51 protein-coding genes, 1 tRNA gene, 3 pseudogenes and 1 other annotated feature (1 of these 56 running past the window's edge) are annotated in these 57,671 nt (G+C 38.9%); of the genes and pseudogenes, 10 read left to right on the forward strand and 45 right to left on the reverse strand.

The genetic code is table 11. The features are described from left to right. Positions 1–241: 241 nt before the first annotated feature. Positions 242–1,375 (forward strand): restriction endonuclease subunit S, encoded by a 1,134-nt coding sequence (locus tag HUK49_RS02750; protein WP_235980940.1) that lies wholly within the window; start codon positions 242–244, stop codon positions 1,373–1,375. Between the two features lie 134 nt (positions 1,376–1,509). On the opposite strand, the gene HUK49_RS02755 is transcribed toward HUK49_RS02750, so the two are convergent. Together HUK49_RS02755 and HUK49_RS02760 are read right to left on the reverse strand one after the other, a co-directional pair. Next, positions 1,510–1,803 carry a HigA family addiction module antitoxin gene (locus HUK49_RS02755; protein ID WP_191912568.1) on the reverse strand — a complete coding sequence of 98 codons (294 nt, stop codon included), beginning with the start codon at positions 1,801–1,803 and terminating at the stop codon, positions 1,510–1,512. Between the two features lie 15 nt (positions 1,804–1,818). Continuing rightward, complete coding sequence (locus HUK49_RS02760; protein ID WP_191912569.1) at positions 1,819–2,103, reverse strand: type II toxin-antitoxin system RelE/ParE family toxin; 285 nt, start codon at positions 2,101–2,103, stop codon at positions 1,819–1,821. Positions 2,104–2,246: 143 nt separating this feature from the next. On the opposite strand from HUK49_RS02760, the gene HUK49_RS02765 reads away from it, so the two are divergent. Further along, positions 2,247–3,452, forward strand: a complete 1,206-nt coding sequence (locus HUK49_RS02765) for a restriction endonuclease subunit S (protein ID WP_191912570.1) — start codon at positions 2,247–2,249, stop codon at positions 3,450–3,452. An 82-nt stretch (positions 3,453–3,534) separates the two neighbouring features. After that, complete coding sequence (locus tag HUK49_RS02770) at positions 3,535–4,470, forward strand: site-specific integrase (protein WP_191912571.1); 936 nt, start codon at positions 3,535–3,537, stop codon at positions 4,468–4,470. 41 nt (positions 4,471–4,511) lie between these two features. On the opposite strand, the gene HUK49_RS02775 is transcribed toward HUK49_RS02770, so the two are convergent. From HUK49_RS02775 to uvrC, 13 genes are all read right to left on the reverse strand, one after another. After that, positions 4,512–5,756, reverse strand: a complete 1,245-nt coding sequence (locus HUK49_RS02775) for a restriction endonuclease subunit S (RefSeq protein WP_191912572.1) — start codon at positions 5,754–5,756, stop codon at positions 4,512–4,514. Continuing rightward, positions 5,749–7,362 carry a type I restriction-modification system subunit M gene (locus HUK49_RS02780; RefSeq protein WP_206705601.1) on the reverse strand — a complete coding sequence of 538 codons (1,614 nt, stop codon included), beginning with the start codon at positions 7,360–7,362 and terminating at the stop codon, positions 5,749–5,751. The genes HUK49_RS02775 and HUK49_RS02780 overlap by 8 nt, the downstream gene beginning before the upstream one ends. 50 nt (positions 7,363–7,412) lie before the next feature. After that, positions 7,413–10,526 (reverse strand): type I restriction endonuclease subunit R, encoded by a 3,114-nt coding sequence (locus HUK49_RS02785; RefSeq protein ID WP_191912574.1) that lies wholly within the window; start codon positions 10,524–10,526, stop codon positions 7,413–7,415. A gap of 119 nt (positions 10,527–10,645) precedes the next feature. Then, positions 10,646–11,470 carry an amino acid ABC transporter substrate-binding protein gene (locus tag HUK49_RS02790; protein WP_235980947.1) on the reverse strand — a complete coding sequence of 275 codons (825 nt, stop codon included), beginning with the start codon at positions 11,468–11,470 and terminating at the stop codon, positions 10,646–10,648. A 91-nt stretch (positions 11,471–11,561) separates the two neighbouring features. Beyond that, positions 11,562–11,900: a binding site (T-box leader), on the reverse strand. 54 nt (positions 11,901–11,954) lie between these two features. Beyond that, on the reverse strand, positions 11,955–13,091 hold the full coding sequence (locus HUK49_RS02795) for an ArgE/DapE family deacylase (RefSeq protein ID WP_191912576.1): 1,137 nt from the start codon (positions 13,089–13,091) through the stop codon (positions 11,955–11,957). A gap of 229 nt (positions 13,092–13,320) precedes the next feature. Then, positions 13,321–13,409: transfer RNA gene (locus HUK49_RS02800), tRNA-Ser, on the reverse strand. A 69-nt stretch (positions 13,410–13,478) separates the two neighbouring features. Then, entirely contained in the window at positions 13,479–14,090 is a 612-nt protein-coding gene (locus HUK49_RS02805) for a DUF308 domain-containing protein (protein ID WP_003716895.1), read from the reverse strand. Between the two features lie 24 nt (positions 14,091–14,114). Then, entirely contained in the window at positions 14,115–14,633 is a 519-nt protein-coding gene (locus tag HUK49_RS02810; RefSeq protein ID WP_191912577.1) for an adenine phosphoribosyltransferase, read from the reverse strand. Positions 14,634–14,651: 18 nt separating this feature from the next. After that, the gene (gene recJ / locus HUK49_RS02815; RefSeq protein WP_191912578.1) at positions 14,652–16,976 is read right to left on the reverse strand and encodes a single-stranded-DNA-specific exonuclease RecJ; all 2,325 of its coding nucleotides are present in this window, start codon (positions 16,974–16,976) and stop codon (positions 14,652–14,654) included. Between the two features lie 83 nt (positions 16,977–17,059). After that, positions 17,060–17,893, reverse strand: a complete 834-nt coding sequence (locus tag HUK49_RS02820) for an SDR family NAD(P)-dependent oxidoreductase (protein ID WP_191912579.1) — start codon at positions 17,891–17,893, stop codon at positions 17,060–17,062. Between the two features lie 25 nt (positions 17,894–17,918). Beyond that, a complete protein-coding gene (gene rnz, locus HUK49_RS02825) occupies positions 17,919–18,848 on the reverse strand; it encodes a ribonuclease Z (RefSeq protein ID WP_191912580.1) in 930 nt (309 codons plus the stop codon). Positions 18,849–18,881: 33 nt separating this feature from the next. After that, positions 18,882–20,195 (reverse strand): GTPase ObgE, encoded by a 1,314-nt coding sequence (obgE, locus tag HUK49_RS02830; RefSeq protein ID WP_098044643.1) that lies wholly within the window; start codon positions 20,193–20,195, stop codon positions 18,882–18,884. Positions 20,196–20,260: 65 nt separating this feature from the next. Then, positions 20,261–22,072 (reverse strand): excinuclease ABC subunit UvrC, encoded by a 1,812-nt coding sequence (gene uvrC / locus HUK49_RS02835; RefSeq protein ID WP_191912581.1) that lies wholly within the window; start codon positions 22,070–22,072, stop codon positions 20,261–20,263. 137 nt (positions 22,073–22,209) lie between these two features. On the opposite strand from uvrC, the gene HUK49_RS02840 reads away from it, so the two are divergent. Then, entirely contained in the window at positions 22,210–22,350 is a 141-nt protein-coding gene (locus HUK49_RS02840) for an SPJ_0845 family protein (protein ID WP_191912582.1), read from the forward strand. Positions 22,351–22,407: 57 nt separating this feature from the next. Here the strand turns inward: HUK49_RS02840 and HUK49_RS02845 are convergent, their stop codons facing one another. The 8 genes from HUK49_RS02845 to rpsO form a co-directional block, all read right to left on the reverse strand. Next, positions 22,408–22,707: a nucleoside triphosphate pyrophosphohydrolase family protein gene (locus HUK49_RS02845; protein WP_003716887.1), complete on the reverse strand. Its 300-nt coding sequence runs from the start codon at positions 22,705–22,707 to the stop codon at positions 22,408–22,410. After that, entirely contained in the window at positions 22,707–23,303 is a 597-nt protein-coding gene (gene yihA, locus HUK49_RS02850) for a ribosome biogenesis GTP-binding protein YihA/YsxC (RefSeq protein WP_191912583.1), read from the reverse strand. The genes HUK49_RS02845 and yihA overlap by 1 nt, the downstream gene beginning before the upstream one ends. 24 nt (positions 23,304–23,327) lie before the next feature. Beyond that, entirely contained in the window at positions 23,328–24,581 is a 1,254-nt protein-coding gene (clpX, locus tag HUK49_RS02855) for an ATP-dependent Clp protease ATP-binding subunit ClpX (RefSeq protein ID WP_098044646.1), read from the reverse strand. 248 nt (positions 24,582–24,829) lie between these two features. Then, on the reverse strand, positions 24,830–26,146 hold the full coding sequence (tig, locus tag HUK49_RS02860) for a trigger factor (protein WP_191912584.1): 1,317 nt from the start codon (positions 26,144–26,146) through the stop codon (positions 24,830–24,832). Positions 26,147–26,329: 183 nt separating this feature from the next. Next, entirely contained in the window at positions 26,330–27,520 is a 1,191-nt protein-coding gene (gene tuf / locus HUK49_RS02865; protein ID WP_102169071.1) for an elongation factor Tu, read from the reverse strand. A 186-nt stretch (positions 27,521–27,706) separates the two neighbouring features. Then, entirely contained in the window at positions 27,707–28,600 is an 894-nt protein-coding gene (locus HUK49_RS02870) for a hypothetical protein (RefSeq protein WP_191912585.1), read from the reverse strand. An 87-nt stretch (positions 28,601–28,687) separates the two neighbouring features. Further along, on the reverse strand, positions 28,688–30,481 hold the full coding sequence (locus HUK49_RS02875) for a ribonuclease J (protein WP_191912586.1): 1,794 nt from the start codon (positions 30,479–30,481) through the stop codon (positions 28,688–28,690). A 171-nt stretch (positions 30,482–30,652) separates the two neighbouring features. After that, a complete protein-coding gene (rpsO, locus tag HUK49_RS02880) occupies positions 30,653–30,922 on the reverse strand; it encodes a 30S ribosomal protein S15 (protein ID WP_102169068.1) in 270 nt (89 codons plus the stop codon). 244 nt (positions 30,923–31,166) lie between these two features. On the opposite strand from rpsO, the gene rpsT reads away from it, so the two are divergent. Continuing rightward, positions 31,167–31,421 carry a 30S ribosomal protein S20 gene (gene rpsT / locus HUK49_RS02885; RefSeq protein WP_003716879.1) on the forward strand — a complete coding sequence of 85 codons (255 nt, stop codon included), beginning with the start codon at positions 31,167–31,169 and terminating at the stop codon, positions 31,419–31,421. A 155-nt stretch (positions 31,422–31,576) separates the two neighbouring features. Here the strand turns inward: rpsT and holA are convergent, their stop codons facing one another. The 16 genes and pseudogenes from holA to pdhA all read right to left on the reverse strand — a co-directional run bounded on the left by holA (position 31,577) and on the right by pdhA (position 47,985). After that, positions 31,577–32,614: a DNA polymerase III subunit delta gene (gene holA / locus HUK49_RS02890; protein WP_191912587.1), complete on the reverse strand. Its 1,038-nt coding sequence runs from the start codon at positions 32,612–32,614 to the stop codon at positions 31,577–31,579. After that, a complete protein-coding gene (locus HUK49_RS02895) occupies positions 32,584–34,803 on the reverse strand; it encodes a DNA internalization-related competence protein ComEC/Rec2 (protein ID WP_191912588.1) in 2,220 nt (739 codons plus the stop codon). The genes holA and HUK49_RS02895 overlap by 31 nt, the downstream gene beginning before the upstream one ends. Positions 34,804–34,853: 50 nt before the next feature. Then, a complete protein-coding gene (locus tag HUK49_RS02900) occupies positions 34,854–35,339 on the reverse strand; it encodes a ComE operon protein 2 (RefSeq protein ID WP_191912589.1) in 486 nt (161 codons plus the stop codon). Positions 35,340–35,402: 63 nt separating this feature from the next. Then, positions 35,403–36,047, reverse strand: coding sequence for a helix-hairpin-helix domain-containing protein (locus HUK49_RS02905; protein ID WP_191912590.1), 645 nt, complete (start codon positions 36,045–36,047; stop codon positions 35,403–35,405). Between the two features lie 169 nt (positions 36,048–36,216). After that, entirely contained in the window at positions 36,217–37,266 is a 1,050-nt protein-coding gene (locus HUK49_RS02910) for a SepM family pheromone-processing serine protease (protein ID WP_191912591.1), read from the reverse strand. Next, on the reverse strand, positions 37,250–37,771 hold the full coding sequence (coaD, locus tag HUK49_RS02915) for a pantetheine-phosphate adenylyltransferase (protein ID WP_102169062.1): 522 nt from the start codon (positions 37,769–37,771) through the stop codon (positions 37,250–37,252). The genes HUK49_RS02910 and coaD overlap by 17 nt, the downstream gene beginning before the upstream one ends. A 5-nt stretch (positions 37,772–37,776) precedes the next feature. Further along, positions 37,777–38,334: a 16S rRNA (guanine(966)-N(2))-methyltransferase RsmD gene (gene rsmD, locus HUK49_RS02920; RefSeq protein WP_191912592.1), complete on the reverse strand. Its 558-nt coding sequence runs from the start codon at positions 38,332–38,334 to the stop codon at positions 37,777–37,779. Positions 38,335–38,336: 2 nt separating this feature from the next. Further along, positions 38,337–38,615: a DUF2129 domain-containing protein gene (locus HUK49_RS02925; RefSeq protein WP_102169060.1), complete on the reverse strand. Its 279-nt coding sequence runs from the start codon at positions 38,613–38,615 to the stop codon at positions 38,337–38,339. Between the two features lie 5 nt (positions 38,616–38,620). After that, complete coding sequence (locus HUK49_RS02930; protein WP_392391020.1) at positions 38,621–39,829, reverse strand: FtsW/RodA/SpoVE family cell cycle protein; 1,209 nt, start codon at positions 39,827–39,829, stop codon at positions 38,621–38,623. Between the two features lie 117 nt (positions 39,830–39,946). After that, the gene (gene typA / locus HUK49_RS02935; protein ID WP_191912593.1) at positions 39,947–41,791 is read right to left on the reverse strand and encodes a translational GTPase TypA; all 1,845 of its coding nucleotides are present in this window, start codon (positions 41,789–41,791) and stop codon (positions 39,947–39,949) included. A gap of 107 nt (positions 41,792–41,898) precedes the next feature. Further along, a pseudogene (locus tag HUK49_RS02940) lies at positions 41,899–42,684 on the reverse strand (inositol monophosphatase family protein). Further along, positions 42,674–42,970, reverse strand: coding sequence for a UPF0223 family protein (locus HUK49_RS02945; protein ID WP_191912594.1), 297 nt, complete (start codon positions 42,968–42,970; stop codon positions 42,674–42,676). The pseudogene HUK49_RS02940 and the gene HUK49_RS02945 overlap by 11 nt, the downstream one beginning before the upstream one ends. A gap of 119 nt (positions 42,971–43,089) precedes the next feature. Continuing rightward, a complete protein-coding gene (gene lpdA, locus HUK49_RS02950) occupies positions 43,090–44,517 on the reverse strand; it encodes a dihydrolipoyl dehydrogenase (RefSeq protein ID WP_191912595.1) in 1,428 nt (475 codons plus the stop codon). 5 nt (positions 44,518–44,522) lie between these two features. Next, complete coding sequence (locus HUK49_RS02955) at positions 44,523–45,854, reverse strand: 2-oxo acid dehydrogenase subunit E2 (protein ID WP_191912596.1); 1,332 nt, start codon at positions 45,852–45,854, stop codon at positions 44,523–44,525. A 44-nt stretch (positions 45,855–45,898) separates the two neighbouring features. Beyond that, positions 45,899–46,876: an alpha-ketoacid dehydrogenase subunit beta gene (locus HUK49_RS02960; RefSeq protein WP_102169054.1), complete on the reverse strand. Its 978-nt coding sequence runs from the start codon at positions 46,874–46,876 to the stop codon at positions 45,899–45,901. A gap of 2 nt (positions 46,877–46,878) precedes the next feature. Further along, positions 46,879–47,985 carry a pyruvate dehydrogenase (acetyl-transferring) E1 component subunit alpha gene (gene pdhA, locus HUK49_RS02965; protein WP_191912597.1) on the reverse strand — a complete coding sequence of 369 codons (1,107 nt, stop codon included), beginning with the start codon at positions 47,983–47,985 and terminating at the stop codon, positions 46,879–46,881. 316 nt (positions 47,986–48,301) lie between these two features. Between pdhA and def the strand changes: the two genes are divergently transcribed. Next, the gene (def, locus tag HUK49_RS02970; protein WP_191912598.1) at positions 48,302–48,865 is read left to right on the forward strand and encodes a peptide deformylase; all 564 of its coding nucleotides are present in this window, start codon (positions 48,302–48,304) and stop codon (positions 48,863–48,865) included. Positions 48,866–48,941: 76 nt separating this feature from the next. Here the strand turns inward: def and HUK49_RS02975 are convergent, their stop codons facing one another. Next, complete coding sequence (locus tag HUK49_RS02975) at positions 48,942–49,430, reverse strand: hypothetical protein (RefSeq protein WP_235980942.1); 489 nt, start codon at positions 49,428–49,430, stop codon at positions 48,942–48,944. Positions 49,431–49,565: 135 nt separating this feature from the next. Here HUK49_RS02975 and HUK49_RS02980 point away from each other — a divergent pair, with 135 nt between their 5' ends. Continuing rightward, entirely contained in the window at positions 49,566–49,778 is a 213-nt protein-coding gene (locus HUK49_RS02980) for a DNA-directed RNA polymerase subunit epsilon (RefSeq protein WP_003716860.1), read from the forward strand. A gap of 68 nt (positions 49,779–49,846) precedes the next feature. Further along, positions 49,847–50,785 (forward strand): diacylglycerol/lipid kinase family protein, encoded by a 939-nt coding sequence (locus HUK49_RS02985; RefSeq protein WP_191912600.1) that lies wholly within the window; start codon positions 49,847–49,849, stop codon positions 50,783–50,785. Between the two features lie 65 nt (positions 50,786–50,850). On the opposite strand, the gene HUK49_RS02990 is transcribed toward HUK49_RS02985, so the two are convergent. The 3 genes from HUK49_RS02990 to HUK49_RS03000 form a co-directional block, all read right to left on the reverse strand. Next, the gene (locus tag HUK49_RS02990; protein WP_178695388.1) at positions 50,851–51,489 is read right to left on the reverse strand and encodes a DUF421 domain-containing protein; all 639 of its coding nucleotides are present in this window, start codon (positions 51,487–51,489) and stop codon (positions 50,851–50,853) included. Positions 51,490–51,500: 11 nt separating this feature from the next. Next, positions 51,501–51,944 (reverse strand): DUF3290 family protein, encoded by a 444-nt coding sequence (locus HUK49_RS02995; protein ID WP_102169048.1) that lies wholly within the window; start codon positions 51,942–51,944, stop codon positions 51,501–51,503. A gap of 95 nt (positions 51,945–52,039) precedes the next feature. After that, positions 52,040–53,311 (reverse strand): C40 family peptidase, encoded by a 1,272-nt coding sequence (locus tag HUK49_RS03000; RefSeq protein WP_191912601.1) that lies wholly within the window; start codon positions 53,309–53,311, stop codon positions 52,040–52,042. A gap of 269 nt (positions 53,312–53,580) precedes the next feature. Between HUK49_RS03000 and HUK49_RS11160 the strand changes: the two genes are divergently transcribed. Both HUK49_RS11160 and HUK49_RS11165 read left to right on the forward strand, forming a co-directional pair. Then, positions 53,581–53,766: a thioredoxin domain-containing protein gene (locus tag HUK49_RS11160; protein ID WP_235980943.1), complete on the forward strand. Its 186-nt coding sequence runs from the start codon at positions 53,581–53,583 to the stop codon at positions 53,764–53,766. 18 nt (positions 53,767–53,784) lie between these two features. Beyond that, positions 53,785–54,006: pseudogene (locus HUK49_RS11165) on the forward strand (ArsC/Spx/MgsR family protein); the annotation flags it as partial. Between the two features lie 157 nt (positions 54,007–54,163). On the opposite strand, the pseudogene HUK49_RS03010 reads toward HUK49_RS11165, so the two are convergent. Both HUK49_RS03010 and recD2 read right to left on the reverse strand, forming a co-directional pair. Continuing rightward, positions 54,164–55,135 (reverse strand): annotated as a pseudogene (locus HUK49_RS03010) (ribose-phosphate diphosphokinase). Between the two features lie 73 nt (positions 55,136–55,208). Next, on the reverse strand, positions 55,209–57,671 hold the 3' portion of the coding sequence (gene recD2, locus HUK49_RS03015; protein WP_191912602.1) for an SF1B family DNA helicase RecD2. Its footprint extends 12 nt past the window's final position; the window shows 2,463 of its 2,475 coding nt (coding positions 13–2,475); its start codon lies beyond the right edge, outside the window — the gene reads right to left on this strand; its stop codon occupies positions 55,209–55,211.

A 57,671-nucleotide genomic window follows, 5' to 3' on the forward strand; every position in this document is an offset into this window, starting at 1 on the left:
AAAATAGTGGTGCCCATTAAGGTCCTTCTTTCTAATGGAATGTTGTGGTAACACCATTAAAGACCTTGATGGGTTTTTCTGTCTACTTAAATGTTCAACTTAAATTTTACAATCTGCCAAAATTAAACTTTTCGTTTATTGTGAAGGATAATATTTCATGGAATAATCAATTATTTTTTTGCTTATTATAATAATCAATGTATGGGAGCAGCGTAGGTTAAAAAGTATATCTACTCGCATATTGAGAAAAAATAAAGATTTACAGAGTACTCGTCCACTAACTATTTCTGCTCAGGCCGGGCTTGTTGATCAGACTGAATATTTTAATAAGCAGATAGCTAGCAAACAGTTAAAAAATTATCTTTTATTGAAGCAAGGAGATTTTGCTTACAATAAAAGTTATTCTGTTGGGTATCCTTATGGAGCAATTAAGCGACTAAATAACTATGATGCAGGAGTTCTATCCACATTATATTTAGTATTTAAACCACTTGATGATATTAGCTCTGACTTTTTAGAGCATTACTATGACTCAAGTAAATGGTATACAGAAATTTATCGTAATGCTGCTGAAGGTGCAAGAAATCACGGACTACTTAATATCAGTTCCAACGACTTTTTCAACACTATTTTAACAATACCTGTTAAAATTAAAGAGCAGAATAAGATTGCAAATTTACTAAATATACTTAATAAACTACTTTCTCTCCAGCAACGAAAATTAGAGCAATTAAAGCAGTTGAAAAAGGCGATGTTACAGCAATTATTAGTCTCTAAAAAGGGTAAATTAATCTCCAATATTCGTTTTAAAGACTTTACTGAAACTTGGGAACAGCGAAAGTTGGGGAAAGTGGCAAGCTTTTACTCAGGAGGCACTCCATCTGTTAGTAATTCTAATTATTATGGTGGAACTATTCCATTTATACGATCATCTGAAATTAATAGCATATCAACAGAATTGTATTTATCTAAGCAGGGTTTGCAAAATTCCTCGGCTAAAATGGTTAGACAAGGGGACATACTTTATGCCTTGTACGGTGCAACAAGCGGAGAAGTTGGAATCTCTAATATCCATGGTGCTATTAACCAAGCCATTTTAGCCATAATTCCGAATAAAAATTATGATTCAAAATTTTTGGTACAATGGTTACGAAAAAATAAAGAAGCAATAATCAAAACTTATTTACAAGGAGGACAAGGAAATCTTTCGGGAGCTATTGTTAAGCAGATAAAGATTTCTTTTCCAAATTTTGATGAACAAGAAAAAATAGGAGAATTTTTTAAACAACTTGACTTCCTCATTACCCTTCATCAGCGTAGATTGAACCAAATATCTAAAGTGAAGAAGTTTTGCCTTCAAAAGATGTTTATTTAATACATTAATGTATTTTAAATGCTACCAAAAATAAAATGCCCCATATTACAGTAGTTAATTTGAAGAAGTATATGTTTTTAATAACTATTGTAATATGGGGTGTTTTGGTAATTAAATATATGGTCGCCTTAATACTAACTAGCAACAATTGTCTTTATTTTATTAAATTCATTTCCACTTTCTTCTTCTGCATTACGAATATCAATATCGTTTTGCATATTCAGAAAGTACCGATCGGAAACACCAAACAAGCGTCCTAAACGAATTGACGTATCGACAGTAATTTGGCGACGGTTATGAATAATGTCTTGAATTCTTGAAGTTGGCACATCAATTTCTTTTGCAATACGGTATGCAGAAATATTTAACGGTTCCATAAATTCTTCTTTTAGGATTTCACCAACTGTAGGTGTTGGAATTTGTTCCATAATAAAATCTCCTCTCTAATGATAATCAACTATCTCAACATCTTTAATATTATTCTGTCCTTGAACTGTAAAGCATATCCTAAATTGGCTATTAATTCTAATACTATACTGGCCTTCACGATCACCAGATAGTTGTTCTAAATGATTTGCGGGCGGTATTCTTAGATCATTGATATTTTCAGCATTATCAATCATAATTAGCTTTCTTAATGCTATTCGTTGAATCGACTGTGGCAGTTTTTTAGAAAATTTTTGTTCAAAAACCTTCTCTGTTTCTTTGTCAGCAAAACTAAGTATCATAATTACTCTCTTTTAGTTTTTTATAATTATACCTTTGCTACGTGTATATGTAAAGAGGATAGTTTTGATAAAAATAAGGAGATTATGTTTAACTTAAGAAATAATTTTAAACTAAATGGTAAATTTTATTTTCTTATTTGATAATGAAAAAAACATGGGAGCAGCGTAAGTTGGGAGAAATATCAAACAAAATATCTGACCGAAACAAAACTGATGAGAAATTACCTGTCTTAACCAATTCCGCTGAATATGGAATTATAAATCAAAATAAATTTTTTGATAAACAAATTGCTAATAAAACAGATAATTATTATATTGTTAAAAATAATGATTTTGTTTATAATCCCAGAATCTCTAAGCTAGCACCTTATGGACCAGTTAGAAGAAATTTATTAAGTATTTCAGGCTTAATGTCACCTTTATATTATGTTTTTCGACCACATTCTGTAGATTTTTCATATTTAGAATTCTATTTTAAGAGTAGTAAATGGTATAAATTTATGTATCAAAATGGTGACTCTGGTGCAAGATCAGATCGTTTTGCAATCAAAGATAGTATTTTTTGTACTATGCCCATTAAATTACCATCACCTAAAGAACAAACGCTAGTAGGCGAGCTTTTACGAGGAATCGAAAAATTACTTTCTCTCCAGCAACGAAAATTAGAGCAATTAAAGCAGTTGAAAAAAGTGATGTTACAGCGATTATTTGTACAAAATAAAGAAAAACTAGTTCCTATCATTAGATTTAATAACTTTAATATTCAATGGAGGCTAAATACCTTAAACGGGCTTCAAGAAAATGTATATTCCGGTTTATCTGGTAAAACAAAAATCGATTTTGGACATGGTGATGCTCGATACATTACATACTTAAATGTTCATGACAATATTATTGCTAAAGTATCAGGTATTGATAAGATTGAAAAAGATTTAAACCAAAATAAAGTAGAAAAAGGGGATATATTATTTACTATTTCATCAGAAGTTCCTGAAGAAGTAGCACTTAATTCCGTTTGGCCTAGTAATTACGGTAAGGACCTATACTTAAATAGTTTCTGTTTTGGATATCGCCCAATACCAGGTAAAGTTAATCCATTCTTTTTATCTTATTATTTACGAACACCTTTTTTACGCAAAAATGTATTCCCGTTAGCTCAAGGTATTTCAAGGTTTAATATATCTAAAAAAAACATTTTGAACATTTCTATAGCAATTCCTTCGTTAGAAGAGCAAAATAGTATTTACAAATTGTTAGCTGAACTTGATAAAATCCTTGATCAAAAAAAGATGAATATTAACCAATTCAAAGCGATTAAAAAATTTCTCCTCCAAAAGCTTTTCATCTAACCATTGCATAAAATCAACCTCCAACAAATAATACATTTGTGTTCTTGACACAAATGTATTATTTATTGGAGGTTTTTTTATTATGTCTCGGAAACACTACAGTACAAAACTGTTCTATAAGTACTATATTGATTGGATCAGGTTATATAAGGAGAAAGCAGTTAGGAAAGTTACGCTTGATAAATACTACTTAACATATCGTAAGATTAAGCAATTAGCTCCAGAGTTACACATGAATGATTTAACTCGGCAATCATATCAAAAATTATTAAATGATTATGCAACTACCCACGAGAAACAGACAACCCTCGATTTTCATCACCACTTAAAAGCTGCCTTAGTCGATGCATTGGATGAAGGTTTATTAGAACATGATCCTACTAGACGAGCAATTATTAAAGGGTGTGCTCCTAGTCACAAAAAAAGTAAATTCCTTAGCCTTTATGAATTACAAAAACTTCTTCGCCATCTTAATCTTGGTGATGACTTAAATTGGGATTGGTTCATTTTACTCGTTGCTAAAACTGGATTACGGTTTGCAGAAGCACTAGCATTGACTCCAGAAGACTTTGACTTTGAAAAACAAGAAATTATTGTTAATAAATCATGGAACTACAAAAGTCCAGTTGGCAGCTTTCAAAAGGCAAAAAATGAATCTTCTAATCGTACCGTAATGGTTGATTGGCACTTAATGAATCAATTTCGTTCACTCGTTAATGACAAAGAAAGCAACTGGCCAATATTTGTTCAACATAATAAGCGAGTTTTTAATTCGACAATCAATGAACTGTTAGAAAAGTATTGTTATAAACTTGACATTCCCACTATCTCAATTCACGGTTTGCGACACACTCATGCCTCATTATTGTTATATGAGGGAGTATCAGTTGCCAGTGTCGCTAAACGGCTAGGACACGCTAATACGACAACGACGCAAGAAACATATATTCATATCATTGAAGAACTTGAAAATAAAGATAATGATAAAGTCCTGCATCATTTATCACAACTAAGCTAAAGAAATAGCGACACCAGTAAATTGTACTGATGCCGCTACTTTTAGATGAATAAGTTTTGGAGAAAAAACTTTTTCAAGTTAGATAATATGTTGGTTTCACGCTGATGAAGAGTGATGAGGTTATCAATCTTCTTGAAAAAGTTCCCTATTTTATTCTGTTCATTCTCTGATGGAATTTGAAGTTGGAATGACGAAAATGTTGATTTGTTAATAATTGGTGTAGCTGTTTGCCCAGCCAATGCTTCAAATCTTTTCTTCTCTTTATCCATTAACGATAAGACAAAATAATAATTATTGTTTTGCAAAATCAAAGCATTAATTTGCTGATTAAACGCTGCGTCAATGCCATTTATAGCATTTTTACCAATTGATGCAATACTAGTTATAAGTACAGAATTTTTAGGAATTTTTCTAGCTTTTAACCATCCTTTATCACTTAGATATCGTTCGGAATCAAATAGTACTTTTCTATTAATATCTGTCGGCGTTATCCATATATGACCTTTATTTTTATCCGTAGTCCAGTTACTTTTATCTTTAGTTGATGGAGTATTTCCGGTAATTACATTTCCTATATCCCCCAACTTACGTTGTTCCCAAGCTTCAGTAAAGTTTTTAAAACGAATACTGGGGCTTAATTCCTTAGAGGCTAATAATTGCCGTAACATCGCTTTTTTCAACTGCTTCAATTGCTCTAATTTTCGTTGCTGGAGAGAAATAAGTCTATTTGTTATTTTTAAAAGCTGACTAATCTTATACTGTTCCTTAAGATTATGTGTGATCATTATTGGCAGAATACTCAACAAGTTAACATTATAGCTTTGTTGCTTAGTGCCCTGAGTGTACGTGATACCATATTCTGTGCCAACTTTTTCATACCAATCAAATAAAAAATCACTCGTAACTTTTTTGTGATCGGGATAAATTGCCATTACAGACTGGTTAATTGTTGTATCAATACCCAGTAAGGCACAATTACCACGAGTCCCTGGCGCTTCTAAGCCCGTTATAGCAATTACAAAAGTTCCCTTTTTTATTAAACGCAAATGTTTATCTTTTTGTCCTAATTTTGTTATTTTTTCGACTGTATCGGTAATAATATCGTGATTTAATTCTCCACTTGTTAGCCAAGGAATATTTCCTTTCCAAAATTCAGAATTATTTCTAGAAGGAGTTTGGCCATTATACATATCTATCGTTATCTCACCCAACTTATGCTGCTCCCAATCATCAGTGAAGCCTTTAAAACGAACCTCAGGTACCATTCTTTTAGGCTTTTTATCCATTACGCTTTACCTCGTTTTCTAACATTTTGATAAAATCGTTTAAGTCGTTTTGGGTCTTTTCGTCTTTTGAAGTTAACTCTTTCATCATCCCCAAAAGTTCACTTTGGGTCTTTTCAATCTCTTTTTGTGTTTCTTCCATCTCTTTAGTTAACTTACCAAGATCAACCGGTGGCTCTGGTTCAAAAGTATCAACATATCGTGGAATATTAAGGTTATAGTCATTTTCCTTAATTTCATCAATTGATGCTACATGGGCATACTTATCCACATCTTTACGTTCCTTATAGGTATTAATAATCTTATCAATATCCTCTTTACGCAGAGTATTCTGGTTTTTACCCTTTTCAAAGTCCTTGCTTGCATCAATAAACAAAACGTCCTTATTTTCTTTATTCTTCTTTAATACAAGCACAACGGTTGGAATACCTGTTGAATAAAATAGGTTGGCTGGTAATCCAATAATCGCATCAATTTGATTCTTCTCTAATAGTGCTTGACGAATTTTGGCCTCCTTTGCTCCGCGGAATAATACTCCATGAGGTAAAACAATTGCCATAGCTCCATCTTGCTTCAAGTGATACAAACCGTGAAGTAAGAATGCATAATCTGCCTTTGTCTTTGGTGCCAATGCTCCATATTCCTTAAAACGCGGATCTTTTAACTTATTATCATTATTATCCCAGCGAGCTGAGTACGGAGGATTAGCAACAACCATGTCGAAACTTCTTGGATGATCTACACCATGTTCATCAACTCCATCAGGCCAATCCATTTCAAGAGTATCGGCGTTTCGTAAATCCATATTTTCATAGCGAACATCATGCATCATTAAATTCATTCGTGCCAAATTATACGTTGAAGTATTTAATTCCTGACCATGGTAATGAACCACCATATTTGATGGTAACTGTTCAGAAACGGTTAGCAGTAACGATCCTGAACCACATGCAAAATCATATACACTTGGTCGAGTAATATTTTTATCCAAGTTTTCTGTAACTAACTTGGCTAATACTTCAGATACTTGGTGTGGGGTAAAGAATTCGCCAGCCTTTTTCCCTGAACTTTTTGCAAATTTATCAATTAAATATGTATAAATTTTGGCTAATATATCTTTTCCATTCTCATCCTTATATTCGATTTCATCAACTAAATCAATAATATTAGTTAATGCCTTGGCCCTTGCCGCAGTATTATTACCTAATCGTGAATTGTTTAGATTCATATCATCAAAGACACCAGTGAAATCCATTTTTGAATTGGCATTCAGGTTTAGATTATGGTTAAAACTATCAAACATATCTTGATAATCAGATGCCGCAATCTTATTATCATGAACTTTATCAACAATTGTTGCCCAAGTATATTGAGGAGTAATCGCATACCCTAATGAACCAGCAATATCAGCTAAAGCATCATTAAGATCTTCTTCAGGAACCTGAGTTAAATAAGCATCATTAACACTTTGTCCCTCTTCTGGAAACACAACTTCATTTTTTACTAGATACTTTTCTTGATGCTCAGATAAATAACGGTAAAACATGAATCCAAGAATGTAGTCACGATATTCACTTGCATCCATATTTCCTCTTAACCGATTTGCCATTTCCCAAATTTTATTGGTTATTTTTTGTGCTTTACTCACTTTTACAACTCCTAGTAATCTTTCTTTAATTTATCTGCAAATTCCATCATATTTCTGCGTAAATGCGTCCGATATTTGAACCGGCTTAGTTTTTTAACTTCATCTGCTTCTGCATCCGTTTTATAAACTGCCTGTGCTTCCCGAACAATGCTATCTAGTTCTCCAGCAGAATTTAGGTCATCAGCACCAACAACATGATTTTCAATAATCTTATTTACAAGTTGGGTATCTTCAATATCAGCCAATCCCCATTTTTTCTTATAATCAAAGATCTTTGAACGCATGTTATTTTCATTGTTTTTATCAATCAAACTATGAATATGATTCTGCTTAACCGGATAGTTATATGACTTAACCTTATTCTTAAAAATGCTTTTAATAAATCGTTTAATCTTATCAGCATAAGAACGATCTTCTAATTGATCCGAAATCTCTTGAACTTGTTGAGCAGATTTCTTTGCTCCTTCAATGTCTTGATCATGATATTTATTAAGGACTTCAGCAATCAATTCTTCAAGGTAATCCCAATTGACCTTAACCTCTTTGACTCTTTCCATCTGTAGGTTAATCTGAGAAACATCGAGTAGTTTTCGATCAGCAACAATTTTATCCTTTAACTGGTTAGATAAAGTTGTTGTTAACATTTCTTCATCATCAATCGACATCCCTAATTCTTTCAGTAATTTCTCTGGTTGCTTTTCATCATAAAGATCATCTTGCTTGGCTAATGCCATCCAATGGTTATACTGCCGAAGATCTTGAAGCATCTGTCCACGTTCGTTCTCACTAGCCGGTATCTCCTTGAAGTCATCAGTAAAATTAGCAAGTCGATCTACTATCTGATGAAGTTTCTTCTTTACCTTTCCAAAACTAGGGGCAAGGATTCCCGAATCGTCATTAATATCATCAATTTTTAATTGAATGTTTGCTGATTGACGATTAGCATATTCTTCCAAAGCATCATCCATTAGTTTTTCCGTATGGACTGGCCAGCGATAATTAACAATTCGTCCATATGGCTTAGTCTGATTATCATAAACCCGATTAGTACGAGAATATGCTTGAATTAACGCAGAACCTCGTAATGTCCGGTCAACGTATAATGTATTTAGTTGTGGGGCATTAAAGCCGGTTAATAACTGATCGACAACAATTACAATATCAAAATACTTACCATCATCAATTGTTCGGTTTAACCGCGAAACTACTTGTTCTGTATATTCTTTAACAGAATTATCATCAAAACTAGTTCCAAACATTTGATTATAATCAGTAATTGCTTCTCTTAATGAATTGTTTGTATCTAATTGTCCATTACTATTTGAGGTATCCCAACTAAAAGTAATTCCAACCCTAAGCGGATGAGCTGCATTTTTATTTTGACGTTTAAACTCACGATAATACATCATTGCCATTGGAGTCGATGGTCTTCCACCACCCACATGAGTAGTTAAAATAGCATTATATTTTCCATGAACTGACCGACGATCCCAGTGTTCAATAATGTCTTGAACGACTTTTTTAACGTGTTGCTGATTTTCATCATAAACACTCGGTTCAATCATGTCATCCATATCTTCATCATGTAAATTATTAATCCTATCTTGAATATCTTCCGCAGACATTTTTGGATAACGATATTGGAAATATTTAGGTAAGTACTCGTCTTTCATAACTTGGTCAGTCAAAGTTGTCCTAAAGTCAACTTTAAAGCCAAGAACATTACCATCTTTAATTGCATCTTGAATGGTGTAAATATGAATAACATCACCAAAAATCTCTTGAGTTGTTGGCCCATTACTCTTTCCATTCTTATCTGGAAATACTGGTGTACCTGTATAACCAACCCATGCAGATTTTGGAAAAGCATCTTTTATTCGCTTCAACATATCACCAGATGTTGAACGGTGAGCCTCGTCAACAATAAAAACAATATTTTGATCAACTGGTTTAAAGTCTTTATTGCGCACCATTGCATCCATCTTTTGAGTCGATGTAACAATAATTCCCTTACCTTTTTTCCTTAACTTACGTGATAAAGCCCAGCGATTAGCAGTGTCTGTAACAACTCCGCCATTACTGTCCTCAGTATTTTCTGGATCGTACGCCTTGTATTCGTCTACTGTTTGATTTGTTAATGCTACTCGGTCAACCATAAAAACAACTTTATTGACGTTTGGTAATCGCGAAGCTAACCAAGCAGCCTTAAATGAACTAATTGTCTTCCCAGAACCAGTAGTATGCCAAACATAACCTATTCGTTGATCCTCGTATCCAAATTGATGATTACGGATTTTTTCAATCACTCTTTTAGTTGCATACATTTGATATGGACGCATAATTTTAATCATCTGATGATGTGGAGTACCATCCAAGATCATATAATTAGTTGCCATTTGATGTGCCATTGGAATTGATAGCATACTATTAGCAAATTCATAGGCATCCGAAACAATTTTATTATCATTAGCTCGTTGCCATTCGAAAGCAAAGTCAGTATTAAACTTGTCAGAAGTCGTATTAGCCATATAACGAGCGTCATGAGGTGTCATAGCAACTAAGATCTGTAAAGTAGAAAAAATATCCGTGTATTGTTCTTCATCTGTATATTGATGCATCTGGTTTAATGCTTCTGACACGCGGTGACCATCTGCTTTTTCTTCAATTTGAATAATTGGCAATCCATTAATAAGTAGTGTTATGTCAAAACGTCTTTCTTTTCGTCCTGGAATAACTGCTGGCCTTTCAATCTGATTCACAATTTGGTAAACAGTATTCCCAGCCCCAATTTGATCTTGATCAAATATGGTTAAATAAACATGCTTTCCATCATCCCGATCTATTTCTACCTGTGAGATACCATTGATCCCATATAAAAATTGTCCAGCTTCATATGGTGTATTAAGTTTGCTAATAATGGACTTTACTTGATTAAATTCATTATCAGATAATGGTTGTTCTAATCGATCTTGGTTATTCCGTTCTAAAATCTGTTTGAAGTTATCCCAAAGTTGTGGAGTAGTTTTTATTTCAGGACGATACTCCCATTGTTTACTACCACCTAGATTAACTAAATGATTAATTAACTTATTTTCAAATTCTAATTCTTTATGTTCTACTGTCATACTAACTCCTATAATTCGTTACTTCTGAAAATAATTATATCAAGTTATGAATCTATATTTTCGTTTATTTTAAACGAAAATCGTTATCTAAAGTAACTAATTAAAGAAGAGACAGCTTACTAATTCTTAAACTCCTTCGTCGATCCCAAATAATTAGAATCAATTCCTAACCATTTTTCATTAATTTGACGGAGAGTCCCGTCTTTTTGGAGGACGCCAAGAGCATAATTGATTTTTCTTACTAATGTGCGATCACCCTTACGCATCCCTACGGCAACCCGATCCTGAGGAAAGACATTACCACCAATGAGTTTATATTGATTAGTCTTAGCTAAATTTTTCGCATAATAACCAGCGTAAATAGTTCCGGCAAGAACGCCTTGTGTCCGACCCGCTTTTAAATCCATGAAGGCAGAGTTGTTATCTTGGTAGATGATTGGCGACCCACTAATATACCTTTTTAGCAGCTGTGGGTACTTATTGAAGTCAGTAAAAGCTGTCGAGCCTTCTTGAAGACCAAGCTTTTTTCCTTGCATATCCTTGAAGCTATTAATTCCCGAGTTCTTTTTAACGACCAGTGACTGTCCAGAACGTTCGTAAACCCGGCTAAAGGCTTCCTTTTTCTGTCGTTCTGGGGTTGCGGTATAGCCATTCCAAATTACATCAATCGTTCCATTCTTTAATTCGGTTTCTTTCATTGACCAGTCGATCGATTGAAAATTAGCCTTTAACCCGAGCACTTTGCAGACTGCACGTGAAAGATCAACGTCATAACCAACTAATTTCCCGTTTTTCTGCCGAAAGTCCATTGGCACAAAGCTATCATCAACCCCGATATTAAGTTGACCTGATTTCTTAATCCGTGACCATTGATCAACGTGATTAGCACGGTAATTAGGGTTAGCGGACTTTTTGCAGCCAGCAATTGGTAATAAAGCAATCATTATGGCTAATGTAATTAGTGCGCGAATAAATCGTTGTGTTCTCATCGTTCTTTCCCTCCTAAATAAAAAAGTCCTCCAAAGCATCATTGCTTTAGAGGACGCGAATGCGCGGTTCCACCCCACTTTTCGATCACCTCACGATAACCGACTCACTAAGTTCGTTGATTAAACAAAAAACGCCTTCGATACCACATTAATGGTAACGAGGGCGTTGCCGCGGTCCCACCTCGTCATTACTGCTTTTTCACAAAAACAGCCTTACTAAGTTCAATCAATAAACTCTTGGCGATAACGGGCTCCCCGGTCATTCCTACTTTTTTCAGAAATTCAACTAGCAGATGTGTTTCCTAGAGTCATTTGGTTAGCATTCCATCAATCGCTAACTCTCTAAACAAAATTCCCTAGTACTAATTCTGTTGATCGTTTTTGAATATTGGTTATTACTATAGTCTAATTTCTTATAAAGTCAACAAATTTATTAAAATTAAATTAGAAATTTTTCAGCAATCTTTTGATAAATCGTCGGTGCCTGTAGAAAATCATCAACTAAAAGGTGTTCATTAATCTGGTGAGATTGGCGATCATCCCCTGGCCCATACTCAACAAACGAAAACGGCCTTTCAGCTAACGAATAAAGAGAAGCATCGGTTGCCCCGTGAGAAACAACCACTTTTGGCTTACTTCCCTTGGTAGCCGCAACCGCATCACTAACAAGATTGATGAACGGATCATGCGGATCAGTTACGACTGGCGCAAAGCTAGCAACTACTTTAAGGCGTAGCTGAGCACCCTGCTTATTCAGCTGATCAATAATCTTTTGCAATCGTGCTTGCGTCTCTTCATTATCACATTCAGGAACTGTCCGCACATTTCCCTTCAAGTAAGCATAATCCGGAATCGAATTTAACTGGTCACCACCGTGGAAGACGGTTACCGAGTGAATCACCTTACCAAGAACGGGACTCGGTTGAGCATCAGCAAAGGCAGTTCGTTCACCATCAATAAATCGTGCCAAGTTTGCTACCGCGTTAATGCATAAATCAGGACGTGAACTGTGCGCCGTCTTACCAAATGATTCAATTTCATAATCAAACGAACCACAGTGAGCATACTCAAGCTGGTTTGAGCTTGCCTCACCCATGACCATGGCATCCAAATCATCAGCGTATCCTTTTTGCGTTAACAGCATCGATCCCTGACCACCAACTTCTTCATCAACCGAAAGGAGCAAACGAACTTTACCATGTTTGGGCAGTCCTGCTTCCTTCATTTGAATTAAGCTAATGACCATCGCTGTTAGACCGCCTTTCATGTCCACCGAGCCACGACCGTAAATATTACCATTGACGATTTCTCCTGAGAAAGGCGGGTATTTCCATTTTGCTGGATCACCGGTTGCTACCGTGTCCATGTGACCAGCAAAAGCCAGCACTTTCCCCGGTTGATCACCGATCTCAGCTACTAAGCATGTTCGATTATCCGCAAACTTAACCAATTGACTATCAATATGATGTTGGGCAAGCACCTCTTTCAAATATTCGGCCAAAGGTTGTTCATTGCCATTAACGGTATTAAACTGAATTACCTTTTGTAATAAGGCAATTTTTGCTTGGTCATCCATCTTCCCGCTCCTTTCTCATTAATTTTTAATATTAAACACTGTACTCTTAATTAATGGGTTTGTAAAGTGTGAGCAATTTTTCTTTTTTACAAGGAATCCCAAAATAACGAGGTTAATCGTTATCTTAGATAAGATATCACCTTCTATTTCACACAAAAATTAAAAAGTGATGATTTGATGTACAAAAAAAGAGAACCCTTATATATCGAGGGTTCTCTTTATTATAAAAAGGAGAGTACAGGATTTGAACCTGCGCGCCCGCTCTACACGGGTTCGCCGGATTTCGAGTCCGGTGCATTACCACTCTGCCAACTCTCCATGATTGGTTATTCAGAATAAAACCGAACAACCAAATTGTATCAAAATTGTGTTCTACAGTAAAGATAATTATTGATTTGCAATATCATAGGTTGTCTTGCCATTCTTTGCCGTGTACATAGCTTGACTATCATCGGCAGGATTCATGATACTGAGTGAGTAGTCATCCCCGATTGCCTTATCAATATCCTTAGAGTTTTTCTTGAAAGAACTTGTTAACTTACTCCAGCCCATTTGTTCAGCCTGACTAGGGTCTTGAGCTAGCTGCTTAAGAGCATTAACAGTATCATCGTCTGTTGGCGTTACTTTGTAGGTCTTGGTCTTACTGTCAAAAGAAACATCGCCAAATTTGGAATATCCCTTTTGGAGCTGCCGTAAAATTGCCATTTCCTTATTTTCTTGAGAAGCTGAACCGGTCCCTGAACCAATATTAGCCTTATTAGAAAATGATGACATACTCCCGCTATTGCTTGTAACCTGAGAAGATTGGGCTTCGGATGAAGAATGCTGCTTACTCCGGTTAAATGCTGGAAGGTTAATTACACCGTATATTACAGCAGCTAAGCTAAGAACAACGATGATCGTTCCACCCTTCCATTCACGGTATTGTTGCCATGAATTAGCAAGGTAAAAACCACCTAAGATTAACATTAAGCCACCAAAAACAATCAAGAAAATCATTAATAAATACCCCTATTTTTGATACTAAAATTCCATTAATGCTTTCATATCATAGTCTTTAATCTTTTCCCGACCATGGAGATCTTTCAATTCGATTAAGAAGGCACAACCAACGACGATTCCACCAAGTTCCTCAACCATTTTAATAGTTGCGGAAATGGTACCACCCGTAGCTAAAAGGTCATCAACAACTAATACCCGTTGGCCTGGCTTAATTGAATCGGCTTCCATTTGAAGGGTTGCTTCTCCGTATTCTAGATCATAGGTTGCACTAATGGCTTTCCGGGGAAGCTTGCCCTTTTTTCGCGCTGGTGCAAATCCAACTTGTAATTCACGAGCGATTGGGCAACCAACGATAAAGCCCCGTGCTTCCGGACCAACAACCATATCAACCTTTTTATCCTTGGCGTATTCACAAAGTTCGTCAGTTGCTTGCTTAAACGCTGCACCATTCGCCATTAATGGCAAAATGTCCCGAAAAATTACACCCTTTTCAGGAAAATCTGGAACACTCGCAACGTACTTGTAGAGGTCTAAAGTCATAAGAAAAAATTATCTCCTTTAATGTATGTTTAGACAGTTCAATACCCACTTTGCCAAAGCCTTGCTATCACTAAATAACAGCACTTGTTCTGCCTGATATTGAGCAACGCGCCGCTGGTATGGGTTTGTTTCTTTTATGTCAGTTTTGTTTACGTCACTGACAGGTTTTAAAATACCATCTTTTATTGTAACAAATCCGGCCGCAGAAAACACTCTTAACATAAAAATTAATCGTTCAGCATTAATTTTTAGTCGAGTACTCAACTGATTTAATTGCCGGTTTAAGTCAATTTGAGTTGTTCTCACTACTAGCCGATACAAACGGGCAAATTCGTCCCGAACGGGCATCCCGCTTAAATAAACGCTGTGGGGCTGGAAAAGCAGTAGCCGAATCATTGAGGGTGCCTGCTGATCGTTGCTAAATAACTTTTCAAATTCTTCGAGGGTTGATGGACAATCAACAATCGTTACTCGTTGAGCAGAAAAGTCAGTCTGAGCTGCTTCGTCAGGTGATAATGCACTCCCCTCTGGTAAATGTGGTTGAATATTATCGCGAAGCTTTTTATCAAATGCAACATAATATCCTGCCTCATTAAAGAGTTGTGGATTTAGCTTATTGGTTCGCTGATCAATGATTACTGGACTATCAATACTAATATCCTCCAACATCAGCTGAACCGTTCGTTTTCCCCGCCACTCATTAATTGAGATTTTTACTGCCAGCTTAATTTGGTTTGCCATTGCTGCTCTTAAAACTGCCGCAAGTTTTCCCTTACCAAACGCAATTACCGTTACCTGGGACTGCTGGTCGCCCACCATAAATTTCAGGTGTGAGTTATCTTTCCCCATAGTGACAATGCTATTAATTTGGTCCGGTTGTAATTCAAAGACTGGCTGTTCATTCCCCGGGCCAAATGGGGAAAGGCTTACGAGTTGATCATATAATTGCATACTTACCTCAGCAGGGCTAATTGAAGCGGCAATTTTCAATGGCTGCTTTTTTTGTCCATCGAAATGCTGATTTTCTGCCTCATGAAGCAAGACATTCCGTAATTTTTCACTATTCTCAGTCTCAAAGCTCAAACCACAAGCAGCCGGATGACCACCGAATGAAGTCATCAGATCCCGGTGACCATCCAAGGCAGCAAATAAGTTAAAACCATCTACGCTTCGACCAGAGCCCTTAGCAATTTTCTGGTCGTCATTCGTACTTGCTACAATGGTTGGTTTCCCTGTTTGGTCCATTAAACGACTAGCAACAATTCCTAAAACTCCTTGGTGCCAATCATGACCAACCACCAACAATACCGGCTGATCCTGAGGCAATCGATCAACCTGCTGCTGAGCCTCTCCCATGATCTCATTTACCAGTTCTTGTCGCTTGCTGTTTGCTTGTTCAACAGCCTTTGCCAATTTAGTTGCACGATCCTCATCAAGGGTTGTTAATAGTTCAACGCCCTCATTAGCATCAGCGATCCGCCCTAACGCGTTTAACCGCGGCGCAATTACAAAACCAATATCCTGGTCGGTCAAGGACTGTTCACTAATCCCTACTTCTTTAACTAGCGCATGTAGTCCCGGACGCATCCCCTGACGAAGTTCTTGAATCCCCATCATAATTAATGGCCGATTCTCATCACTAACACTAACGACATCAGCAATTTCACCAATTGCAACTAGATCAAGCAATTCTTCTGGAAATTCATCCAGCAACGCCCACGCTACCTTAAACGCTACGCCAACCCCAGATAGATCGGCAAATGGATAATTACTTCCCGGATAACGCGGGTGCACAATCGCGTAAGCATCAGGCAAGTCTTCGGGCATCTCATGGTGGTCCGTTACAATAACGTCAATCCCCTGCTTAACTACCGGATCAATTACCGCCTTACCGCTTACCCCGTTATCAACGGTGATGATCAATTTGGTTCCCTGATCGATTATTTTCTGATATGCTTCTGCGTTTGGCCCATAACCGTCACGGAAACGGTTAGGAACATAATAATTAACGTTAGCACCAACATCCTGCAGGACTTCATACATTAGGGCAGTACTGGTAATCCCATCAGCATCATAATCACCGTAAACAGTTATTTGTTCCCCCGCTGCTACCGCTTCTTGAATCCGTTCAACAGCCTTATCCATGTCATGAAGCTGGTGTGGATCATGAACTGCTTGCATTGATGGTTGAATAAAACTATGAGCCTCTTCTGGAGTAGTAATTCCCCGTTCTGCTAACAAGCGTGCAATTACAGGATTAATCCCTAATTCTTGACTTAGCTGCTCCACTATTTGCTTATCTGGCGCTGCTATTCGTTGCCAATCATACTTTGCTTCTACCATTCAAATCACCATTCGTTTTTAAAATCAAGAGAGGAGTGAGACTGACAATTTTTATCGTCCCACCCCATTGCCTGGAGAGTTAATTATAGTTCCTTCTTGTTTTGCTGAAAATCAAAAAACTTCTTGATTGCCCAATCACCGAGACCAGGAATAATTCCATATACCCAGCTTAGGCAGGTTACATAGCCCGGAAGATTAATTTCCCGTGTCTTGTAGCCAACATTATCCAAAATTTGTTCAGCAAGCTTATCTGGGGAAATAAACATCCACTTTGGCAAGTGTGCACGATACTTTCCCTGAGTATCCGCCTTTTCAAAAAATGGGGTATCAATCGGACCAGGATTAACCGTTAAGACTTGAACACCATAGTCAGCAACTTCCATTCGTAAGACATTGTCAAACTGATTAACTCCTGCTTTAGTGGCGGAGTAAGCTGCACTATTAGGTGTTGGAATCTTTCCTGCCATTGAACCAAGATTGATAATTGCCCCATAGCCCTGATCCATCATTTGGCGGGCAACACAACGACTAATGTACATTAGAGCAAGGAGGTTAACATCAGTCATTCGTTTAAGCGTTGCGAACGATTCCCCAGTTGCTGGTGAGAAATCGCCCAGACCAGCTGAGTTAACAAGGGCATCAATCCCACCAACCTCGTGCTGAATTTGGGACAAAACAGCATCGATTTGGTCAGGATCAGTAACATCTAACTGGTAAGAAAAGGCAGGACGACCAGATAAAATCAAGCACTGGTTAGCAACTTTTTCTAGGCGCTTCTTATCACGTGCTACCACAATCACAATTGCTCCCCGACGTGCTGCTTCAAGAGCCAATGCCTTGCCGATTCCACTATCGCCACCGGTTATTAAGACTACCTTGTTTTTTAAGAACCGTAGCTGCTTAAACCTCTTTTTCATTTTAAGGACCTCCTTGCTAGTCTACTTATTTCTTAAATGGAACATCAATCACATCAAAGTCATTTACTACTCTAGTGTCTGGTACGACATCACGAACCTGGTATGCTAACTGATATGCTGCTTTTCCCGTATACCGTGCTGAAATATGGGTCAACAATAACTTCTTTGCACCTGCCTGCTTAGCAACCTCTGCCGCTTGGAGACTCGTTGAGTGATAGTAATTGTGAGCCATTTTGGCTTCATTTTTAGCAAACGTACTTTCATGCACGAGGACGTCCGCTTTATGAGCAAGGACTACCGCGTTAGGCGTTTGCCGTGTGTCGCCAAGAATTGCGATAATTCGCCCTGGTTGCGGCTTTCCAATATAGTTCTTCCCATCAATTACTCTACCATCGTCAAGCTTAACTGTCTTTCCAGCTTTTAATTGACCGTAGATTGGCCCAGAAGGAATATTATCTTGACGTAGCTTATCTACTTGCAGCTCACCAGGATGATCAGCCTCTTCAATCCGGTAGCCGTAGCAAGCAATCTTATGGTCAAGTGACATCGTTGTTACTTTAAAGCCGCGTTCGTTAAATAATTCTTGACTATGATCAATCTCAACGAATTTCAGAGGATAACTTAGTCGTGATTCACTCACCTGAAGGGCCGTCATCACAAACTTTTTAATTCCCACCGGTCCATAAATTGTTAACGGCTCATTTCCCCCCTGAAATGACCGTGAACTTAAGAATCCTGGTAAACCGAAAATATGGTCGCCGTGAAGATGCGTAATAAAGATCTTTGTTACCTTTCTTGGACGAATCGTCGTGTGAAGAATTTGGTGTTGGGTTGCTTCACCTGCATCAAATAACCAAATTTCATTTAACTCTTCTAATAATTTCAAGGCAACACTAGTAACGTTTCGCTGCTTACTTGGTGAGCCGGCTCCAGTTCCTAAAAATTCAAGCTGCATGCTTTTTCCTCAATTCCTTCTGATTTTTATTTATTATTGTACAAATTCAAAGACAAATTTATCGATTCGGACAGTATCACCGTCTTGAATTCCCTTAGCCCGTAATGCTTCATCAACCCCCATATGACGAAGCTGACGAGCAAATCGCAATTGACTTTCTTCATGGGTCAGATCGGTCATCTTGAATAAGCGGAGAAGTTTTTCACCGCCAAGAACCCATGTACCATCTTCATCACGGCTAATGGTAAAGGCGGCCTGATCTTTTTCTGGTGCTTCAGCCTTGTAAGTTGCCTCAAGTTGTTCGTCATGACTTTCACTATCGAATGCTGGCGTCTTATCGAGCAGGTCAGCAGTCAATTGCATTAGTTGTTGAACTCCCTGATGAGTAACTGCCGAAATTGGAAAAATCTCAGGCTGCTTTGCGAGTGTCTTATCAGCTGCCAAGTCTTTCTTAAAGGCGGCTAGATTCTTTTCAGCATTTGGCAAGTCCATCTTCGTTGCAACAACAATTTGTGGTCGCTTCAAAAGTTCTGGATCGTAGTTAGCCAATTCATGATTAATCTTCTTAAATCGCTCAATCGCTTGCTTTGGATCATCACTACTCATATCGACTAAGTGAAGAAGCACCCGCGTCCGTTCAATATGACGAAGGAACTTTAAACCGAGGCCAACACCTTTAGAAGCCCCTTCGATCAACCCTGGCATGTCAGCCATTGCAAAGTCACGGCCATCAGGCAATAGAACCATCCCTAAGTTAGGGACTAATGTAGTAAATTCATAGGCCGCAATTTTAGGCTTAGCGCCAGTAACGACGGACAATAGGGTCGACTTACCAACTGATGGAAAACCAACTAAGCCGACATCAGCAAGCATCTTCAATTCGAGTTCCAGGTACCGATCCTGCCCAGGCTCACCATTTTCGGCAATTTCAGGAGCCGGGTTTTTCGCACTGGCAAAGTGAATATTACCGCGACCGCCACGGCCACCCTTGGCGACTACTAAAGTCTGACCATTCTCAACAAGGTCACCAATAATCTTACCGGTATCCAAGTCTCGAACCGTTGTCCCTTGAGGCACGCTAATAACAGTGTCTTCTGCACTAGGACCGGTCATCTGCTTACTCATCCCGTTGCCACCATTTTTTGCTTTAAAAATCCGGTGATAGCGAAAGTCCATCAAGGTTCTTAGTCCTTCATCAACTTTCAGTACGATATTACCGCCATGGCCACCATCACCACCGGATGGTCCACCATTAGGGACATATTTTTCACGCCGAAAGGAAACCATTCCGTTCCCACCTTTTCCGGCATGAGCTTCAATTTTAATTTGATCAACAAAAGTATTCATAAGTTGATTTCTCCGTTCTTCTGTTCTAATTACAAGTATATTGGAAAAAATTACCAGCGTCAAAATCAATCATGACTACTACCCTTAGCTATTTCGGCGTTTCCTTGAAGAGAAACTTTAATTAGCTGGGCAGTCTTCATGTTAATTCCTAACGAATGAATATCCTCGACTGGGGCTGCAGCGATTTTGGTAATTGAACCATATTTTTGCAGCAGCTTTGTCCGGGTCCGTGGTCCGACCCCCTTAATCGCATCCAATCGTGAGGCCATCGAATGACGAGCATGAACTCGCCGGTGGAAAGTAATTGCGAAGCGGTGAACCTCATCTTGAATCCGTTGAACAAGGTAAAAGCCCTGACTCCGCGGATTCAAATTAATATGTTCGTCTTGGTCACCAAAAAGGAGATCCGCTGTTTTATGCTTATCATTTTTAACCATTCCAACTACTGGAATATCCAAGCCGAGTTCGTTTTCAAGCACATCTTTAACCGCGTTCATTTGAATTTCACCACCATCCATGAAGATCATGTCAGGCATTGGCTTATTTTCCTTCAGTAGTCGTGAATAACGGCGACGAATTACCTCTCGCGTACTAGCAGCTTCATCAGCATGATTAATTACACTCTTCAGTTTATATTTTCGATAAAGTTTCTTCGCTGGTTCCCCGTCAACAAAAACAACCATTGCACTAACCGGGTCAGCTCCTTGGATATGTGAGTGATCAAAGGCTTCAATCTTATGTCCTTCCGGTAATCCTAACGCATCAGTAATTTCTTTCATTGCGCCAGTTGTCTTCTTGGTATCAAGTTCAAGGAGCCGGAACTTTTCATCAAGTGATAGTTGGGCATTTTCACGTGCCATCGCCATTAAATCACGTTTTTCTCCCCGTACGGGCGTTCTTACTGGTACTCCTAAGATTTCACTAATTTCTTTGTTCGGGAGTCCATGCGGCAGAAGAATTTCTTTTGGTAAAACATTATTTCGGCGATTGTAGAATTGCAGAATAAAACTAGTCATTTCTTCGATATCAGTATCAACAACCGGAAATAACCGTTTTTCCCGCTTCATTAAGCGCGCCTGACGAATAAAGAACACTTGGATAGACAACCAACCCTTATCCATATAGAAATTAAAGAGATCTCGCGGTGTCTTATCGTTAGAAATAATCTTCTGCTTTTCAACCGTTACTTTAATATAGTGTAACTGATCGCGAATCTCAGCTGCACGTTCAAACTCTAAATTTGCTGCTGCTTCATCCATTTGCTTGGTTAACCGACGCTTCACAGTCGCTGTATTCCCGTTTAAGAAAGACTTAATCCGCTTAATCTGCTCATCGTATTCTTCACGAGGGACAGTTTTAAAGCAGGCACCAAGACATTGTCCCATGTGGTAATACAAACACGGTCGATTTTGGTAGCCATTACAGCGCCGCAGAGGATATACTTTCTGAATGAAATGAAGGGTTTCTTCAGCAGCATAAACGTTTGGATAAGGGCCAAAGTAATAAGCACCATCCTTCTTTACCTGCCCCGTAATCATTGTCCGCGGATCCCGTTCATTGGTAATCTTGATGTACGGATAACCAGTTCCTCGTTTTAACCTAATATTAAAGTAGGGTTGGTGCTTTTGAATTAATGTAATTTCCAGTAAAAATGATTCCTTATTTGTTGAGGTCACGATCGTTTCAAAATCAGCAATCTCGGAAACCATTTTCGCCACTTTTCCCGTATGAGAACTCTTAAAGTAAGAGCGAACCCGATTCTTTAAGTTTTTGGCTTTGCCGACATAGATAATCTGATCGTTAATATTCTTCATCAAATAACAACCAGGCTTATCCGGTAATAATGCCAGTTTATGTTCAAGGTGTTCACTTGCCATAAAAATTCCTCCACTTAAATTGCTAAGTATTAATTATACGTTAAATCAAAGGAACAACGCAAAGGATCTGTCCAGATAATTGTACTTTCGACCCTTTTTATGCTAGAGTATGAAAAAACTAGAGGAGGATGTTGAAAATGGGACTTGTTACCCGACGCAGTACGCAATTAGACAAGCTGTTTGATCAATTTGCGGTTGATCCCAAAAAGACGAAGAAGCAACCCAAAGATCCTGAAAAAGATAAAGAAACAGCCAAAAAGGAAAATAATAACAAGTAATAAGTAAAGCGGCAAGAATGGTGTTAGTTGAGACCACTCTTGCCGCTTTACTATTAATTAATCCTGTTTTTTAAACCCTTGTGGATAGCGTTTATTTAATTCATTAATATTAGTCTTAGCAACTTCATCAAACGGAATATCAGCCCATTCGGCAATTTGTGAAAGGTACCAAAGAACATCACCCATTTCATGAATAAGTTGTTGACGATCTAATTTGCGACCACGGAATGTATAGTTCTTTACCAGGTCAACTACTTGGCCAGATTCGCCAGCTAACCCCAACGCACAATTAGTTAATACTTGTTCATTACCATAGAGCGTCCGTTTTGCCGCATTTTGGTATTGATCGAAATCCATTAATTTTGTTCCTCCCCAATTCGCTGTTCAATCCAATTCCACACTTGATCCTTCCCCTGCTTTTTAACAGCAGAGAATAATATCAATGGTGTCTTAGGTGTTAAGTCCAGCGTTTTGCTAATATCATTTTTTACCCGATTTCGAGCATTTGGCTTAACCTTATCAATCTTCGTCCCAACAATTAGGGTCGGAATATCATAATAAGCAAGCCACTGATACATTGAAACATCATCAGCTGTCGGTTTATGCCGACCATCAACCAATTGAATAACACCACGTAATTGTTGACGTGTTGTTAAGTATTCCTCAATCATCTTACCAAATCGTTCCCGTTCCTTTTTGGAAACTTTTGCGTAGCCATAACCGGGAACATCAACAAAGTATAGTTCATCTTCCACATTATAGAAGTTTAATGTTTGTGTTTTCCCCGGCTGGCTAGATGTATGCGCAAAGTTTCGTCGGTTAATGAGGACATTGGTTAATGACGATTTACCGACGTTCGACCGACCAACAAGCGCAATCTCCGGATAGTTAGTTGCAGGGTATTGTTTAGATTCTACCGCACTGATCGTTAAATCAACATTATTGACTTGCACTGCCTTGCACTCACCTTTCTTAAATTATGAAGCTTCCTTTTCGCCTTTCATAACGTATCGTGGCTCCGTGTGTTGAGTTACACAACGCTTGTCGATAATTACCTTTTCAACGTCCTTTCGGCTTGGCAAATCAAACATCACATCACGCATAACGCCTTCAATAATCGAACGAAGACCCCGAGCACCAGTATTTCGCTTAATTGCTAATTGAGCCATTGCACGTAATGCTCCATCGGTAAAAGTCAACTGACTGCCATCAAGACGAATTAATTCTTGGTACTGCTTAACAAGTGCGTTCTTCGGTTCAGTTAAAATCCGGACAAGATCGTCCTCATCAAGCTTTTGTAATGCTGTCATTACTGGGAGCCGACCAATAAATTCTGGAATCAACCCGAATTTTAATAGATCTTCAGGAATAACGTGTTGCAAAATATTCTTTTCGGTAACATTAGCGGCTTCGTCGGAGTTAGTCCCAAAACCGATTGTCTTATCGCCAAGACGTTCCTTAACAATCGTCTCAATCCCATCAAATGCACCACCGACAATAAACAGGATATTCTTAGTATCAACCTGAATAAATTCTTGTTGAGGGTGTTTCCGACCACCTTGAGGAGGAACATTAGCGATGGTTCCTTCAAGGATCTTCAAAAGAGCCTGTTGAACACCTTCACCGGAAACATCACGGGTAATTGAAACATTTTCACTCTTCTTCGCGATCTTATCAATTTCATCGATATAGATAATTCCTTTTTCAGCCGCTTCAACATCGAAGTTTGCAGCCTGAAGAAGCTTTAAAATAATGTTTTCAACATCTTCACCAACATATCCTGCTTCAGTCAATGTAGTCGCATCAGCAATTGCAAACGGAACGTTTAGGATCCGTGCTAGTGATTGAGCTAAGTAAGTTTTCCCCGAACCAGTTGGCCCAATTACCGCAATGTTACTCTTTTGCAATTCGGTATCATTATTATCACCAGTTGTCATTGCATTAACCCGTTTATAGTGGTTATAAACCGCAACAGAAAGGGTCTTTTTAGCATCAGACTGCCCAATTACGTAGTCATCAAGCTTGCTCATGATTTCTTCAGGTGTTGGAACCTTAAATGTACTGTTCTTACGGTCCTCTTCAAGCTCCTGGTCAATAATTTCTTGGCACAGGGCAACACATTCATTACAGATGTAAACCCCCGGGCCCGCAACAATCTTTTTTACTTCATCTTGCGACTTACCACAAAATGAACAGTGGACTGAATCCATACCACTAGTATCTTCAAACATGGATTGTAGCCTCCTATTAAATATACTGCTTTAATAATAACAAACTTAACTGATTAATTCGAATGATTAGTTTACAAAAATAATCAAAATTAAATTAACACGAATATCACAGTAATACAAATGGCTTCAAGAGCCTGCCTAGTAAAAACGAACTCTTGAAGCCTATTTGCAACCACGAAAGCATGGGAAAAGTTTATTTATCCCATGCTTTTCGCGTTTAAATATTATTTAACTGATAATAGGATCGATTACTTATCTTCCTTCTTATCATCGGCCTTTTCAACTTGCTTAGCTGAATCAGCAACTAAGTCAACAGCCTTCCGAATCTTAATGTCATGTGTAAGCATGTCTTCAGACAAAGCGTTCTTAACTTGGTCTTCCTTCATGCCATATTGCTTAGCAAGGTCACTAATTTCAGCCTTGATTTCATCTTCAGTTGCAGCTAAGTCTGCATCGTCAACGATTGCTTCAAGGACTAAGTTAGTCTTAACCCGTTGTTCAGCATCAGCAGCAAATTGCTTCTTCAAATCATCTTCCTTAGTACCAGTGATTTGGAAGTACATTTGTGGGCTAATACCTTGTTGTTGCATTCCAGCTAAGTATTGTTGCATTTGACGGTTAGTGTCTTCATCCAACATTGATTGTGGAATATCTTGAATTTCGGCATTTTCAACCGCAGCGTTAATTGCTGAATCTTCAATGGCAGCCTTAGCTTGGTTGTCCTTGTTTTCTTGTAATTCCTTCTTAGTCTTGTCTTTTAATTCGGCAAGAGTATCAACATCTTCGTCAACATCCTTAGCAAAGTCATCATCAAGTTCTGGAAGTTGCTTTTCCTTGATTTCGTGAACCTTTACCTTAAAGATAGCTTCCTTACCAGCTAAGTCTTTAGCATGGTAATCTTCAGGGAATGTAACCTTAACATCAACATCATCGTCAGTGTTGTGACCAATCAATTGATCTTCAAAGCCAGGGATAAATGATCCTGAACCTAATTCAAGGGAGTAGTTGTCAGCGGAGCCACCATCAAACTTCTTGCCATCAATGCTACCTTCATAGTCGATAACAACAGTGTCACCCTTTTCGGCTGGCTTGTCTTCCTTTAATACAAGTTCTGCTTGTTGTTGACGCTTCTTTTCAAGTTCAGCGTCAACGTCAGCATCACTAACTGTAGTATCTTGCTTTGGAACTTCCATTCCCTTGTAGTCGCCAAGCTTTACTTCTGGCTTAACGTCAACACTAGCAGTTAATACCCAAGGTTGGTCCTTGTCCATGCTCTTGATATTAATTTGTGGTTGAGCAACCGGTTCAATACCAGCTTCCTTAACAGCATCACTGTAAGCTTGTGGTAATACCTTGTTTAAGGCATCTTGGTAAAGTGATTCTTCACCGTACATTTGGTCAAAAATTTGACGTGGTACTCGACCCTTACGGAAACCTGGAACAGTAATCTTCTTCTTGGTTTCTACGAAGGCTTCGTCAAGTCCCTTCTTAATAGTGTCGACATCGATTTCAAATGTCAAAGTACCTTTACTGGCGTCGCTATCGCGTTCCCATTTTGCTGACATTTTATTTCCTCCAATATACATCAGATTGACCAAACACTAATCCGGCTGGTCTTTACATACTCTACTAGTTTACCGTACGTAAGTAGTAATTGCAACTAATCAAGAAATTCGATCAGATAAAAAATTTTAAAACAAAAAAGGTTCGGAAACCGAACCTTTTTCTCACTAAAACTAATAATTAAATTAGTCTAAGATGTCGGATACAACACCGGCACCAACAGTGTGTCCACCTTCACGAATAGTGAACTTAAGACCCTTTTCAAGGGCAACTGGCTTTTGTAATTCAACAGTGAATGTTACGTTATCACCAGGCATAACCATTTCTACACCATCTGGCAATTCAATAGTACCAGTAACATCAGTTGTGTGGAAGTAGAATTGTGGACGGTAGTTTGAGAAGAATGGAGTGTGACGGCCCCCTTCTTCCTTGGTCATAACATAAACTTCACCCTTGAACTTCTTGTGAGTTTGGATGGAACCTGGTTCAGCAAGAACTTGACCACGTTCGATTTGATCGTGTGAAATACCACGAAGCAATACACCAACGTTGTCCCCAGCTTCACCAAGATCAAGAGTCTTGTGGAACATTTCCAAACCAGTAACAGTTGACTTAAGAACGTCGTCAGTCAAACCAACGATTTCAACTTCGTCACCGATCTTAACAGTACCACGGTCGATACGACCAGAAGCAACAGTACCACGACCAGTAATAGTGAAGACGTCTTCGACAGGCATCATGAATGGCTTGTCAGTAGGACGCTTTGGAGTTGGGATGTAGTCATCAATAACATCCATCAAGTGAAGGATAACCTTTTCTTGTTCTGGGTCACCTTCAAGTGCCTTAAGAGCAGAACCACGAATAACTGGAACATCGTCACCAGGGAAATCGTATTCGCTAAGTAAGTCACGAACTTCCATTTCAACCAAGTCAACCAATTCATCATCGTCAACCAAGTCAGTCTTGTTCAAGAATACAACGATGTATTGAACACCAACCTGACGGGCAAGAAGAATGTGTTCACGAGTTTGTGGCATAGGACCATCAGTTGCGGCAACAACAAGGATAGCACCATCCATTTGTGCGGCACCAGTGATCATGTTCTTAACGTAGTCCGCGTGACCTGGAGCGTCGATGTGAGCATAGTGACGCTTTTCAGTTTCGTATTCAACGTGGGCAGTGTTAATAGTGATACCACGTTCCTTTTCTTCTGGAGCTGCATCGATATCAGCGTAGTCTTCAGCCTTAGCCAAGCCCTTTTCTGATAATACCTTAGTGATAGCAGCAGTTAAAGTAGTCTTCCCATGGTCAACGTGGCCAATAGTACCAATGTTTACATGGGGCTTTGTACGTTCATAATGTTCTTTTTCAGCCATTAATGAAAACCTCCTGTGAATTTACAAGTATAATGCCAGTCATTTCAAAAAAACAACTGACACACCCTTATGGATATTGTACTACTTCTTTTCGCCAATGAAAAGATTAATCAAATGGCTCTCAAGAAGAATTCTATAACATGATATCAACTATCTGCCAATTTGTAAATAATTTAATTCATGTTTTTATTGTAATTTATCAATGAACTGATTTAGTCTTTTCTGCCAATGAATAATCTGTTCGTTTTTACCACTATATTCACCTGTAGTAGCTCGTTTATACATTACATCAACCCACTGTTCTGGATCCGTGATTGCCTCATCAATTAACGGGTTCAACAAAATTGCTTGAAGATCCAGTTGAATTTGTAACGCTCTCAGGATTTGCGGGTCGGTTTGTCCTAATCGCTTGCTTAATATTTGCTGACACTTAACTATTACAGAATTTTGATAGGCGGTCGGTAAATTGTTAGGAATAATCAAATGCTCTTTCTGATCGATACACAGCATTGTAATTTCCTCTTGGCATTTAAGCTGTTGCAATATATTTAAAATATCAGCTTTAACAAATTGTTGGGTAAATGGATCACGAAGTAGAAACTTTGCACCAACCATAAAATCAGCTAGTGGGAGCTGATCGGCAGCTAATAGTCGCTTTCGTTGCTCTTCTAGCGGGTAATCACCAAGATGATAGAAAGTCCGGAGTTGGTTTTGAATTGTTGTCTTAAATTCCTGGCGATAGTCCGATTCCGCCTGTTGAACAAGGGGTAGCAGTTCAGTAATTACCTCTTCCGGCTGGCGTAAAATCATTGCTCGCGTAGAAACAAAATGCTGAGCCTTTAATCCAACCTGAACAAGGAACTTCACATCATTTGAAAACACTTGAGGATTCTGAGTGGCAACTTGATAGGCAAGCTTATACTGCTTTGAATTATACAGTGCCCTCGTTGTCCACTCGGTAAGTTGTTCGTCATCCACCTCATTTTGTAAATCAAACAAAATTGTCGCTGCATCACGCCATTTATTTTCCGTAAAAAGCTTCTTAGCTCTTTTAAACTGTTCTGTTTGTTCAGGATTCATTTTTACTTCACCTTCAGTTCTTTTAAAATCAAGAAACCAGGAAGTTTAGTCCTAAATACCCAACTCCCTGATTTCCTCCAGTATTACTTATGCGTTATTCTTTTTGGCATGGTGTTTCCGCCCACGGCCACGACCCGAATGCCGTTTTGCTTTTTTCTTATTTTCCTGTTTATTAGGCTCATTCTCTTCATTTTTCTGAGAACTAACCTTTTTCCGTGAATTTTGGTTAACTTCCATAATTACTGGAAGGATTACTGGATGTCGTTTAGTTTGATCAAACAAGAACCGGTTTAACTTTTCCCGAACATCTTGTTTTAGGTGTCCCCAATCAAATTCCTTTTGATCTAAGTTCTCTTGAACAACCTTCTCAACTAAGTCAGCACTTTGCTTCATCAATTGACGGTTAGTTTTAACAAAAACAAAGCCACGAGACGTGATTTGTGGACGAGCAACAATTTTCTTATTCTTCCGGTCAATCGTTGCAACAACAACAAAAATTCCATCCTCAGATAATACTCGACGATCACGTAAAACGATATTACCAATATCACCAATTCCTGTCCCGTCAATCATGGTATTAGCAACATCAATGTGTTCACCCACATGGAATTTGCCATTCTTATAAGTTAAGACATCGCCCTTATTTACAATAAAGATGTTTTCTGCAGGAATACCTACTTCTTCAGCTAATTCTGCATGACGATCTAATAGTCGGTATTCACCTTGAATTGGAACAAAGAACTTAGGCTTCATAAAGTTAAGCATCAACTGTTCATCATTTTGGTTTGCGTGTCCAGATGGGTTAAGATCATCTGAAATAAACTTAACCTCAGCTCCGGTCCGATAAATCATATCCTTAGTCTTTTGAACTTCGGTTTCTTGAGCATATGAAGGCGTCGTTGTAACAAAGACTAAGTCGTTATCAGATAAATGAAACTTCGGATTGTCCCCATTAGCAATCTGCTGGAGTGACTTAATTGGTTCCCCCATCTTCCCGGTTTCCAAGATCACAACCTGATCTGGTTCAAGGTCATTAGCCTCTTCCATACTAATAAGCAGATCCTTAGGAAGCTTTAATTTACCTAATTGCATTGCAGTATCAATAATCTGCTCAATATCTTCACCTGAAAGGACCAATTTACGATCAACCTTAACAGCTGCGTCGATAATTTGCTGAACCCGCATAATGTTAGAAGCGACACTTGCAACAACAATCCGCCCTTTTTGATACTTAAACGTTTCAAGGATATATTCACCGATATCCTTTTCACGTGCTGAGGCACCAGTAATTCCTGCTCCTGCAGAATCACTTAACAACGCTAAAACTCCTTGAGAACCAATTTCAGCTAGTCGTGCAAGGTCAGTCTGGTATCCGGTGCTGGCGGTTTGATCAAACTTAAAGTCACCGGTATAAACAATGTTTCCTTCAGACGTTTCCAAGACAATCCCCAATGTTTCTGGAATCGTATGGGTTGTTGCAAAGAAAGAAACAGTAACATCGTTAAAATCAATAGCCGTTGACTCATCAACAACGTGAAAGTCATTAAACTTTTTAACTTCTTTATGACCCTTGACCGCTAATTTTGCTAAAGCAATCGTCATTTCACTACCAAAAACAGGAACGTCAAAATCCATTAAGAAATATGGTAATGCACCAATTGCATCAGCATGTCCATGGGTAAGGAAAACACCGACTATATCGTCTTTTCGTTTCTTAAGATATTCCCAGTCAGGAATAACAACGTCAATTCCCATTAATTCATTTTCAGGGTACTTTAATCCAGCATCAAGAATGAAAATCTGGTTTTCAATCTCGACAGCGTACATATTTTTTCCATTTTCGCGTACTCCACCAAATGGAATTATCTTTATACTACTCATTTAGCGAGCTCCTTTGTTTAGTTTTACCTTTTTCAGGCATTTTATCGTACAAAATCACTATGTAATATCTTACCACAGAATAGTTAAGAATTGGAATAGGAGTACTCTAGAGCTAAAATTTAAAAATAAAAAAGCCAGAACTTTTCAGTCCCAGCTTTCCACGATGATGAATTACCGACGAAGACCTAACTTTTGGATAAGTTCACGGTAAGCATTCAAATCAGTCCGACGTAAGTAAGCCAAAAGGTTACGACGGTGACCAATCTTCTTCATCAAACCACGTTGTGAGTGGTAATCATGCTTGTGTGTACGCAAGTGGTCATTCAATTCGTTAATATCTGCAGTTAAAACAGCAACTTGTACTTGGGTAGAACCAGTGTCACCTTCGTGAGTTGCGAATTCCTTGATAATTTGATCCTTACGTTCTTTAGAAATAGCCATGCTATTTTCCCACCTTTCAATTTTTAAATGCGCCAAGTTCTAAGTATTGCGTCGGTGAGGATCGCAAAACTGAGAAGAGGCATGGTTCGAACAAACCTTTAATAATATAACCAATTTTCTTCCAAGATGCAAGTCAATCGTTTCAAAATTCTTCTTTACTATTGCATTGAGAACTAGTCTTTTGTATAATGACAGATGTTGAAAATTCTGGTCAACTGAATATTGGGTAACGGAGGTGAAACTCATGCCAATTATTAAATCAGCAATTGAACGTGTTCGTACTAGCGAAAAAGCTGAAGCACGTAACGCATCCCAATTAAGCAAAATGCGTACTGCTATCAAGAAGTTTGACAAGGCAAAGCTTGCTGGCGCAGATAACCTTGATGATCTTTACAAGGCTGCAATCTCAGCAATTGACCGTGCCCACTCAAAGGGTCTTATCAAGGCTAACAAGGCTGCTCGTGACAAGTCACGTCTTTCAGCACGTTACGCTAAGTAATTAAAAAAGTGAAACTGGAAAGTTTCACTTTTTTATTTTTTAAACAAAAGGAACTATAACATAAGCATTATTATCTCGATAAAAAACTGTGCAATTAACAAAAGGGCTTCAGTGCTCGGTAAATTCCGAACTCTGAAGCCCTTTGTTGATCATATTCAACCCATCCCTACGCCTTGTTGCTGTCCATACTGAAGCATAAACAGTTGAAAGAGTAGCTTGGGATCGCGTTGTGTTGTTTTCAATGCTTTTTCAATGTTAACTAATCCTAAGTATGCATTCTCTAATGCAAGCAAACTAAATTGACGAACGGTTCGCAGTCCCAGTTTAACCCGATACGGGTGAACTTTTAATTTTTGCGCTAGGCTCCCTTGACTAAGTCCTCGTGAACTCAAAATTTTTATTTGCAATAATAAGCGAAACTGGCTAATTAATACTGCATTAATCCTTAATGGCGGTTGTTGTCCCGCAATTAATTGATCATACAAGTCAATAGATCTCGTTTGATCATGCTTAAGAACAGCATTAACTAAATCAAAAACGTTTTCATCAAGTGATTGGGGCACTAGCTCTTCAACCGCCTGCTGGGTAATATGACGATCCTGGTATGTCAATAACTTTAACTTGCTTAAATTAGCATTCATTAACTCATAGTCAGCATTGGTCCGTTGAACTAGCTCGTCAATGGCCGCTTCATCAATTGTATACTGATCGCTAGTAAGCTCAGCACGGACCTGTTGCCGAGCATGTGCTTCATCTAAAGGAGCGGTATCAACTGTTACCGCTACCTTTTTTAGTTCTTTAACAATCTTTTTGCGTCCATCCAGTTTTTCATACGGTGCTAAGAAAACCAAAATAGTTGATGGCTCCGGATGTTGTAAATAATTACTTAGCGAGTCAAGATCGTGTTCGATTTTTGTTGGTCCTTTTTCTCCAGTAAAGAAATACGGCTTATTGATCAAAACTAGCCGTCGTTCACCAAAAAATGGGGTTGCCATCGCATCATCAAGGGCAACTGCTAACGGCGTTGTTTCCATATCATAGCTTCCCACATTCATTACCCGTTCTTCTTCTGGAATCAGATGAATAAACATCTCACGTACCCGTTGTATCAATACCTGCTGCGTTCCAAGGGCAAGATAGACCATTGCAGGAGTTTTACTCGTTATTTGTTGTTTAAGCGTGGTAACATCCACCCGTATTCATCTCCTTTTAGTTTTGTTTGCCAATGATAGTTGTTTCCATAGTAACGATACCGAATCATTCCATACTTCTGGGTTGATATTGACTTAACATTATTTTTTCCTAACATAATTATTGTCTCTTGATTAGGATGACCGTACCGATTTTGTCGTCCAGCAGAAATAATACCTATTCGTGGAAGAAGTTGCCTTATGAATTCCGGATCACTTGATGTTCTACTACCATGATGACCTAATTTTAAGACATCTACTCGTAAATCAGGGTTGCGGTGAATAACATTTCTTTCTCCCTGACGATCCAAATCTCCCATAAACATAAATTTAAGCTGACCAAAGGCTCCTACTAAAACCATTGAATCTTCATTTCTTCCTCTTCCCCTGTCAAAAGGGTGCAGAACATGGAGCTTTGAGCATGATAATTTATTACCAGCTACTACTGGAAGAATTTGGAGAGCTTGTTGATAATCGACAGGAATTAACTTCATCAAGGAATACTGCTTTTCCATTCCCTTTGGCACCACAATCCGCTTTACTCTAAAGTTTTGTAAAATCGACGTTAAGTAACCAATATGATCTAAATCATGGTGGCTAAGATAAATTGTATCGATTTTACTAACCCCGCAGCTCTTCAAATAATTAATGCTGGTCTTCGTAGCATAATCCCTTTTTGCTCGCGTAAGTCGTTTCCCAAATGATAATTTTCCACCTGTATCAATGAGTTCAACCCGATTACTAAACGGATAGCGAATTATCACACTATCACCTTGACCAATATCAACAAAGCTAACCTCACCATATAGTGGTACATGAACAGTGATAAAAGCAATGGCATACAAACCGGCAAGAAAAAGCAATGTTCTCAGCCGATAATGATCAATTATTAGTAAAGTTGCAATAAACAGTAACCAAATAATGATAACTGATGGTTTGCCAAACCTAATCAATCCTGGCCAACTACTTAGTTCACCTAAAAGCCATTCAAACTCCCTTAGCAAGGAATTAACAAGTACTGGGAAAAGTGGCAACCATTTAAATAACAATGCGCTAATAATTACAGCTGGGAAAATAATTTCCGAAAAGAATGGAATTATAAGGAAACTACAAATAAATGTTAAAAGGTGAATTTCATAAACAAATGCCAACACTGATGGCAAACTAACCAAGTTTAGAAGTAATGACTGTCGATAAGAGCGAATATTATCAGGAATAACCTGTAATGCAAACGATAATAAATAACTTAACTGACCACCGAGAGTTAGGAGAAGCCAAGGATCAAACAATAAACCGCCAAGCAGACTCATTGCCCACCCATCAAGCGAACTTAATCCCGTCATCCGTTGAATCAGGCTCATTTCCGCCATGATCACAGCTCGAATCAGACTAATCGAGCCACCACCAATAATTAAATAAACTGGCAGGCTAACAATTAAGAACCATTCAATCTCTTCGCGATTAAAGCGTACCCTAATCAATCCCTTTCTTAGGCAATCGATTATTAAAACAACGTGCATCCCAGAAATACAAAATAAATGTAATAACCCTAACCGTTTAACATTCTCCAACATCTCTGCACTCTGGTCATTCTTCATCCCCAAAATTAGTTGTTGACAATAACTAGCAAGTGGGTGAGGGAAATGGCTAAAGTAGGTAGATAACTTTGCACGTAAAATATGACACCGTTGGGTTAATCCTGGCTGATAATCGTTCTCAATTCGCAGTTGTTTACACTTAACCTGATTATAAATATGGAACTGCCAATAATAACGTTGTGAATCAAATTGATTAAAATTAGTAGCCGGCTCAAGAGGATGCTTATTCCCGGAAATTGTCCACCGCATTAGTTCCCTTGTCTTGCTAATTTTTTGGACTTCCCGATAATTCTTTGCAAAGTAAACTAGAATTATCCTTTCACCGGTTTCAATATCTGTTGCCCGAGCACTAATAAAATAGTCATTACTTGTTACTTGATCTGGTAAAACCAAGTATGTTCGATTAGTAATCTCGCACTGCTGCTTAACCGTAGTTGACCGAATTTTCTGCTGTTCATTAAAACACCCAACTGATACAAGAACTGCAATACAGCACGTTATGATTAAAATCAGTCGTTCTTTTAAGCTAATGATTCGATAAAAGATTAACGCAAGCAGAATCAGCAGCCAATAATAATGATTTAGGATAATCACCGTTACTAATCCGGCAACAATTGCCGGAAAAATAACCCGATTATAAATCGTTACTTCTGCTCTGGATGGATGTATTGATCCAAAGCAACCTGTTCAAGGATATTGTCGTCTAATTTAATTTGATTAAGGCGGATATTCTTTAATTTAATTAGTTTCATAGCATACTCATCATTATGATAATTCCGAATATAGTTAATTTCCTTGATTCCAGCCTGCAAAAGACTCTTTGTACACTGTAAACAAGGAAAATCAGTTACGTACAAGCTAGCACCATCAGTAGAAATCCCAAACTTCGCACATTGCAAGATTGCGTTCATCTCAGCATGAATAGTTCTTACACAATGACCATCACGTAGGTAACACCCTTCGTCAATACAGTGCGCATCCCCCGAAACAGAACCATTATAACCACCGGCAATAATCCGCTTATCCCGTACTAAAACGGCACCAACGGATAACCGATTGCAAGTACTTCTTGATGCTAATAGTGCTGCTTGAATCATAAAATATTGATCCCAATCAATCCTCTTTTTCATCTTTTCCACACTTTCCGAATACTTTTGATGACTAGTATAACAAACTTAAAATCAAACTAAAAATTAGACTGCTAACATCGGTTTCAACTTAGTAACGGTTTTTTCACCAAAGCCATTAATATTTTTTAGATCATCGACCGAATTAAAGCTTCCATGTTCCTGACGATATTTGAGGATTAGATCCGCTTTCTTATCCCCGATTCCCGTAATCCTACATAATTGCTCTTTAGTAGCAGTATTAAGATTAATAATTTCCTGGCTACCATTAGGAGGATTCTCATTCGTTGCTGAGGTTGATAATCCACCTCCCGATAATGATGCCGGAATTTGTTCACCCTTTTTCGGAATATAGATAACCTGGGCGTCAACCAGCTGCTTAGCCAGATTTACTTGGTTCATATCAGCATCGGGAGTTTCATGACCCGCTGCAGCTAAAGCTTCATTTATCCGCGAACCTCCCGGCAATCGATAAACTCCTGGATGAAGGACTGCTCCCTTAATGTCGACACATACCGCCTTCCCTCCCTTCACCTGTGATTGTTTCTGGGTGGTCGGTATTTTCTTATCAGTCGTTGCAAAGGGATCATTATTAACGCTAGTCTGTGGATGATATACTTTTCCCCCAACTACGATAGCCCCTACTAAAAGAACGCCAATCATAATTATTTTATTACGGTAATTCAACCAGATTTCCTCTAAGTGTTCCATAAATTATCCCCCTACTAATAAAGAACGCCAAAATTTAGTTTTTGCACGTTTAAATTTTAAAAAAGGAAGAATAACCTATATCCTCATTCCTCGGAGACCCACTCGACCTTCAATCCAAAAAATAAGAGACCAGAAAATTGCTGTTCTCTGGTCTCTAACTTAACACCTGCTATGGATGTGCTTTTAAATATTTAACTGCATCATTAAATGACGATACTGGCACTACTTTCATCCCCGGTGCAGACTTTTGTGCGGTTTTCTTGGCTAATTGGTAATTTGTCATGTGTTGCTCTTCATACTTGAGAAGGAGCTTAGATGGCTTGACATAAGGAGCAAAGAAGATTGTTGCACCAGCTTTATGGGCCGCAATTACCTTTTTGTCAATTCCGCCAATTTCACCAACCGAACCATCAGGGTTAATCGTTCCAGTTCCAGCGATCTTCCGTCCGTGGCGTAAATCCTGACCAGTCAATTGCTGGTAGATCTGTAAGCTAAACATTAAACCGCCAGAAGGTCCTCCTAGCTGACCCGGATTAACCTTAACCGGAATTTTAGTATGAACCTTAACATTATCAGTCAAAACAATCCCAATTCCAACCCGCGAACTAGCAATCTTTACTAATGGCTTAGTAACCGTATGATGACGACCATCATGAAGATAGGTTACCGTTAACGGTGAACCGACTTTTCGCTTAGCAATATACTTCTGAAATCCTTGAGCGGTATCAAAGTGATGACCATTAACTTTGGTTATCGTATCACCAACTTTAATATCTTTTTTGAATTTTGAATTCTTTTCAACTTCAAGAACATAGATCCCCAGGTACCGTTTGCTGACTTCTTGATGGGCAGCTTTATATGCGTTCGCAATTGCTTCATTAATTGCGCTTTGCATGTAAAAGTCTTGAACCTTATCAAAGGTTGCATTATTTTGACCACCAGTAACAGCTTGCTTGCTTTCAATTGTATTATAAGGGGTTAGCTTAGCCCAAAGATAGGTTGCAGGACGCGCTTGCTGAAGATAAACAGAAGTAATCATGAAACTTCCCTTCTGCTTATCAGGATGGCCCTTAATTTTAACGTAAGAACGTAAACTATCAGCAGTCCCCGGACTCTCAATATACTTATTAAGCGGCCAAAACAGGAACCAGCCGACAAATAATACGGCAAATAAAGTTAGTAATATTCGCCGCATAATTAACTTATCTTGTTTTTTCATTATGCTCCTTAACCTGCTTTAGCTTCTCCTCTTCAATTCGCTGTTTCAGTGCTTCATTAATGTTCTTTGGCAAGTAAGCAGAAATATCACCACCAGAAGATGTAACTTCCTTTAAGATACTGCTAGACAAGTGCTGATATTCTGGCTTTGCAAGGAAGAATACCGTCTCACACTGATCATCTAAGAAATTATTCATTGCGGCAATATCACGTTCATATTGAAAATCGGTTGTATTCCGCAAACCACGCATTAAGTAATCGGCACCAATTCTATTCATTAAATCAACGGTTAGGCCGTCATTCGTGATTACTGAAACATTATCCAACCCCGAAACGGCTTCACGAATCTGTGCTACCCGTTCTTCAACCGTAAATAACGGCTTTTTACTGCGATTAGTCATTACCGCAACTGCTAACTGATCAAATAGCGCACTTCCCCGTTTAATCAGGTCAAGATGTCCTAACGTCAACGGATCAAATGTTCCGGGAAATACTGCAACTTTCATTCTATTTACCCTCTTTCAAATCGATAAAAATTCAAAACCGTAATTCCGTAATTCTGTCGTTTAATAAAGCTAAACGAATCTATATTCTCAGGCAGATTAGCTTCCTGATTAGTTTCGGCAACTATTAATGCATCATCATTCAGAAGATTAAGTTCAGCCATTCTTGTCATATCCTTAACAATCTGCTGTTTGGCATATGGGGGGTCAAGATAAACCAAGTCAAACTTTTTTTCCTGTTTTGCAAGAACGGTCAAGGCTTTGCGCGAGTCCATCTTCAAAACAGTGAATTTTTCAGGATGCTTTGTTACCCCAATATTATCCTTAATCGTCTTAATTGCCGGATAAGCGCGGTCAACTAAAATAGCATGCTCAATTCCTCTTGAGACTCCCTCGATACTAAGGCCACCACTACCGCCATATAAGTCTAGACTCGTTCCGCCACTAAAATAAGGACCAATAATGTTAAATAATGCTTCTTTTACTTTATCAGTCGTCGGTCGCGTCGCCATTCCTGGAACAGCACTTAATCGACGACCACCAAATTCACCAGCAACAATTCTCATTCTTAATCATCCTCATCATGTTGTTTGTATAAGCCTGTTTGTTCCAGATCGGTTAAGGTTGGATCGAGATCTGGGCGAGCAGAACTAATAACTCGCTTAACCGCACGCAAATGTTGAACTCGCTCTTTAACTTCATCGTAACGATCCTGATTAACGTATAGGATTGCATAATGGAAATGCTTTGATGCATACCGCAACTGACCATAATGATGTAAACTTCGCAATACCCGACGTCCATTGTAATAGACAATGATTGCTCGTCGTTTGGTTAAGTTGAACATGTTCTTTACCCCCTAGCACTTCTTTGTTGACGAACGCTTCTTCGTAACGCCCGCTGTTTATTTTGCTGGATACTAATATTCATAATGATTCCAACAGTGAATGATAGGATCAGCATACTCGACCCACCGTAACTAATAAAGGGAAAAGTTACACCAGTAATTGGCAACAAACCTAAAACTCCCCCAATATTAAAGAATGCTTCAATTAAAATAAACGTCGCCGAACCATAGCACAGTAACATCTCATACATTGAATTACTACGGACGCCAATTTGAATCATCCGACAAATGATGATCATCAATAGTATTAGAATAACACTAACACCAACAAGTCCTAGTTCTTCACTTGTGATTGACATAATAAAGTCGGTGTTTGGTTCGGGAAGGTAGCCCATCTTCTGAACACTATTTCCGAGGCCAGAACCAAAAACACCACCATTACTGATCGCATAGTACGAATTAACTAACTGACTTCCAGATCCAGAAGCATTACCGAATGGGTTCAAGAAAGCCACAAATCGTGCCATCCGATAGCCATGAATCAAGCCACTTTCAACGGCTTTTTCAACTAATAGGTAGCACATTGTCGGAATAATAAGCAAAACACTAATTCCAAAACTCCAGCGAAAATCACAGGCGAGAAAAAGAACGGCAACAATCATCACATTAATTGCCATCCCTCCGATATCCGGTTGAAGAACAATTAAGAGCAAGCAAAGAGCAACTACCAGCCAGGGGCCACCCCCAGAACTAATAAAGTGATCATTTCGAGCCCGAACCCGTGCCATCCGATCAGAAAGATATAAGATAAAATAAATCTTACAAATTTCCACTGGTTGAATGTTAATCACACCAAGGTTAATCCACCCCTTGGCCCCATTGACCGCATGACTCAGCACAAGAACAAACAAGAGCATCCCAACCATCACAAGTGTTGAATCACGTAAAAACCGTGGCGTTCGGTAATGCCTTAGGGGATAATTAGCCCCAAAAATTAAGCAGCCGATCCCCATAATTACATAGATCGTTTGCTTAATCAGGTAGGAAGTTGGGTTTCCTCCATTCTGCATTTCAATTGCTGAACTAGCAGAATATACCATGACAATTCCAATCATACACAAAACTAAGTAGGGGACCATTAAATAATAATCCCAGTAATGAAAGTTCTTTCTGATCTGAGAAATATGAATTTTATGAATATGTTTAACTTTCACTATTGCACCTACCTAATCGAAAAAATTCTCTTTTATTATACACCAAAAAGAAAAATAGTCCTGAAGATGATGTAAAGACTACCATCCACAGCACTATTCTTAAAATAATATTATTAATTACTTCCGTGAAGCAGCACGACGACGCTTAGCTTCCTTTTCACGGGCATTAGTATTCAAGATCTTCTTCCGCAGACGAATATTTTCTGGAGTAACTTCACAGTATTCGTCCTCATTCAAGAATTCAAGTGATTCTTCAAGTGAGAAGTGAGTAGGTGTCTTGATATGAGCCATTTCATCGGAACCAGCAGCCCGAACGTTAGTCAAGTTCTTACCCTTGGTGATGTTAACCGTAATATCATTTTCACGACTGTTCTCACCAACGATCATTCCCTCGTAAACTTCAGTACCTGGATCAATCAATAATTGTCCACGACTTTCAATTCCCATCATAGCATAGGTGGTTGCCTTACCGGCATTCATGGAAACAAGAGTACCCTTTTGTCGACCAGGGTTCCAATTCTTAATTACAGGAGCATACTTTTCAAAGGTATGACTCATAATTCCGTAACCACGGGTCATCGTCATAAATTCGGTTGAATAACCGATCAATCCACGTGATGGTGCTAAGAAGATTAACCGAGTTTGACCATTCTCACCTGGTTTCATGTTCTTCATTTCACCCTTCCGCTTGGAAAGACTATCAATAACTGAACCAGTGTATTCATCTGGTGTATCAATTTGAACTTCTTCGAATGGTTCACACATTACACCATCAATTTCCCGGTAGATAACTTCTGGACGTGATACTGATAATTCATAACCCTCACGACGTAAAGTTTCAATTAAAATTGAGAGGTGTAATTCACCACGACCTGAAACAGTCCAGGCACCTGGATCATCCGTATCTTCAACCTTTAATGAAACATCAGTCTGCATTTCACGCTTCAACCGGTCTTCAAGTTGACGGGCAGTAACAAACTTACCTTCACGACCAGCAAATGGTGAATCATTAGTCCGGAAGGTCATCCGTAATGTCGGCGGATCAATCCGCAATGGTGTAATTGCTTCTGGATGTTCTGGATCTGTTACGGTTTCACCAACATTGATGTCTTCCATTCCGGATACAGCAATTAAGTCACCGGCTTCAGCTTCCTTAATTTCCAACCGCTTCAATCCGAAGAAACCGAATAACTTAGTAACCCGGAAGTTCTTCTTTGAGCCGTCAAGCTTCATTAAGGTAACGTTATCACCAACCTTGATCTTGCCACGGAAGACCCGACCAATACCAATTCGACCAACGAAGTCATTGTAATCCAAGATCGCAACTTGGAATTGAAGAGGTTCATCAGAGTTATCAATTGGTGCAGGAATCGTCTTGATAATGGTATCAAACAATGGCTTCATGGTATGTTCTTGAGTAGAAATGTCAGAATCATAGCTTGAAGTACCGTTCATTGCTGAAGTGTAAACAACAGGGAAGTCAAGTTGATCTTCATCAGCCCCTAATTCAATAAAGAGGTCAAGAACTTCGTCAACAACTTCTTCAGGACGAGCACCCTTACGGTCAACCTTGTTGATAACAACAATTGGTGTAAGGTGTTGTTCAAGAGCCTTCTTCAAAACGAACCGGGTCTGCGGCATGGTTCCTTCAAAGGCATCAACAACCAAAAGAACACCATCAACCATCTTCATAACCCGTTCAACTTCACCACCGAAGTCAGCGTGTCCTGGAGTATCAAGGATGTTAATTTGGTACTTACCATATTTAACAGCAGTGTTCTTTGACAAGATGGTAATACCACGTTCACGTTCAATAGCGTTAGTATCCATTGCCCGATCTTCAATGGAGAAGTGTTCTGGCAAGGTATCTGATTGTTTAAGCATTTCGTTAACTAAGGTAGTCTTACCGTGGTCAACGTGGGCAATAATCGCAATGTTCCGAATGTCGTCACGAGATTTCAAGATTCAATCTTCCTTTCATCTTAACTCTACTCTAACAAGTTCAGTATACACTGTCCCGCGAGTGATTTCATAAAAAAACTGCGACAAATTAGTCACAGCTTCGACAACTATTTAGTAATCTGCCAGATGTCCTGACAAACTTTTTTCGTTGCTACTAATACAGTGTTTGATGATAGCACATTAAGCGGTTGGTCGTCAATTGTTTTCACTAGCAAACTAAGTTCTTCTGCAATTACCCTTCCGGCAGCAATATCCCACGGCTTTAACCTTGACGTATACCCACCTAATTGGCCATTTAACACGTGGATTGTTTCAATTCCTGCACTACCATACATTCTTAGTCCAGCAGCCCGCTGAGCAATTTCTTGTTGATGACACTGATTTTTAATTAATTGCCAGCCATTAATTGCAATTAAACTATCTGCTAAAGAAGAATTGGCTGGTGCCTTTAATTGCTGCTCATTGACATATGCTCCATGTCCTCGCCAAGCATGGTATAAGCGCTTATTCATGACATCCATAATATAGCCTAACGTTGGCTCCCCATCACAATACAAGGCTACCATAATGGCAAAATGATCCCGTTGCTTAACAAAGTTTAGCGTTCCATCAATCGGGTCAATAATCCAGACATTCCCATTTAAATCTGGATTGATCTTTTAGTTAAAACTCTCTTCTTCACCAACAATTCTTGCTGATGGGTCAATTTCTAAAAGACGCTTCCTAATTAATTGTTCATTCTGGCGATCAACATTGGTCACCAAATCATTAGCTGACGACTTAGTATCAACCTTAAGCGGTGTATTCATTAGCTCAATTGTCTGCTCCCGAACATTCCACAAAAGTTCTTGAACTTTTTGGTCAAACCTTTCTAGTGTTTCACTATTTATCATCCTGATTCACCCGTATCTTCCCAGCTGTTTTTTCTTTTGCTGCCTGCATTACCTTATATAAGGAATAGCCAGAAACATCCTCAAAGCGTTTTCCTAGCTGTTTTTCATAAGCCTTTGAGTTTGCTACCTGCTTAAACTTTTTATACTGATCGATAATTGCCTGCCGGTCAACACCAATCTCATACGCATCTTCTACTACCCGAAACATCCCAATCACTTCGTTCATTTCATCAATTGTCCAATCAGGATCAATCGGATAAGAATAACTATTCTGCTTAGTCGCCATCAACCATCACATTCTTTCATTATATTGTTATCTACTACCATTTATTTTAGCTTTAAACCCACAAAACACGCTACCAAAATGATAGCGTGTTTTGGAATTATGGATGTTTTTTCGACATTCTAAATGTGAGTTGGGAAACCAAGAGCAACATCAGCTGCTTCTTGAATTGGTTCATTCAATGTTGGGTGTGGGTGAATTGTCAAAGCAACATCTTCAACGTTCATTCCACAGTTAACAATCAATGAAAGTTCTCCAGCTAACGTACTTGCTTCTGGGCCAACTACTTGTGCACCAACAACGTTCTTCTTATCCTTAGTGTAGATAAAGCGAACGAATCCTTCTGGCTCATCAAGTGAAACGGCACGTGCATTACCGGCAAATGGGAATTGTGCTGTAGCAACTTCGATTCCCTTTTCCTTAGCTTGGTCAGCGTTCATACCAACTTCAGCCAATTCTGGATCTGCGAAGCAAACTGCAGGAACACCAACCCAATCATTGGCAGTATTCTTACCAGCAATTGCACCAGCAGCGGTCTTCCCTTCGAAGAATGCCTTGTGTGCTAAAGCGGGACCTGGAACAATGTCACCAATAGCATAGATATGATCAACCGAGGTCTTACCTTGCTTATCAACAACAACCTTACCATGGTCATCCAGCTTAACACTGGTCATTTCAAGACCAAAGTTGTCGGTGTTTGGCTTCCGACCTACTGAAACCATGCAGTAGTCAGCAGTTAATGATTGTTCCTTACCGTCTACCTCATAGTTAACAGTAACGCTCTTGTCATCCTGTGAAGAACTCTTTGCCATTGCGTTTGTAACAATGTCAATGCCCTTCTTCTTCAAGTTCTTTTCAACAACTTTAACCATGTCTTTGTCAAAGCCATTCAAAATTGAACCGGTTCCTTCAAGAATTGTTACGTGTGAACCAAGGTCAGCATATGCACCAGCCAATTCAGTACCGATGTAACCACCACCGATAACAACGAACTCTTTTGGAATTTCAGGAAGGTTCAAGCCACCGGTAGAATCAATAACCCGACCATCAAACTTGAAGCCCCTGATTTCAACTGGACGTGAACCAGTAGCAAGAATTAAGTTATTCCACTTAATTACCCGGCCGTTATCATTATCCATGAATTGCTTAGGACCAGTCTTCATAACCCGAAGTTGTGAGTCATTGTCCATAACAGCTTCACCATCAATGATTTCAACCTTGTGCTTCTTTAAGAGCATCTCAACACCACGGGTCATCCGGTCAACAACCTTGTGTTGCTTCCAATCTTGAGTCTTTGCAAAGTCAATTGAAGCATCAGTCTTTGAGATTCCGTATGTTGAAGAATCTTTAGCTTGTTGCAAACGGTGACCAGCAGCAATTAATGCCTTTGATGGAACACAACCAACATTAAGACATACACCACCAAGTCCTGGTTCACCCTTTTCAATCAAGGTAACCTTTTGACCTAATTCTGAGGCACGAATAGCGGCAACGTAACCACCAGGACCTCCACCTACAATAACAGTATCTTTTTGTTCAACATCAGCCATACTAATTAGCCCTCCATCATTAATAATTCAGGATCTTCAAGGAGCTTCTTCAAGTAGTTCAAAGCTTCTGTAGCAAGGGCACCATCAATCAAACGGTGATCAACGGTTAATGACAACTTCATGTTGTGACCAACGACAATTTCACCATCTGCGTTAACAATTGGTTCAGTTGCAATTGTACCCATACCAAGGATAGCTACTTCTGGTTGGTTGATGATTGGGGTGAACCAGCCACCACGCATTGAACCAATGTTAGAAATAGTCATGCAGCCATGAGCCATGCTATCAGGGCTAAGCTTGTTTTCTTCAGCAGCTTCAGCGTTATCAGAAATTTCCTTAGCGATTTCAAACATGCTCTTTGAGTCAGCATTCTTAATGTTAGGGTTGTAAAGACCGTGATCAGTGCTTGTAGCAATGCCAATGTTGTAGTAGTGCTTTTGAACAAGTTCTTGAGTACTGTCATCAATTGAACTATTGAATTCTGGGTACTTCTTCATCATCGCAATCAGAGCCTTAACAACGTAAGGTAAGAATGTTAAGTGAATGCCTTGATCAGCGGCAATAGCCTTGTACTTCTTCCGGTTAGCCATCATCTTTGAAACTTCAGCGTTTGCGAAGACAGTAACCATTGGACTGATGTCAACAGAATCACGCATGTTCTTAGCAATGATTTGACGCATCTTGGATAATGGTTCACGAGTTTCAGCATCCTTGCCGGCACCTTCATAAGGCTTAATAGTATTACCCGCAGCTGGAGCACTAGCAGCAGGAGCGGTAGCAGCAGCGGCTGGAGCACTAGCAGCATTCCCGTTGAAGTTATCAATATCAATCTTCAATACTTGTCCGTGATTACCACTTGGTTGAACCAATGAAATATCAACGCCCTTGTCACGAGCATATTGACGTACAGATGGCATTGCCATAACAAGCTTGTTAGGTTCAGCTAATGGTGCTACTCCGCCTTGCTTTGGAGCAGGTGCAGGTTCACTAGAAGCAGCTGGGGCTTCACTCTCAGCTGGAGCACTTGATTCTTCAGCAGCAGTGTCGTCAGCACTGTCATCGGCATCTTCAGCGTCAACGTTTGTGCTTACGCCATCCTTGCCATCATCGATCAATACAAGGTCATTACCCTTTTCAACGTGGTCGTCTTCCTTTGCTTCGATCTTCTTAATCGTCCCAGCAACAGGAGAAACAAGTTGGGTAGTTGATTTATCAGTTTGAATTTCTACTAATGGGTCACCATCTTTGACTTGGTCGCCTTCCTTAACTAAGAAAGAAGCGATGTCCCCTTCAGTCAAACCTTCACCCATTTCAGGTAGTCTAAATTTATAAGCCATATCGATTTAACTTCCTTTCTTAATCAGTGGTGTATGCACCGCGATTAATAATTAACAGCTTGTGTTGCGGCATCTTCAATGTCATCAGCACCAGGAAGCCATACATTTTCTGCTTGTGGGAATGGGTAAACAGAGTTTGGAGCAGCTACACGAATAACTGGAGCATCCAAGTACATGATGGCACCTTCTGAAATAGCAGAAGCTACTTGTGCACCGACACCGGCCATCTTTTGTGCTTCTTGAACAATTACTACACGGTGAGTCTTCTTGATAGATTCAAAGATAGTGTCTGTGTCAAGTGGGTAAAGTGAACGGAGATCGATAATTTCTGCTGAGATATTCTTCTTAGCAAGCTTCTTAGCAGCCTTTTGAGCTTCTGAAACTTCACCACCATAAGCAATGATTGTTACATCGTTACCTTCTTCAACGACATTTGCCTTGTCCAAAGGAACAGTGTACTTGTCATCAGGAACTTCGCCCTTAACTGAACGGTAGAGACGAAGGTTTTCAAGGAAGAGAACTGGGTCATTATTTTCAATAGCGGAAATAACAAGTCCCTTAGCATCATAAGCTGAACTTGGGGTAACAACACGAAGACCTGGAATACCTACAAAGAAGTTTTCAAGATCGTCCCCGTGTAATTCAGCAGTATGAGTACCACCACCGTATGGAGTACGGATAGTGATTGGCATGTTCTTAGTACCATCATATTGGAAACGTACACGTGACATTTGTCCGGCAATTGAGTCCATTGCTTCAAAAGTGAAGCCCATGAATTGAATTTCTGGAACTGGACGCCAACCAGTAGCGGCTAAACCAATTGACAGACCTAAAATACCAGATTCAGCTAATGGTGTACTAAATACACGGTCCTTACCGTACTTTTCTTGCAAGCCGTTAGTAGCACGGAAGACACCACCGTTTTTACCAACATCTTCACCGAAGACCAAGGTCTTTGGATCTTCAGCCAAAGCAATGTCAATACCTTCAGTAATAGCTTTGATATAAGTCTTTTTAGCCATGATTACTTCGACTCCTTTGCTTCGTACTTCTTAATTTGTTCTTTGATATCTGGGGTTGGAACTTCGAAGGTCCGCTTAAGCATGTCTGTAACCTTTTCTGGTTCTACAGAGTCAGCTTCCTTCATAGCCTTCTTGAAGTCTTCCTTGCATTCATCAGCATACTTGTTTTCTTCGTCTTCAGACCAGAGACCTTTCTTAGTCAAGTACTTACGAAGCCGAATTAATGGATCCTTGTCGAACCATGGCTTTTCTTCTTCCTTAGTACGGTAACGACTAGGATCGTCACCAGCAGAACTGTGAGCACCAAACCGGTATGTTAAGGTTTCAATTAATACTGGACCATTGCCGGCAGCAGCGAATTCACGAGCTTCCTTAGCAACTTCATAACATGCCAAGATATCCATTCCGTCAACTTGAACACCTGGAATACCAGCTGCAACACCCTTTTGAGCAATGGTTTGAGCATAAGTTTGAAGCTTCAGTGGGTATGAAATTGCCCAGCCGTTGTTTTGAATAATGAATACGGCAGGAGCTTGGAATGCACCAGCAAAGTTCATTCCTTCGTAGGTGTCACCTTGTGATGAACCACCTTCACCGGTATAAGCATAAGCAACGGCATCCTTTTCACCGTTCTTCTTAATACCAAGAGCACCACCGGCCATTTCAACCATTTGGGCACCAATGATAATTTGTGGACGTAATGCACGAGCATCAAACATGTTGCCTTTGAGGTGACCCTTTGACCAAAGGTACATTTGAGCAACAGTTGCACCGTGTTGAATTAATTGAGGTAAGTCACGATATGCAGGGAATAAGAAGTCATTCTTCTCAAATGCAGCCGCGGTCCCCATTTCTGAGGCCTCTTCACCCCAAGTTGGGGCATAAAATCCTAAACGACCTTGCTTTGAGAAACTCATGGTTTGTTCGTGAAGTGCACGTTCCCAAACCATCTTCTTCATTAAGTCAACTAACAGATCATCACTGAAGTTAGCCATTAAATCCTTGTTAACGACATTCCCATCATTATCGAGAATTTGAACAGGCTTTGCATATGGAGCGCCTTCTTCAGCTTTAATCTTTGCAAAGTCAACAGCTTTGGTATTGGCCATTATAAAACATCCCTTTCCAAATCCAATTAACATCATCGTAAGCGATTACTTACCTTACTTACATTATTTAGTATACCTCTCTTTCAACATAATACAAGCGATTTCATAGACTTATTTTGATTAATTTGACTAATATTTTCTTAAATTGTATACGTTTTCAACAAAATTGATTGTTTGTTCTTTATTTTTTTACTTTTCCTTGTTTTTACCGTTATTTTTATTCAATTTCAGTTTGTGATAAACTACTATTTGTTTGAACAATCAATTTTAAACGATTAATAATGTAGATTAATTTTTTATTTGGAGGATGATCATTGTGTATTTAATGAAAGATATTGTTCGCGATGGTGACCCTGTCTTACGGAAGCGTGCTGCAAAAGTAACATTTCCACTTTCAGCAGAAGATCAAGAATTTGCCAAGCGTGCAATGGAATATCTTGAAGTGAGTCAGGATCCAGAACTATGTAAGAAATATAAGCTCCGTGCTGGTGTCGGCCTAGCAGCGCCACAAGTTGGTATTTCAAAGCAAATGGCTGCTGTCCTGGTTCCATCCCTAGACGAAGAGGACAATCAGCCTTCATTCAAAGATGTTATCATTAATCCGGTAATCGTCAGTGAATCTGTACAATACGGAGCACTCACTGAAGGCGAAGGTTGTCTTTCAGTTGACAAGGATGTTCCCGGATATGTTCCCCGGCATGACCGTATCACTTTACGCTATCAAGATGTTAAGGGTGAAACTCATCAAGTTCGGTTGAAAAATTACCCAGCAATCGTTTGCCAACATGAAATTGATCATCTTCATGGTGTTCTTTTCTACGATCATATTAATAATGATGATCCATTTAAGGCTCCTGATGATACAATCATGATTAGCTAATCTTACTTCCACAATAAAATGGCTCCAGTATTCAATAATTACTGAATACTGGAGCCACTTTCAATTATAATAATCCCTATTTTTTATTTTTTTGATCATGCTGATCCAACCGGCGAAGATCCGCAATATATTCTCGCGTAGCCTCATTTAAGACATAAGCAACGTCAATATGCAGAACATTCTCATACGTCCACCAATCGGTTACTTTAAAGACTGTTGAACTTTTCTCAAAAGATTGGATCTGGTTTTGCTTAGCATAGTCAGTTAGTTTTTTTTCAAGATCCTCCCTACTAAACTGATCGTCCGTAAGATGATATTGCGCCGGAGTAAAGTGAAACTCAAACGCTAAAACACCTTTCCCCCAAACGTCTGCAACGATTTCGGAAGATAATGAAAAAGAGTGCCCGGTTAGCTGAGTAAGACAATGATTTACTGCCTGATCGGTTACTGATTGGGCCTGATTTTTTAACATTAGCGTCGCACGGTTAATCAATAGACGATGAACGGCAACGTAAATAAGAATAACAACAATAACCGCTAAGAGAACTAGCCAAAAGAACGACATAGGCTCATCCCATTTCTTAATTATATTTAACTTAATCATACCATTTTACAATTTTAAGTAACACAGTTGATTAGATGTGCTAAAATAATTTAAGTAACTAAAGTTTAAATAACATAATAAGGAGCATTTTACAGTATGACTTTTAAGGTATACTACCAACCCGATGCAACTAAACGGCCGGTTCGTGAAAATACTCAATCATTGTATATTGAAGCTGATTCAGAGGCTCAAGCATTATTATTGGTTGAAGAAAATACTGACTACAACATTGAATTTGTTGAACAATTAGACGATAAAGCTTTGGAATACGAAAAGCAAAATCCAAACTTTAAGATTACTAAGTTCTAATTGCTAATTAAGACAGTCGGGAAGAAAATCTCTCGACTGTCTTTTACTTAATCCCAGGAGGCCTAATCATGCATTATGAGATAATCCTAAATCCAACTGCAGGAAATGGAAAAGCAAAAAAGACTTGGAACATTCTCCAGCCAGTTATTGAAGGACAGTTAGATTATTCCCTCCACCAAACTGATTATGCTAATCATGAAGCTTTCTTTGCCAAGCGAATTGCTAAAGCCCACCCTCACAATTCAGATACTGTTGTAATTGTGATCGGTGGCGATGGAACCCTTCACAACGTCCTAAATGGATTAGTAAAAGCTGATTCCACCCTTCCATTATCATACATTCCTGCGGGAACCGGCAATGACTTTGCTCGGGGCTACGGGATTTCGCTGAATCCAGAAAAAGCCCTCCAGCAAATAGTTTCTACAACAAAAGCACACACCATTACAATTGGTCATTACACCGAGTCAATTAAGAATGAGGAAGGTTATTTTCTCAACAATATTGGGATTGGCTTTGACGCTGCAATTGTTAGTCGAACCAACTCATCAAAGGCCAAAAAGAGCCTCAATAAGTTGCGGCTAGGGAACTTTTCCTACCTTAGCAAGGCATTCGGTGTTATTTATGATCAACAGCCGTTCCAACTAATTCTTCAGGAACAAGGGCACCACTATATTTTCGCTAATGCTTTTATTGTAGTTGCAACAAATCATCCATACATTGGTGGCGGCTTTCAAATTGATCGTTCAGCCAATGTTAATGATGATGCAATCAGTATGGTCATTGCTGAACGAAAGAATTGGCTGCTTACCCTTTGGGAGGTTATTCAGTTTGGTCGCGGTAAATTAGCGGAATCACGTTTTGCCCATCATTTTCATGCTAAGACTCTCCATTATTCCACAACTTCATTAGAATTTGGTCAAATTGATGGAGAAAACATGGGAAACCGATTTTATGATTTGAATGTTGATACTAGTCATTATCAATTTTGGCAGGAACCGCTTAATTAAACCGATAATCGAAAATGGACCGAGAATTTGATGTTTCTCAGTCCATTTTATTATTTGTTAGTAAATTAATTATCTTTAGGATAGCCAACCAAGTGTAGTTTACCGTGAACATATTCACCAAGATAAATATCATTAATACTCTTAAAACCGGCTTTTTTTACCTGTTCAGCAATCCATTTCTCATCATGATGAATTAATTCAAGAACATCCAGATTAATTTGACCATCATTAATTAAGGGGAAACGAATATTCTCATCACTATTTTCAATTACTACCAATTGACCGTTCTGCTCCAAAATACCACTTTTAACTTTAGCAATTTCATAGATTCCATGACTTCGTAAGCGGAACATTAACTCATTGGCAGTCATTCCTGCTCGCATACAATTATCTACCAGCAACCGACCGTCCTTAATTAATAGTCGGGGACGACCGTCAATAATATTTTGAATTGTCGCGTTATGCTCCTTAGCATACTTAACGATAAACACAATCAATGTCCAGATTAATAGAACCATTACAAACTGTAACACGGTAATATCTTGGTTATAAATGATCCCACCAATAATTCCCCCAAGAACATAATTTTGTACTTGGTCGATTGCGGATGTCGGTGCTAAATTTCCCTTCCCCAAAATATTAATCTGGAAAATAAGACAAATCATTCCCAAAACAAATTTAATCGTAATTAATCCGTAATCCATAACTATCCTCCCTATTTTTGAATAATTACCCGATGATCAACAACGTGTGCACGAGTAAGCGTATAGTTATCGCCACTTGGGCTTAAATTGACCCGATAATCCTTTTTATCAAACCGAACAATAATTCCATCAGTTAGGGTTGTCGAATTAACAACAACTTTATTTGGATTAATACCGTGATCCTTAGCAACCGCACGAATAAAAGGACGCATTTGCAATGATTGTGACTGTTGAGAGTATGTCTTTTCCAAATTAGTAACTTGCAATCCCGCAAAAATTAATAAAAGAAGAAAGAAGATAATTCCTAAATCTCGATAACGAGTTTGCAATTGATGGCGAAAATAACGAAAGGAGTTAATCAAAACTAATAATATTAATACCAGGATTACAGCATAGTTTACTAAGCTATTAAATTGCTGTTGATGCATGAAGTAGCTCTCTGTATAAAAAGTCATCTATTCCGCCTCGCTATTAATAAATCACAAAAACAAGCTAAGATTAGTTCAAAATGGGATAATCTTAGCTTGTTTTATTTTACCATCCTTAATGTTTACTTAACTGTTCCAGCAAAACTTGGTGCAAAGTATGAACTTAAGTTATATACGGCAACGTTTGTTCCAGGCTTAGCCGCAGCAGCGTATTGGTTGTTCCCCATGTAAATACCAACATGGTATGAGCTTCCTTGGTTTCCCCAGAAGAGAAGGTCTCCTGATTGAGCCTGGTTAACCGGCTTGGTATTAACGTAGCTTTCCATAGCAACGGTATTGTGTGGCAACTGCTTTCCTTCAGCATTTGCGTATACATATTGAACAAATCCTGAGCAATCCATCCCACTTAACGAATTACCACCCCACTGGTATGGAACACTGTTAGAACTAGCGATCTTACTTGCTAAACTAACAACAGAACCAGATTGCAAGTTAGCATTGTTTTGACTTGCTGCTTGTTGACTAGTTGCTTGCTGAGCAACTTGGCTTTGTTGGGCTTGTGATTGTTGGGCTGGTTGAGATGCAGCTGAAGTAGTAGTAACCTGCTGACTCTGTACTACAGTTTGGTTAGTTGCAGCTGCCCGTGAAGCCGTGCTATAAGCTACTGCTTGAGTACTGTTAGCAGAAACAGATTGTTGACTACTTACCTGTTGACCAGCTGCTACAGTAACTGCAGAATTTTGTTGACTAGGAGCAGCAGAATTATAAGCAGCTGCATTGACTGTACTTGTGTATGCTGAACCAGTCATTTGTGATGATTGACCTTGTTGATTAACTGCTTGTTGGACTGTGTTCCCCATTGCTTGTGGTTGGGCAGCCTCACTAACAGCTCCTTGAACAACTTGCGGTTGAGACTGTTGAACATTTCCTGTAACGGTAAATGATTGTGGTTGAGCAACTGGGGCAGTACTTGATTGTGAGACTGCTGAATTAACGTTTTCGCCGTTAATTGATAATTGTTGACCAACATAAATCAAGTCTGGATTCTGAATATGATTCCAGGCAACAAGATCATTAAGACTAACGTTAAATTGAACAGCTAGTTCACTTAAAGTATCGCCGCTCTTAACCACATAGATACCATTCTTAGCAGCTGAAGCTGACTTAGAAGAAGCTGATGATGATTGAATTGGTGCTAATGATAACTGGCCGCTATTACGAACCGCATTAGCAGCAGAACTCATTGATGCTGGTTGTTCAGCATGATTAGAACTCTTTGCCTTTGCTTCAACAGCATTATTAGCTTGGGTAGTCAGTGCAAAAACACTTAATGCTCCCAGCGTTCCAGCAACTAATCTTGTTGATGAACTATACTTACGTACTTTCTTTACCATACAGAAACATCCTCTCCAAATAAACGAAAAAATAATTGCTAATTACTTAGTTGATAAACTCAAATCTTCTTTACCATATCATTTTTTTAGAAATTCTTGTACTAATTTTAACATTTTTAAAGATTTTATTTCTTAATCAAGTAAAGATGGGATGAAGAAAGTTACAAAAAGGTTATTTTGCTTAAATTTTATTAAAGACAAGTCAGGATTAAGACTGTTAATTTCATTTCATTGATAAAATAAAATTAGTTATAGGAGGAAGTGATCGCATGATTTGTATATATTACCACACTAACGATCCTTCAAAACGGAAGGCAGTTAAGTGGCTCACCGCTTACCAACTAACGGTTCATGAACGGAACATCGAAAAACAGCCATTAACTAAGGCAGAAATTCTTGCTCTGCTAAGCAAATCGATTAACGGGACTTCCGACTTAATTTCTACCCGTTCTTGAGACACTAAAGCACTTCAGTTAAATTCTGAAACCATAACAATTAACCAGCTAGTAAAAGCAATTCAAAAGAGCCCTCACGTTTTGAAAAATCCAATTATCTGTGATGAAAGCAAGTTAGTAACTGGCTTCGATCAAGAAAAAATAGGAATTTTTATTTCACAACAAGAACGGAAAGACGAATTGGCAGATTTATTACTAAAGCAGGATATCCAAACAAGTCATTTTGCATTTCCGATCTAAAGATGATGGCTTTACTATGCAATTATAATTATTATCTTAACGAAAAACGCCAGACTAAGTTAAAGTAATTGTTAGTCCCGGCGTTATCTTTATTACGTTCAAAAAACAGGAAACTATTAGGAAGAGTGGTAATTCTTAATAGTCTCCTGTTTTTTATTTAATGTTCAAATAACTCATGAATTGATTGGTGATTGTGAACCCGAATGATTGCCTCTTTTAATAAGTCCGCCACGGAAAGCCGGTGAAGCTTATTAAATTCCTTTTCAGTAGGTAATTCAATTGTATCGGTTACCCACATTTCTTCAAGTGGCGAGTCTTCCAGTACTTGAGGAGCATCGCCAGATAAAACTGCGTGAGTTGCAACCCCGTAAATCTTTTTAGCACCAAATTTTTGAAGTGCTTTAGCGGATAAGCTCATTCGTATACCAGTATCAACAATATCATCAACGATAATGGCAACCTTATCCTTAACGTCTCCAATAACGTATTCTGGAACTTCTTGACTACTCCGTTCACGAACCTCATCGTTCCGGTTATCAATAATTGCAATTGGTGCTTTAATTTTTTCTGCAAAGCGACGAGCCAAACTAACCCCTGCGTGATCAGGTGAAACCACAACGATATCGTTATCAAGATCACGTTTTTCTACGTACTTAGCAAATAATTGTGTAGCTTGCAGGTGATCAACTGGAATATCAAAGAAACCTTGAACCTGAGCAGCATGAAGGTCGATCGTAATTAAGCGATCAATCTTATCCATCTCTAGTAAATTAGCAATTAATTTAGCGGTAATTGGTTCCCGACTGCGTGCCTTACGATCTTGACGTGCATACCCGTAATATGGCATTACAACATTAATCTTGGCGGCACTTGCTCGACGTAAAGCATCAATCATAATCAGTAATTCCATTAAATTGGTATTAACTGGATCAGAAACCGATTGGATTACATAGGTTTAACAGCCACGGACACTTTCGTCAATCGTTACCTTAATTTCCCCATCCGCAAAGTGACTAACGGAAGCTTTACTAAGAGGAAGACCAATTTTGTCAGCAACGCTCTTAGCAAGGGGTTCATTAGAATTCAAGGCAAATAAGCGAACATCTTTCGCATCTTTTATTTCAGTCATTGTTATTCTCCTCAAGATAAAATCAACAATACACTGTTATTATCGCAAGTTTTCTTATCTGGTGCAAGCTGAACTATTTTTTAAATTCAGCTGGTCGAATTCCTTCCATCCCGATCATTGGATCAATTTTTCCTGACTTAACCAGTGCAGGAGTTAGGATCGTTTGCTTAGTTTGATCTAATTGATCATCAGAGACATCTTGAACACTAGCATGTTTCTCGCTACTATCTGATTCAAACTGACTTTCGGTTCCCTGATCAAGCGGTGATTCCAATTTACCATGATGTTTCCAAGTATCCGTTAATCTCTTTACCAGACTCGTTTGCCGGTTAACAGATTGACTATTAATTGCCGTAACGAAGGCATACGTCTCCCCAATCATTATTAGCTTATCAGCCGCTCGAGTAACAGCCGTGTAAAGGAGATTTCGCTGTAACATCCTACCAAATTCATGAACTAAGGGTAAAATTACCATCTTAAATTGGCTACCTTGAGATTTATGAATTGAAATACTATACGCCAACCGAATTTGCGACCACTCTAATCGACCATAATTAACTTCATTTCCATCAAAGTCAATTGTCATTGTGGCATTCTTTTTTCCCTTATTACTACCGTTTTCAATTGCAGTAATTCGGCCAATATCACCGTTAAAAACGTTATTCTCTGGACTATTAACCAGTTGAAGAACCTTATCACCAACTCGGAAAACCTGTCCCCGAAATTCAATCTCCTGCTTATTAGCAGCCGCTGGATTATAAACGGCTTGGGATAGCTCATTTAGTCGATCAACCCCCGCTGCACCCCGATACATCGGTGCCAGGATTTGGAGATCATTAGCATCATAACCGCGCTTTTGACTCATCTCAATTATTTGTTTCACAACCCCTGGCACTTGTCGTGAGTGACATGCAATAAATGAACGATCCGCCATTTTTACCGTTAGAGCACTTGGAATTTTTCCTTCACGAATATCATGGGCAAGGGGAATAATTGTTGAGTCTGCTGCCTGACGGTGAATTTCTTTTAATTCAATCCGTGGTAGGTCAGCAAATTCTAGCAAATCATGAAAAACCTGTCCAGGACCGACTGAAGGTAACTGATCCTTATCACCAACAAAGATAACGTGCATTGATGTCGGGATCGACTGAACCAGAACTTTAAACAGCAATGTATCAACCATTGACATTTCGTCCACAATCAATAATGAGCCTTCAAGATCCTTAGCGTTTAATTCTGTTGGCATTTCACGACCATTTAAGCCTAGTAAGCGATGAATCGTGCTTGCTGGTAAATCAGTTGCCTCACTCATCCGCTTGGCAGCCCGACCAGTTGGCGCAGCAAGTAAAATGGGGAATGCTTTTTCCTTATACTGATTTGGATCAAGAGCAATTTCATGCAGCTCAGCAAATGCTTCAACAACACCCTTAATAATTGTTGTTTTCCCGGTTCCTGGTCCCCCAGTAAGGAGCATTACCTTAGAAGTTAATGCCGTCTTAATCGCTTCTATCTGGATTTCATCATATTTGATCCCGGTTTTGACTGGAAGTTTTTCCAGAATGGTTGTAATTTGCTTCTCATTTTTTGATTCATCCTGATTTTGACAAAGCCGGTGTAAATTTTCAGCAATTTGCCATTCAGCCTTATACAAACTTGCCGGATAGATTCGTTTATCTTCATACTGAATGGTACCGTTTTTTTCCATTTCAACAATCTGCTGGGTAACTTTAGCAGTTGGAATTGGTTGACCATTAGCATCTGAAAGCAAACGCATACTTTCCTGAAGCAACGGCTTAGCGCTGGTATAAGTATCACCACTCATCATTGTTAAATCATCAATTGACTGGATAATTGACGCTGAGATCCGTCGCTGATCGTCTGCGGGAATTCCCATTTTAATGGCTACCTGATCTGCCCGCTTAAAACTAATTCCGTCAATATCTTGAACAAGCTGATATGGATTTTCACTAATAATATGAAGAGTTTCATCACCATAACGATCAAAAATCGCACTGCTAAGATTACTGCCAAATCCAAGGTCATTTAACCCAATGATAATTTGGTCCATTCCTTGGTTAGCATTCAGGTTCTCAACAAGGCTAGTTCGAACTGCTTCACGTAATTTTAAGCCATCAAGGATATGCGGGTCAGCAGTGATCTTGTCAATTGCGTGAGTTCCCAATTGCTCAACAATCTTTTCAGCGGTCTTTTTCCCCACTCCAGGGAACTGCTTACCAGCGAGAAAATTAATAATCCCCTCTTTACTGGTTGGCTGATTAGCATGATATGAGCTTGCCTGGAATTGACGGCCATATTTAGGGTGATCAATTAATTTACCTTCAAAGCGATATGTTTGATCATCGCGGAGATCACCGAAACTCCCCGTAACCGTTATTTCACTTTCGTTCCAATCAAAATTAGCGTCTTCTACCGACACTAATAAAACCTTATAAAAGGAATCAGGACTATCAAAAATGTCCGATTGTACTTGGCCAATAAAAAAGGATGGCTCTTCTGGCGCCTCAAATAGGTTAAT

The organism is Limosilactobacillus portuensis, assembly GCF_014838735.1.
Classification (GTDB): Bacteria; Bacillota; Bacilli; order Lactobacillales; family Lactobacillaceae; genus Limosilactobacillus; species Limosilactobacillus portuensis.

Bases quoted from the DNA above. Each gene is read 5' to 3' on its own strand.
- HUK49_RS02755 (WP_191912568.1), bottom strand. From the start codon at position 1,803: ATGGAACAAATTCCAACACCTACAGTTGGTGAAATCCTAAAAGAAGAA.
- HUK49_RS02760 (WP_191912569.1), bottom strand. From the start codon at position 2,103: ATGATACTTAGTTTTGCTGACAAAGAAACAGAGAAGGTTTTTGAACAA.
- HUK49_RS02765 (WP_191912570.1), top strand. From the start codon at position 2,247: ATGAAAAAAACATGGGAGCAGCGTAAGTTGGGAGAAATATCAAACAAA.
- HUK49_RS02770 (WP_191912571.1), top strand. From the start codon at position 3,535: ATGTCTCGGAAACACTACAGTACAAAACTGTTCTATAAGTACTATATT.
- HUK49_RS02775 (WP_191912572.1), bottom strand. From the start codon at position 5,756: ATGGATAAAAAGCCTAAAAGAATGGTACCTGAGGTTCGTTTTAAAGGC.
- HUK49_RS02780 (WP_206705601.1), bottom strand. From the start codon at position 7,362: ATGGCAAATCGGTTAAGAGGAAATATGGATGCAAGTGAATATCGTGAC.
- HUK49_RS02785 (WP_191912574.1), bottom strand. From the start codon at position 10,526: ATGACAGTAGAACATAAAGAATTAGAATTTGAAAATAAGTTAATTAAT.
- HUK49_RS02790 (WP_235980947.1), bottom strand. From the start codon at position 11,470: ATGATTGCTTTATTACCAATTGCTGGCTGCAAAAAGTCCGCTAACCCT.
- HUK49_RS02795 (WP_191912576.1), bottom strand. From the start codon at position 13,091: ATGGATGACCAAGCAAAAATTGCCTTATTACAAAAGGTAATTCAGTTT.
- HUK49_RS02805 (WP_003716895.1), bottom strand. From the start codon at position 14,090: ATGATTTTCTTGATTGTTTTTGGTGGCTTAATGTTAATCTTAGGTGGT.
- HUK49_RS02810 (WP_191912577.1), bottom strand. From the start codon at position 14,633: ATGACTTTAGACCTCTACAAGTACGTTGCGAGTGTTCCAGATTTTCCT.
- recJ (WP_191912578.1), bottom strand. From the start codon at position 16,976: ATGGTAGAAGCAAAGTATGATTGGCAACGAATAGCAGCGCCAGATAAG.
- HUK49_RS02820 (WP_191912579.1), bottom strand. From the start codon at position 17,893: ATGAAAAAGAGGTTTAAGCAGCTACGGTTCTTAAAAAACAAGGTAGTC.
- rnz (WP_191912580.1), bottom strand. From the start codon at position 18,848: ATGCAGCTTGAATTTTTAGGAACTGGAGCCGGCTCACCAAGTAAGCAG.
- obgE (WP_098044643.1), bottom strand. From the start codon at position 20,195: ATGAATACTTTTGTTGATCAAATTAAAATTGAAGCTCATGCCGGAAAA.
- uvrC (WP_191912581.1), bottom strand. From the start codon at position 22,072: ATGGCAAGTGAACACCTTGAACATAAACTGGCATTATTACCGGATAAG.
- HUK49_RS02840 (WP_191912582.1), top strand. From the start codon at position 22,210: ATGGGACTTGTTACCCGACGCAGTACGCAATTAGACAAGCTGTTTGAT.
- HUK49_RS02845 (WP_003716887.1), bottom strand. From the start codon at position 22,707: ATGGATTTCGATCAATACCAAAATGCGGCAAAACGGACGCTCTATGGT.
- clpX (WP_098044646.1), bottom strand. From the start codon at position 24,581: ATGTTTGAAGATACTAGTGGTATGGATTCAGTCCACTGTTCATTTTGT.
- tig (WP_191912584.1), bottom strand. From the start codon at position 26,146: ATGTCAGCAAAATGGGAACGCGATAGCGACGCCAGTAAAGGTACTTTG.
- tuf (WP_102169071.1), bottom strand. From the start codon at position 27,520: ATGGCTGAAAAAGAACATTATGAACGTACAAAGCCCCATGTAAACATT.
- HUK49_RS02870 (WP_191912585.1), bottom strand. From the start codon at position 28,600: ATGAATCCTGAACAAACAGAACAGTTTAAAAGAGCTAAGAAGCTTTTT.
- HUK49_RS02875 (WP_191912586.1), bottom strand. From the start codon at position 30,481: ATGAGTAGTATAAAGATAATTCCATTTGGTGGAGTACGCGAAAATGGA.
- rpsO (WP_102169068.1), bottom strand. From the start codon at position 30,922: ATGGCTATTTCTAAAGAACGTAAGGATCAAATTATCAAGGAATTCGCA.
- rpsT (WP_003716879.1), top strand. From the start codon at position 31,167: ATGCCAATTATTAAATCAGCAATTGAACGTGTTCGTACTAGCGAAAAA.
- HUK49_RS02900 (WP_191912589.1), bottom strand. From the start codon at position 35,339: ATGAAAAAGAGGATTGATTGGGATCAATATTTTATGATTCAAGCAGCA.
- HUK49_RS02905 (WP_191912590.1), bottom strand. From the start codon at position 36,047: ATGGAACACTTAGAGGAAATCTGGTTGAATTACCGTAATAAAATAATT.
- HUK49_RS02910 (WP_191912591.1), bottom strand. From the start codon at position 37,266: ATGAAAAAACAAGATAAGTTAATTATGCGGCGAATATTACTAACTTTA.
- coaD (WP_102169062.1), bottom strand. From the start codon at position 37,771: ATGAAAGTTGCAGTATTTCCCGGAACATTTGATCCGTTGACGTTAGGA.
- rsmD (WP_191912592.1), bottom strand. From the start codon at position 38,334: ATGAGAATTGTTGCTGGTGAATTTGGTGGTCGTCGATTAAGTGCTGTT.
- HUK49_RS02925 (WP_102169060.1), bottom strand. From the start codon at position 38,615: ATGTTCAACTTAACCAAACGACGAGCAATCATTGTCTATTACAATGGA.
- HUK49_RS02945 (WP_191912594.1), bottom strand. From the start codon at position 42,970: ATGGCGACTAAGCAGAATAGTTATTCTTATCCGATTGATCCTGATTGG.
- lpdA (WP_191912595.1), bottom strand. From the start codon at position 44,517: ATGGCTGATGTTGAACAAAAAGATACTGTTATTGTAGGTGGAGGTCCT.
- HUK49_RS02955 (WP_191912596.1), bottom strand. From the start codon at position 45,854: ATGGCTTATAAATTTAGACTACCTGAAATGGGTGAAGGTTTGACTGAA.
- HUK49_RS02960 (WP_102169054.1), bottom strand. From the start codon at position 46,876: ATGGCTAAAAAGACTTATATCAAAGCTATTACTGAAGGTATTGACATT.
- pdhA (WP_191912597.1), bottom strand. From the start codon at position 47,985: ATGGCCAATACCAAAGCTGTTGACTTTGCAAAGATTAAAGCTGAAGAA.
- HUK49_RS02975 (WP_235980942.1), bottom strand. From the start codon at position 49,430: ATGTCGTTCTTTTGGCTAGTTCTCTTAGCGGTTATTGTTGTTATTCTT.
- HUK49_RS02980 (WP_003716860.1), top strand. From the start codon at position 49,566: ATGACTTTTAAGGTATACTACCAACCCGATGCAACTAAACGGCCGGTT.
- HUK49_RS02985 (WP_191912600.1), top strand. From the start codon at position 49,847: ATGCATTATGAGATAATCCTAAATCCAACTGCAGGAAATGGAAAAGCA.
- HUK49_RS02990 (WP_178695388.1), bottom strand. From the start codon at position 51,489: ATGGATTACGGATTAATTACGATTAAATTTGTTTTGGGAATGATTTGT.
- HUK49_RS02995 (WP_102169048.1), bottom strand. From the start codon at position 51,944: ATGACTTTTTATACAGAGAGCTACTTCATGCATCAACAGCAATTTAAT.
- HUK49_RS03000 (WP_191912601.1), bottom strand. From the start codon at position 53,311: ATGGTAAAGAAAGTACGTAAGTATAGTTCATCAACAAGATTAGTTGCT.
- HUK49_RS11160 (WP_235980943.1), top strand. From the start codon at position 53,581: ATGATTTGTATATATTACCACACTAACGATCCTTCAAAACGGAAGGCA.